Annotated in this window: 60 protein-coding genes, 1 tRNA gene and 1 riboswitch (2 of these 62 cut by a window edge); of the genes, 30 read left to right on the forward strand and 31 right to left on the reverse strand. The window is 57.6% G+C overall.

All coding sequences use genetic code 11. The features are described 5' to 3' along the window. On the forward strand, positions 1-177 hold the 3' portion of the coding sequence (locus tag G7069_RS00825; protein WP_240912596.1) for an FAD:protein FMN transferase. 771 nt of this gene lie to the left of the window's left edge; the window shows 177 of its 948 coding nt (coding positions 772-948); the start codon falls outside the window, past its left edge; its stop codon occupies positions 175-177. Beyond that, positions 174-1,640 (forward strand): sulfite reductase subunit alpha, encoded by a 1,467-nt coding sequence (locus tag G7069_RS00830; protein ID WP_166293365.1) that lies wholly within the window; start codon positions 174-176, stop codon positions 1,638-1,640. The genes G7069_RS00825 and G7069_RS00830 overlap by 4 nt, the downstream gene beginning before the upstream one ends. A gap of 3 nt (positions 1,641-1,643) precedes the next feature. On the opposite strand, the gene G7069_RS00835 is transcribed toward G7069_RS00830, so the two are convergent. Both G7069_RS00835 and G7069_RS00840 read right to left on the reverse strand, forming a co-directional pair. Continuing rightward, positions 1,644-2,234, reverse strand: a complete 591-nt coding sequence (locus tag G7069_RS00835; protein ID WP_166293366.1) for a HutD family protein — start codon at positions 2,232-2,234, stop codon at positions 1,644-1,646. A gap of 9 nt (positions 2,235-2,243) precedes the next feature. After that, complete coding sequence (locus tag G7069_RS00840) at positions 2,244-2,561, reverse strand: ComEA family DNA-binding protein (protein WP_166293367.1); 318 nt, start codon at positions 2,559-2,561, stop codon at positions 2,244-2,246. Between the two features lie 156 nt (positions 2,562-2,717). Between G7069_RS00840 and G7069_RS00845 the strand changes: the two genes are divergently transcribed. The 4 genes from G7069_RS00845 to G7069_RS00860 all read left to right on the forward strand — a co-directional run bounded on the left by G7069_RS00845 (position 2,718) and on the right by G7069_RS00860 (position 6,346). Then, complete coding sequence (locus G7069_RS00845) at positions 2,718-4,217, forward strand: M20 family metallopeptidase (RefSeq protein WP_166297392.1); 1,500 nt, start codon at positions 2,718-2,720, stop codon at positions 4,215-4,217. A gap of 53 nt (positions 4,218-4,270) precedes the next feature. Then, positions 4,271-4,528 (forward strand): GlsB/YeaQ/YmgE family stress response membrane protein, encoded by a 258-nt coding sequence (locus G7069_RS00850; RefSeq protein ID WP_166293368.1) that lies wholly within the window; start codon positions 4,271-4,273, stop codon positions 4,526-4,528. Positions 4,529-4,601: 73 nt separating this feature from the next. Continuing rightward, positions 4,602-5,627 (forward strand): phosphotransferase, encoded by a 1,026-nt coding sequence (locus G7069_RS00855; protein ID WP_166293369.1) that lies wholly within the window; start codon positions 4,602-4,604, stop codon positions 5,625-5,627. 44 nt (positions 5,628-5,671) lie between these two features. Further along, positions 5,672-6,346, forward strand: a complete 675-nt coding sequence (locus G7069_RS00860; protein WP_240912682.1) for a nucleotidyltransferase family protein — start codon at positions 5,672-5,674, stop codon at positions 6,344-6,346. 4 nt (positions 6,347-6,350) lie between these two features. On the opposite strand, the gene G7069_RS00865 is transcribed toward G7069_RS00860, so the two are convergent. From G7069_RS00865 to G7069_RS00875, 3 genes are read right to left on the reverse strand one after another with little or no spacing between them, the layout of a single operon-like run. After that, positions 6,351-7,061 (reverse strand): DnaA/Hda family protein, encoded by a 711-nt coding sequence (locus G7069_RS00865; protein ID WP_166293370.1) that lies wholly within the window; start codon positions 7,059-7,061, stop codon positions 6,351-6,353. Then, positions 7,058-8,221, reverse strand: coding sequence for an AI-2E family transporter (locus G7069_RS00870; protein ID WP_166293371.1), 1,164 nt, complete (start codon positions 8,219-8,221; stop codon positions 7,058-7,060). Before G7069_RS00870 ends, G7069_RS00865 begins: the two co-directional genes overlap by 4 nt. After that, a complete protein-coding gene (locus G7069_RS00875) occupies positions 8,218-9,315 on the reverse strand; it encodes a DUF2066 domain-containing protein (RefSeq protein WP_166293372.1) in 1,098 nt (365 codons plus the stop codon). The genes G7069_RS00870 and G7069_RS00875 overlap by 4 nt, the downstream gene beginning before the upstream one ends. A 158-nt stretch (positions 9,316-9,473) precedes the next feature. Here G7069_RS00875 and purM point away from each other — a divergent pair, with 158 nt between their 5' ends. Genes purM through G7069_RS00895 form a run of 4 tightly spaced genes read left to right on the forward strand, consistent with a single transcriptional unit; the run spans position 9,474 to position 12,612 of the window. Continuing rightward, on the forward strand, positions 9,474-10,493 hold the full coding sequence (gene purM / locus G7069_RS00880; RefSeq protein WP_166293373.1) for a phosphoribosylformylglycinamidine cyclo-ligase: 1,020 nt from the start codon (positions 9,474-9,476) through the stop codon (positions 10,491-10,493). Between the two features lie 6 nt (positions 10,494-10,499). Beyond that, a complete protein-coding gene (gene purN / locus G7069_RS00885; RefSeq protein ID WP_166293374.1) occupies positions 10,500-11,141 on the forward strand; it encodes a phosphoribosylglycinamide formyltransferase in 642 nt (213 codons plus the stop codon). Then, the gene (locus G7069_RS00890) at positions 11,138-11,929 is read left to right on the forward strand and encodes a DUF3108 domain-containing protein (RefSeq protein ID WP_166293375.1); all 792 of its coding nucleotides are present in this window, start codon (positions 11,138-11,140) and stop codon (positions 11,927-11,929) included. The genes purN and G7069_RS00890 overlap by 4 nt, the downstream gene beginning before the upstream one ends. After that, positions 11,926-12,612: a DUF3108 domain-containing protein gene (locus G7069_RS00895; RefSeq protein ID WP_166293376.1), complete on the forward strand. Its 687-nt coding sequence runs from the start codon at positions 11,926-11,928 to the stop codon at positions 12,610-12,612. Before G7069_RS00890 ends, G7069_RS00895 begins: the two co-directional genes overlap by 4 nt. 27 nt (positions 12,613-12,639) lie before the next feature. On the opposite strand, the gene murA is transcribed toward G7069_RS00895, so the two are convergent. Both murA and G7069_RS00905 read right to left on the reverse strand, forming a co-directional pair. Then, positions 12,640-13,917: a UDP-N-acetylglucosamine 1-carboxyvinyltransferase gene (gene murA / locus G7069_RS00900; protein WP_166293377.1), complete on the reverse strand. Its 1,278-nt coding sequence runs from the start codon at positions 13,915-13,917 to the stop codon at positions 12,640-12,642. Between the two features lie 24 nt (positions 13,918-13,941). Further along, entirely contained in the window at positions 13,942-14,184 is a 243-nt protein-coding gene (locus G7069_RS00905; RefSeq protein ID WP_166293378.1) for a BolA/IbaG family iron-sulfur metabolism protein, read from the reverse strand. A 54-nt stretch (positions 14,185-14,238) separates the two neighbouring features. Between G7069_RS00905 and G7069_RS00910 the strand changes: the two genes are divergently transcribed. The 15 genes from G7069_RS00910 to G7069_RS00980 all read left to right on the forward strand — a co-directional run bounded on the left by G7069_RS00910 (position 14,239) and on the right by G7069_RS00980 (position 26,890). After that, positions 14,239-15,231 carry a KpsF/GutQ family sugar-phosphate isomerase gene (locus tag G7069_RS00910; RefSeq protein WP_166293379.1) on the forward strand — a complete coding sequence of 331 codons (993 nt, stop codon included), beginning with the start codon at positions 14,239-14,241 and terminating at the stop codon, positions 15,229-15,231. Between the two features lie 6 nt (positions 15,232-15,237). Beyond that, positions 15,238-15,783, forward strand: coding sequence for an HAD-IIIA family hydrolase (locus G7069_RS00915; protein ID WP_166293380.1), 546 nt, complete (start codon positions 15,238-15,240; stop codon positions 15,781-15,783). After that, a complete protein-coding gene (gene lptC, locus G7069_RS00920) occupies positions 15,780-16,340 on the forward strand; it encodes an LPS export ABC transporter periplasmic protein LptC (RefSeq protein WP_166293381.1) in 561 nt (186 codons plus the stop codon). Before G7069_RS00915 ends, lptC begins: the two co-directional genes overlap by 4 nt. Then, positions 16,327-16,812, forward strand: coding sequence for a lipopolysaccharide transport periplasmic protein LptA (gene lptA, locus G7069_RS00925; protein WP_166293382.1), 486 nt, complete (start codon positions 16,327-16,329; stop codon positions 16,810-16,812). Before lptC ends, lptA begins: the two co-directional genes overlap by 14 nt. A gap of 3 nt (positions 16,813-16,815) precedes the next feature. Continuing rightward, the gene (gene lptB / locus G7069_RS00930; RefSeq protein WP_166293383.1) at positions 16,816-17,535 is read left to right on the forward strand and encodes an LPS export ABC transporter ATP-binding protein; all 720 of its coding nucleotides are present in this window, start codon (positions 16,816-16,818) and stop codon (positions 17,533-17,535) included. Positions 17,536-17,574: 39 nt separating this feature from the next. Next, positions 17,575-19,035, forward strand: coding sequence for an RNA polymerase factor sigma-54 (locus G7069_RS00935; protein WP_166293384.1), 1,461 nt, complete (start codon positions 17,575-17,577; stop codon positions 19,033-19,035). Positions 19,036-19,135: 100 nt separating this feature from the next. Continuing rightward, positions 19,136-19,462 (forward strand): ribosome-associated translation inhibitor RaiA, encoded by a 327-nt coding sequence (gene raiA / locus G7069_RS00940; RefSeq protein WP_166293385.1) that lies wholly within the window; start codon positions 19,136-19,138, stop codon positions 19,460-19,462. A gap of 71 nt (positions 19,463-19,533) precedes the next feature. Then, positions 19,534-19,980, forward strand: coding sequence for a PTS sugar transporter subunit IIA (locus G7069_RS00945; RefSeq protein WP_166293386.1), 447 nt, complete (start codon positions 19,534-19,536; stop codon positions 19,978-19,980). Further along, positions 19,977-20,924, forward strand: a complete 948-nt coding sequence (hprK, locus tag G7069_RS00950) for an HPr(Ser) kinase/phosphatase (protein WP_166293387.1) — start codon at positions 19,977-19,979, stop codon at positions 20,922-20,924. Before G7069_RS00945 ends, hprK begins: the two co-directional genes overlap by 4 nt. Then, positions 20,921-21,802: an RNase adapter RapZ gene (rapZ, locus tag G7069_RS00955; RefSeq protein WP_166293388.1), complete on the forward strand. Its 882-nt coding sequence runs from the start codon at positions 20,921-20,923 to the stop codon at positions 21,800-21,802. Before hprK ends, rapZ begins: the two co-directional genes overlap by 4 nt. Continuing rightward, positions 21,799-22,191 (forward strand): PTS sugar transporter subunit IIA, encoded by a 393-nt coding sequence (locus tag G7069_RS00960; protein ID WP_166293389.1) that lies wholly within the window; start codon positions 21,799-21,801, stop codon positions 22,189-22,191. The genes rapZ and G7069_RS00960 overlap by 4 nt, the downstream gene beginning before the upstream one ends. Positions 22,192-22,193: 2 nt before the next feature. Further along, positions 22,194-22,463: an HPr family phosphocarrier protein gene (locus G7069_RS00965; protein ID WP_166293390.1), complete on the forward strand. Its 270-nt coding sequence runs from the start codon at positions 22,194-22,196 to the stop codon at positions 22,461-22,463. After that, entirely contained in the window at positions 22,463-24,181 is a 1,719-nt protein-coding gene (gene ptsP / locus G7069_RS00970) for a phosphoenolpyruvate--protein phosphotransferase (protein ID WP_166293391.1), read from the forward strand. Before G7069_RS00965 ends, ptsP begins: the two co-directional genes overlap by 1 nt. A gap of 124 nt (positions 24,182-24,305) precedes the next feature. Beyond that, entirely contained in the window at positions 24,306-25,664 is a 1,359-nt protein-coding gene (gene mgtE, locus G7069_RS00975; protein WP_166293392.1) for a magnesium transporter, read from the forward strand. After that, on the forward strand, positions 25,664-26,890 hold the full coding sequence (locus tag G7069_RS00980) for a TIGR03862 family flavoprotein (protein WP_166293393.1): 1,227 nt from the start codon (positions 25,664-25,666) through the stop codon (positions 26,888-26,890). Before mgtE ends, G7069_RS00980 begins: the two co-directional genes overlap by 1 nt. A 17-nt stretch (positions 26,891-26,907) precedes the next feature. Here G7069_RS00980 and G7069_RS00985 read toward each other — a convergent pair whose 3' ends face one another. Beyond that, the gene (locus G7069_RS00985) at positions 26,908-28,842 is read right to left on the reverse strand and encodes an LTA synthase family protein (protein ID WP_166293394.1); all 1,935 of its coding nucleotides are present in this window, start codon (positions 28,840-28,842) and stop codon (positions 26,908-26,910) included. A 130-nt stretch (positions 28,843-28,972) separates the two neighbouring features. Here G7069_RS00985 and G7069_RS00990 point away from each other — a divergent pair, with 130 nt between their 5' ends. Together G7069_RS00990 and G7069_RS00995 are read left to right on the forward strand one after the other, a co-directional pair. Next, positions 28,973-29,671 (forward strand): response regulator transcription factor, encoded by a 699-nt coding sequence (locus G7069_RS00990; protein ID WP_166293395.1) that lies wholly within the window; start codon positions 28,973-28,975, stop codon positions 29,669-29,671. Further along, a complete protein-coding gene (locus tag G7069_RS00995) occupies positions 29,668-30,864 on the forward strand; it encodes a HAMP domain-containing sensor histidine kinase (protein ID WP_166293396.1) in 1,197 nt (398 codons plus the stop codon). Before G7069_RS00990 ends, G7069_RS00995 begins: the two co-directional genes overlap by 4 nt. A 10-nt stretch (positions 30,865-30,874) precedes the next feature. Here the strand turns inward: G7069_RS00995 and G7069_RS01000 are convergent, their stop codons facing one another. From G7069_RS01000 to aspS, 19 genes are all read right to left on the reverse strand, one after another. Beyond that, positions 30,875-31,846 carry a copper resistance protein B gene (locus G7069_RS01000; RefSeq protein WP_166293397.1) on the reverse strand — a complete coding sequence of 324 codons (972 nt, stop codon included), beginning with the start codon at positions 31,844-31,846 and terminating at the stop codon, positions 30,875-30,877. Beyond that, the gene (locus G7069_RS01005) at positions 31,843-33,642 is read right to left on the reverse strand and encodes a copper resistance system multicopper oxidase (protein WP_166293398.1); all 1,800 of its coding nucleotides are present in this window, start codon (positions 33,640-33,642) and stop codon (positions 31,843-31,845) included. The genes G7069_RS01000 and G7069_RS01005 overlap by 4 nt, the downstream gene beginning before the upstream one ends. Positions 33,643-34,213: 571 nt before the next feature. Further along, a tRNA-Lys gene (locus G7069_RS01015) sits at positions 34,214-34,289 on the reverse strand. 32 nt (positions 34,290-34,321) lie between these two features. Then, positions 34,322-35,014, reverse strand: a complete 693-nt coding sequence (gene queC, locus G7069_RS01020) for a 7-cyano-7-deazaguanine synthase QueC (protein WP_166293400.1) — start codon at positions 35,012-35,014, stop codon at positions 34,322-34,324. Beyond that, entirely contained in the window at positions 35,011-35,685 is a 675-nt protein-coding gene (gene queE, locus G7069_RS01025) for a 7-carboxy-7-deazaguanine synthase QueE (RefSeq protein WP_166293401.1), read from the reverse strand. The genes queC and queE overlap by 4 nt, the downstream gene beginning before the upstream one ends. Before the next feature lie 49 nt (positions 35,686-35,734). After that, entirely contained in the window at positions 35,735-36,508 is a 774-nt protein-coding gene (gene ybgF / locus G7069_RS01030) for a tol-pal system protein YbgF (protein ID WP_166293402.1), read from the reverse strand. Between the two features lie 14 nt (positions 36,509-36,522). Then, complete coding sequence (gene pal, locus G7069_RS01035) at positions 36,523-37,056, reverse strand: peptidoglycan-associated lipoprotein Pal (protein ID WP_166293403.1); 534 nt, start codon at positions 37,054-37,056, stop codon at positions 36,523-36,525. A gap of 21 nt (positions 37,057-37,077) precedes the next feature. Continuing rightward, positions 37,078-38,349, reverse strand: coding sequence for a Tol-Pal system beta propeller repeat protein TolB (gene tolB / locus G7069_RS01040; protein WP_240912597.1), 1,272 nt, complete (start codon positions 38,347-38,349; stop codon positions 37,078-37,080). A gap of 96 nt (positions 38,350-38,445) precedes the next feature. Then, on the reverse strand, positions 38,446-39,348 hold the full coding sequence (locus G7069_RS01045) for a TonB C-terminal domain-containing protein (RefSeq protein ID WP_166293404.1): 903 nt from the start codon (positions 39,346-39,348) through the stop codon (positions 38,446-38,448). Further along, positions 39,345-39,788, reverse strand: coding sequence for an ExbD/TolR family protein (locus tag G7069_RS01050; protein ID WP_166293405.1), 444 nt, complete (start codon positions 39,786-39,788; stop codon positions 39,345-39,347). Before G7069_RS01050 ends, G7069_RS01045 begins: the two co-directional genes overlap by 4 nt. 4 nt (positions 39,789-39,792) lie before the next feature. Beyond that, entirely contained in the window at positions 39,793-40,527 is a 735-nt protein-coding gene (gene tolQ / locus G7069_RS01055; protein WP_240912684.1) for a protein TolQ, read from the reverse strand. A gap of 5 nt (positions 40,528-40,532) precedes the next feature. Further along, positions 40,533-40,943, reverse strand: a complete 411-nt coding sequence (gene ybgC, locus G7069_RS01060) for a tol-pal system-associated acyl-CoA thioesterase (protein WP_166293407.1) — start codon at positions 40,941-40,943, stop codon at positions 40,533-40,535. Further along, complete coding sequence (ruvB, locus tag G7069_RS01065) at positions 40,940-41,980, reverse strand: Holliday junction branch migration DNA helicase RuvB (RefSeq protein WP_166293408.1); 1,041 nt, start codon at positions 41,978-41,980, stop codon at positions 40,940-40,942. Before ruvB ends, ybgC begins: the two co-directional genes overlap by 4 nt. Before the next feature lie 38 nt (positions 41,981-42,018). After that, positions 42,019-43,914: a potassium transporter Kup gene (locus G7069_RS01070; protein WP_343162594.1), complete on the reverse strand. Its 1,896-nt coding sequence runs from the start codon at positions 43,912-43,914 to the stop codon at positions 42,019-42,021. Positions 43,915-43,989: 75 nt separating this feature from the next. Then, positions 43,990-44,574 carry a Holliday junction branch migration protein RuvA gene (gene ruvA, locus G7069_RS01075; protein ID WP_166297398.1) on the reverse strand — a complete coding sequence of 195 codons (585 nt, stop codon included), beginning with the start codon at positions 44,572-44,574 and terminating at the stop codon, positions 43,990-43,992. Positions 44,575-44,590: 16 nt separating this feature from the next. Continuing rightward, positions 44,591-45,112: a crossover junction endodeoxyribonuclease RuvC gene (gene ruvC, locus G7069_RS01080; protein WP_166293410.1), complete on the reverse strand. Its 522-nt coding sequence runs from the start codon at positions 45,110-45,112 to the stop codon at positions 44,591-44,593. Positions 45,113-45,114: 2 nt separating this feature from the next. Then, positions 45,115-45,834, reverse strand: coding sequence for a YebC/PmpR family DNA-binding transcriptional regulator (locus tag G7069_RS01085; RefSeq protein ID WP_166293411.1), 720 nt, complete (start codon positions 45,832-45,834; stop codon positions 45,115-45,117). Between the two features lie 75 nt (positions 45,835-45,909). Beyond that, positions 45,910-46,428: a GNAT family N-acetyltransferase gene (locus G7069_RS01090; RefSeq protein ID WP_205758761.1), complete on the reverse strand. Its 519-nt coding sequence runs from the start codon at positions 46,426-46,428 to the stop codon at positions 45,910-45,912. A gap of 16 nt (positions 46,429-46,444) precedes the next feature. Then, on the reverse strand, positions 46,445-48,211 hold the full coding sequence (aspS, locus tag G7069_RS01095; RefSeq protein WP_166293413.1) for an aspartate--tRNA ligase: 1,767 nt from the start codon (positions 48,209-48,211) through the stop codon (positions 46,445-46,447). A 143-nt stretch (positions 48,212-48,354) separates the two neighbouring features. Between aspS and G7069_RS01100 the strand changes: the two genes are divergently transcribed. Continuing rightward, the gene (locus tag G7069_RS01100) at positions 48,355-49,512 is read left to right on the forward strand and encodes a diguanylate cyclase (RefSeq protein ID WP_166293415.1); all 1,158 of its coding nucleotides are present in this window, start codon (positions 48,355-48,357) and stop codon (positions 49,510-49,512) included. A gap of 1 nt (position 49,513) precedes the next feature. On the opposite strand, the gene G7069_RS01105 is transcribed toward G7069_RS01100, so the two are convergent. Beyond that, positions 49,514-49,783 carry a zinc ribbon domain-containing protein gene (locus tag G7069_RS01105; RefSeq protein WP_166293417.1) on the reverse strand — a complete coding sequence of 90 codons (270 nt, stop codon included), beginning with the start codon at positions 49,781-49,783 and terminating at the stop codon, positions 49,514-49,516. A 131-nt stretch (positions 49,784-49,914) separates the two neighbouring features. Here G7069_RS01105 and G7069_RS01110 point away from each other — a divergent pair, with 131 nt between their 5' ends. Next, positions 49,915-50,646, forward strand: coding sequence for an SIMPL domain-containing protein (locus G7069_RS01110; protein ID WP_166293419.1), 732 nt, complete (start codon positions 49,915-49,917; stop codon positions 50,644-50,646). Here the strand turns inward: G7069_RS01110 and G7069_RS01115 are convergent. Continuing rightward, positions 50,643-52,523, reverse strand: coding sequence for an ATP-binding cassette domain-containing protein (locus tag G7069_RS01115; protein ID WP_166293421.1), 1,881 nt, complete (start codon positions 52,521-52,523; stop codon positions 50,643-50,645). The two genes, G7069_RS01110 and G7069_RS01115, sit on opposite strands and share 4 nt — an antisense overlap. A 26-nt stretch (positions 52,524-52,549) precedes the next feature. Then, positions 52,550-54,406, reverse strand: a complete 1,857-nt coding sequence (locus G7069_RS01120) for a TonB-dependent receptor (RefSeq protein ID WP_166293423.1) — start codon at positions 54,404-54,406, stop codon at positions 52,550-52,552. Positions 54,407-54,517: 111 nt separating this feature from the next. Continuing rightward, positions 54,518-54,729, reverse strand: a riboswitch (cobalamin riboswitch). Positions 54,730-54,766: 37 nt separating this feature from the next. On the opposite strand from G7069_RS01120, the gene G7069_RS01125 reads away from it, so the two are divergent. Further along, on the forward strand, positions 54,767-55,666 hold the full coding sequence (locus tag G7069_RS01125; RefSeq protein ID WP_166293425.1) for a 2OG-Fe(II) oxygenase: 900 nt from the start codon (positions 54,767-54,769) through the stop codon (positions 55,664-55,666). A gap of 21 nt (positions 55,667-55,687) precedes the next feature. Here G7069_RS01125 and G7069_RS01130 read toward each other — a convergent pair whose 3' ends face one another. Further along, a protein-coding gene (locus tag G7069_RS01130) for a GGDEF domain-containing phosphodiesterase (RefSeq protein ID WP_166293427.1) crosses the window boundary here: on the reverse strand, positions 55,688-56,546 show its 3' end. Its footprint extends 1,391 nt past the window's final position; only the last 859 of its 2,250 coding nucleotides appear in the window; its start codon lies off the right edge, out of view; its stop codon occupies positions 55,688-55,690.

Raw genomic sequence — 56,546 nt, forward strand, 5'->3', positions numbered from 1 at the left:
TTGGCAAGCTCCGCCATGCGTGCGGATGCGTGGGCAACCGCCTTACGTGTGCTGGGCCCTGTCGAAGGCATGGCCATGGCCGAGCAACACGCACTCGCCGCACGTTTTCACTGGCTCGACGCAGGCGTTGCGCACGAAGTCATGACCGCCGCGTTTCAACCGCACCTTGTGCAATGAATCCCACTACGCGCCCGCTGAGTGTGTCGGTGATCGGCCAATGCCTCGTCGGTGGCGTGCTTGCAGTGCTGGCCATTTGGTTTTGGCAATTGCAATCGACGACATGGCCAAGCGTGACACACGCGCATGGTGCACACGCAATCGCCGCGGCACTCTCTATTGCATTTGTGGCATTGCTCACGCGTAGCGTTTGGCCACGTCGCACGCAAACGCATCTGACCAAAGCTGTCACCGGGCGTGCTGTCTGGCATGTGTTTCATGCGAGCCAAACCGGTTTCGCGTTTGAGTTGGCCGAACAAACCGTGCAGATGCTGACACGCGCAGGACATACGGCCCGATTGAACGCACTCGACGCATTCGACCCTGAAACCGTGGCCGACGCACGATGCTTATTTGTGGTCAGTACAACGGGCGAAGGCGATCCGCCCGACCCTGCATTAGCGTTTGTCTCTCGCGTCATGCGCCATCGCGCCAGCTTGCAAGGTGTGGAATATGGGCTGCTCGCACTGGGCGATCGCAGCTATGCACACTACTGCGCATTCGGTCACGACCTCGACAAGTGGCTCTCCGACTCAGGCGCATTGCCGATGTTCGATTTGATTGAAGTCGACAACGCAGCGCCGAGCACCTTGCACGCGTGGCAGGCCCAAGTGGCAGCGCTGACAGGTGCGAAAGACAACAGCGCATTTGAACGCGTACCGTTCACCGATTTCAGGCTCACCTCGCGCGCGCTGCTCAACCCGGGCAGTGCAGGCGGCGCGGTTTTTGCGCTGGCGTTGAAGTCTGAAGGCGCACAAGCCCAATGGCGTGCGGGTGATATCGCGGAAGTGCAAACCTATAGACAAGACGGCGAGCCCGGCCCGCACCGTGAGTACTCCATTGCGAGTGTTGCAGAAGAAGGGCAACTGTCGCTGTTGGTGCGCTTGATGCACGACGCCAATGGCAGACCCGGTCTTGGCAGTGGCTGGCTGTGCCAATTCAGCCAACCCGGCGACACACTTTCGCTGCGCATTCGCAGCAATCCAAACTTTCATACACCCGCGGGCGACGTACCGCTGATCTTGATCGGCAACGGCACCGGCATCGCGGGCTTACGCGCGCATCTCAAGGCGCGCATTGATGCGGGTCATACACGTCATTGGTTGCTCTTTGGCGAACGCAACGCAGCGCATGACCGCTTCTATGAAGCAGACATCACGCGCTGGCACGCAGCAGAAAAAATCACGCACTTGGATCGCATTTTCTCGCGCGACGCGGACAGCCCGCATCGTTACGTGCAAGAGGCGCTCGCCGAACACGCCGATCGCCTGCAACGCTGGATCGACGCCGGCGCGGTCATCATGGTCTGCGGCAGCCAAGCAGGCATGGCGCCCGGCGTAGATGCGGTATTGCGTGATGCGCTTGGCGATGACCGTGTGGATCAGCTCTTGGCAGAAGGTCGCTACCGCCGAGATGTGTATTGAGGCCTAGCTGGCTGATTCGTCCAGTGGACGTAGACGGATTAGCAATGCAGTGCCTGCACCTTCCAAACGCACTTTCGTGCGTGCATTGCCGCGCAGTGTCAGCGTGTCTCCGCGCGACAAGTCTTCTTCGCTGTCTGGCAAGCGCATCGTCCCTTCAAGCACATGCACCATCCACGTCTCTTCCGCGGCTTTGAACACCACCATCGAACCCACCAACGGCCGAACTTCCAAGCTGGCCGAGACCTGCGACCGTTGCCACATCAAATTGAAATCTCGCGTCGCACCGGACACGGGCGTTCCGACCAAGGCTGCTTCACCGGCGAATCGCGCACTGCCGAACGGCGGCAGGACGTCCATGCGCTGTCCGTCTTCAAACGTGAGCGCGATGCCCTCGCCTTCTAACAACACCAGAATGCGATCGACCCCGGGGAAGCTTGAAAACGGCGCTTCGGCTACGACATCGGCAATGGAGATGCGCCACTGCCATGCGTCGCATTCCCCCTCACGCGCGATTTCTCGTGTGGTACCGGCGCCGTTCTTCCAAGCTTGCGGATGTATTGCCGCAAATCGAATGATGTGTTGATCAACCTGCATGGATTGATTTTAACGCGGCACGCGCGCCCACTCACCAACATGCGTACGTTTTGACGATGTGGTGAACACAATTCGGCCTCGATTCTTCTCCAAGGTCTTGCTGCCGATGCCTTTGACTTCGGCCAAATCTTCAATCCGTTTGAACGGACCATTGGCCTCTCGGAACGCCACAATCGCCGCGGCTTTGGCCGGCCCGATGTTCAACAACACGCGATCGAGCGTGGCCACATCTGCGGTATTGATATCGACGGTTTCATCCGCGCGCGCAGGTGCAGCGACCGCCAATGCCACGCATAACAACAAAGCACTCAAAGATTTACGAAACATCTTGCACAGCCTCTCGCATCAGTCAGTGCAGCAGTTTTGCACCCTATCCACTGAACAACGATGCGGAAACGCCCTAAAAACAGGTCGGAAGACCCCGCAATGATCGCCGACTCACACAGCAAGGGCTAAAATCAACTGATGGAAAATGGAGCCGACATGGACACCCAACGCATTACCGACTACGTCAATGAAAAATGGGACAGCGAGATCGTTCCCCAATTGGTCGAATACATCAAGATTCCGAACAAATCACCGATGTTCGATACGGATTGGGTGAAGAACGGCCACATGGCCAAGGCAGTCGCCTTGATGGAAACCTGGGCCCGTGCGCAAAAGATTCCTGGCATGACCGTCGAAGTCGTGCAGCTTGAAAACCGCACGCCGCTCATCTTCATCGATATTCCGGCCAATGGCACTGACGACACGCAGGACACCGTCCTCTTGTACGGCCACCTCGATAAACAGCCTGAAATGACCGGCTGGGACGAAGCCGAAGGCCTCTCGCCTTGGGCCCCGGTTTTGAAAGGCGACAAACTCTATGGCCGTGGCGGCGCAGATGATGGCTACGCCATTTTCGGCTCGCTCACCGCCATCCTCGCACTGCAATCGCAAAACTTGCCGCACGCACGCTGCGTCATCTTGATCGAAGCGTGCGAAGAATCCGGCAGCTATGACTTGCCCGCCTACGTTGACCATCTCGCGCCGCGCTTGGGCAAACCCTCGCTCGTCGTCTGCTTGGATTCCGGTTGCGGCAACTACGAACAACTGTGGTGCACCACCTCACTGCGCGGGCTCGCCGGCGGTAATTTGCGCGTCGATGTGTTGGAAGAAGGCGTGCATAGCGGCGACGCCTCTGGCATCGTGCCCTCCAGCTTCCGTTTGCTTCGCCAAATCATCGACCGCATTGAAGATGAAACCACCGGCAAGATCAAACTAGAAGGTCTGCACGTTGAGATTCCGCAAGAACGCTTACAGCAAGCAGGCAAAGTGGCAGAAGTGCTCGGCAACGAAGTGTTCGACAAGTTCCCCTTGGTCGAAGGCATTCAACCGATGGCGAAGGAAAACACCGAGCTGGTGTTGAATCGCACGTGGCGACCGGCGTTGTCGATCACCGGTGTCGATGGCATGCCGGCTTTGGCCTCGGCGGGCAATGTGCTGCGTCCCTTCACTGCTGTGAAGTTGTCGCTTCGATTGCCGCCCACGCTGGATGGCAACACCGGCGGACAAATCCTGCAGGACGCTTTGCTGAAGGATCCGCCGAACAACGCAAAGGTGAGCTTCTCGCTAGAGAAGTCATCCACCGGCTGGAACGCACCTGCGCTCTCCACTTGGCTGTCTGATGCGATCGACCAAGCCAGCGCGACCTTCTTCGGCAAACCCGCGATGTACATGGGCGAAGGCGGCACGATTCCCTTCATGGGCATGCTCGGCGAGAAGTTCCCCGCCGCCCAATTCATGATTACGGGTGTCTTGGGCCCACACAGCAATGCCCATGGTCCGAATGAGTTCCTGCACATCCCGATGGGCAAGAAATTGACCGCCTGTGTGGCACATGTCATCTCGGCGCATTTCGCGGCCAGCCAGCGCGGTGAGACTACCGGATCAGGCGTTGCAGCCGACTCCGGCGACCGTCACGGCGACCATGGTTGCTGCTAAGCATCTTTGGGTACTATGGGGTTTCCGACTGTCGTCCCACTGGAGAAAGATGCATGTTTGAATCTTGGATCGGTTACATCGTTGGTGGTTTGGTTATCGGTATTCTCGCGCGCTGGATCAAGCCGGGTGCAGACCCGATGGGTTGGATCCTCACCATCATTCTCGGCATCATCGGTGCAGTGGCCGGGGGTTATCTGAGCCTACAGATGGGCGTGACCAACAGCTTGATGCAGTGGGCGATTGCCATCATTCTCGCCATCGTTCTGCTGTTCATCTACGAAAAGGTTCGTAAGCCGAAGGCGCGCCTCTAACTCGACGCGCAAACGCTGAATATCCGATGGACCCCGGCTTGCCGGGGTTCATTTTTTCCGGACAATGAAACCCATGACTGATTCCATTGAAAACCTTCGCGCTGCCGAACGCCTTGCATGGGCGCGTGCCGCCTTGGGTCATCCGAGCGTCGAACTCGAACGCGCTTCGACCGATGCCGGTTTCCGCAGCTACTGGCGCACGGTCGGTCATACCCCTTCTCGCATCGTCATGGACTCGCCGACCGACAAAGAAGATGTGCGTCCTTGGCTGCGTATGCGTGACGTGCTTGAAGCAGCCGGTGTTCGCGTACCCGTCGTGCTCGCACAAGATGTCGACAAAGGCTTCCTCTTGTTGGAAGACTTAGGCGTCAACACCTATTTGCAAGACATCGATGCGCACAATGCCGATGCGTTCTTCGACGCGGCGATCATGCAATTGATCAAGCTGCAGAAGGTCGACGCACCGGCCGATCTGCCGCGCTATGACGACGAGATGCTCGGTCGTGAACTGCACTTGTTCGACACTTGGTTTTGCGGCACGCATCTAGGGCTCAGTTTGAGCTGTGAAGAGATGGAACAGCTCGATGCGGCGTATCGCTTTTTGATCAACAACGCGCTCGCGCAAAACGCGGTCTTGGTCCATCGTGACTTCATGCCGCGCAATTTGATGCAAGCCGACAATGGTCCTGCCGTGCTCGATTTTCAGGATGCCGTCGTCGGCCCGATTGCCTACGACGTCTTGTCGCTATTCAAAGATGCATTTCTCAGCTGGCCGCCCGAACGGGTGGATGCTTGGCTGCAGCGCTATCACGCGATGGCAGATGCGGAAGGCTTACCGGTACCTGCGCTTGACGCCTTCGTTCGTGATGCCGAGTTGATCGGCGTGCAACGCCATTTAAAAGTCATCGGGATTTTCGCCCGTTTGCATCATCGTGATTCGAAGCCCAAATACCTCGCTGATGTGCCGCGGTTCTTCGACTACCTCGAAGGTGTGCTGCCGAAATATCCCGAACTCAGCGCACTGGCAGCCTTCGTGCATGCGCGCGTCAAACCCGCGATGCACGCGTTGGAAAACGCACCACAGGCACCTGCGGCGTGAGCGTGCAGGCTGCATTGATCTTTGCCGCAGGTTTGGGCGAACGCATGCGGCCGCTCACCGATCACACACCGAAACCGCTTTTGGAAGTCGGCGGCAAACCCTTAGTGGTGTGGCACCTCGAAAACTTGGCCAGCGCGGGCGTCAAACACGTGGTCTTGAATACCTCTTGGCTCGCCGGTCAATTCGAACCTGCGCTCGGAGACGGCAGCCGCTGGGGTTTGAAGCTCAGTTACGTCTACGAAGGCGCAACGCCACTCGAAACAGGCGGCGGCATGCACAACGCGATGCAAACGCTTCAAGAAGGATGTTCCGCTGATGCACCGTTTATTGCGGTGAACGGTGACATCTGGAGTGACTACGATTTCTCGCGCTTACCCGATCACCTCACCGGCTTGGCGCATTTGATTCTTGTCGACAATCCCGTGCAACACCCGAAAGGTGACTTTGCTTTGGCCGACGATGGTCAGGTGCATTCGACGGGTACACAGACGCTCACCTTCTCAGGAATCGGCGTGTATTCACCGAGATTGCTCGACGGCTGGCAACACGTAATCGGTGACGCGCCTGGCAGCGAAGCGACACCTCCGCGTTTCAAGTTGGCGCCACTGCTGCGCCACGCGATGCAAGACCGACGCGTGACCGGCGCGCACCACAACGGCCATTGGACAGACGTGGGCACGCCTGACCGTTTGGCCGCGCTCAATGTCGCGCTTGCCTAAGGCCTCAAACGCCCGATTGCTCGGGAAAGACGTCACGCAAAAAAGGAATTGTCACGCGCCGATGCGCCGCCAAGGTGGCGTGGTCGATGACTTCCATGGCGGCCATCAAGGCCGTCGCATCGCGATCGAAGCGTCGCAACATCCACTGCACCGCCGCATCATCCATGTCCATGCCACGCGCGATCGCGGCGTTGTGCAGCATGCGCGCGCGTCCTTCGTCATCCAATGTGCGCATGACGACCTGTTCGCATTGCGCCAAACGCGAACGTAAATCTGCAAGCGAGAACATCGTCTCTTGCACCGGCTTTGCCATGGCATAGACGATGTTCGCGCCCGCGTCTGTCATCGCATTATGAAAATGGAACAAGGCCTCTTCGTCTTCCGCGCTACCGAGTGCGGCATCCAGATGGTCGATACACACCAACTGATTGGCACGCTGCATCGGCAAAACATGCGTCAACGCGCCGCGCAATCCGAGTGCAGACACATAGGCCGCAGAAACCCCTTCGCATCGTGCATGCGCAGCCATCGCCATGAGCACGTGCGTTTTACCAGAGCCTGTCGCGCCTGTGACGCAGACATGCGTGCGCACCGCAAGGCACGCGATCGATTCCAACCGCGATCGCAGGCCTGCGTCGACACCGATCAAGGCGTCGAATCCCGTGCTGCGTGCATTACCGAGCGCCAAAGGCAACTGCGGAATCGCCGGTGTCATGAGACCTCGTCGTTCCGATCAGTGAGACCGTCATCCTCAAGAATGATGACCGGGCGTTCGTGGAAGGTGTCGCCGCCGTATAACTTGCTCGCCGTATAGCGTGCGCGTGCGTAACGCAGCAACACATTGGCAACAGCGGCAACCGGCAATGCAATCAACATGCCAAGGAATCCGAACAACTGTCCGCCAGCCATGACCGCAAAGATCACCGCGACGGGATGCAAGCCGATGCGGTTGCCGACGAGTTTCGGCGTGAGCCAATAGCTTTCGATCACTTGGCCGATGCCGAACACCGCAGCCACACCAACAAGATGTTGCCAGTCGCCGAACTGGACAAGCGCGGCGATTGAACCGAGCACAATAATTGTGGCGGGGCCCAAATACGGCACAAACGTAAACAAGCCGCCCAACAGGCCGATCAAGATGCCGAGTTCGAGCCCGACCACGCGCAGACCGACGGCATACAAGACCGCAAGAATCAGCATCACTGACAACTGCCCACGCAGGAACTCACGCAACATTTGGCTCGATTCGGCAGCCAAGTTGTGCACGGTTTGCACGTGATTGCGCGGCACCAAAGACTCGGCGCGCTCCACAAACAAATCCCAGTCACGCAAAAAGAAGAACGTCAGCACCGGAATCAGCACGACATTCGCCACCATGGCCAATACGGCAAAGCCGGATTTGCCCACATAGGTCAGTACCTGTGATGCAAAGTCGCCTGCTTGACCCCAGTGCGCGCGCACCAGTTCAAACAGGTGGTCTTGATCCAAGTAGCCGGCAATATTGATGTGGAAGCGCGATTCGATCGTCGGCACCAAGGTGCCCATGATCCATGCGCGGTACTTTGGCATCGATTCGATCAAGGTCACGACCTGACGCTCGATCATTGGCAACAGCACTAACAAACTGATCAGGGTGACCAGCAACATCATTGCGAATACTAAAATGACGGCTGTATTGCGTGACAGTCCGCGCGCTTCAAGGCGATCTGCGAGTGGGTCACCCATCCATCCCAAAAGTGCCGCCACCGCAAACGGCGTCAGCACCGGTGCCAGCAACCACAAGACCCACAATGCAAAGAATGCAATGGCAGCCCATTGCAGCCTTTTGAAGAACGTCGCGATCTCGTCCAGTGCGATGCGGGAATCTTGCGTCATTTGAGCCTGTAGCTTGCGCCCGTCATGCCTTCGTCGGTGGTGTCGGTGTCGATGCGTTGAAGCTCAACCACCGCACTATCAAACGCTTCTTGACCACCCACCATGCCCACTTCAAGCGTCAGGCTGTTGCCGTCTGCCGAAAGCGGAAACAGGCTCTTCACGCCGGGTTTGGATTCAATGGCATTGATCAAGGCGCGATAGCGATCACCGCTCTCAATACCGCTGACAGTCAACACAAACTCGGTCGGCTTCGCGGCTGCCGGATCCGGCTTCTTCGCCGGGCGACCGCCGCGCGCGTATTTGCGTAACAGTGCCTCACCTGCGATGTCCGCACCCTTGGCCATCGCACGACGTGCATCGCCATCGACGGCGCTTGTGCGTGCCAGGACGCGACCTTTATCTACGAAGGTCCAATCGGCCTTCCAACCTGCACCGCTGCGATACACCTTGCCGATCAATTGCATCGGTGGTTGATAGGCCTGCGAGGCACGCGCAACGGCAGCCGTATCTCCGCGCCAAATCGCCCCTGCCACGGCTTGCTCTGCGGCATTGCCTGCAGGCAAGCCCAATCGATAGCCGCGTGCCTTGGCGCGGTCTAAGACAGGACGCGCCGCATTGACTTGCGGCAGACCCACAAGACGTGGGCCTGAGCCGTCATCAATGGCCATCCACAACACCGGCTTCGGGCGTGGCGTCGGCCAAACGGGCAAGCCCGAATGGTTGACCAATTCACTGACTTTGGATTCGTTGAAGCGCACGACCAGCATGGTCTTGAACGTCGGTGCACCCGTCGATGACGTGCCTTCGTCCTGTCGATAGTCGTACCCGCTGACGTAGCTGGATGCGTTGCGCAGGGCTTCAGCGACGCCTTCTCGTGCAATCGGGTTGCTGTCACCCGTCACATTGGTCAAAACCTTGAGCAAAGCGCGCGCCATCCCGTTGTTGCGCTGGGCCACGGTTTGATTGTTGACGGGTACTTCGGCGGCGTATGGACCGGCGGCAGATATCGCATCGCCTTCCACGCGCTGCGCATGTGCAGGCCCAAAAGCCAACATCAAAGCGATAAACCCGGCCCCGATCAATCCTGCGCGCATGCCATTTCCCACTTCCTTTACCGAAGGAATATGTTGCCGCATCCAAGATGAGCCGTCCATCACACTGCCGCCCAAAGCCCTTGATTGTTAAACTTACGGGCTCAGCCCTGCCCTGCGGACACCCAGTGAACTCACCTTCCGACGACGCCCAAACCCCCATGACCTACCGCGATGCCGGTGTGGACATCCATGCGGGCAACGCCTTGGTCGAGCGCATCAAGCCCTTGGTCAAGCGGACGACGCGCCCTGAAGTCATGGGTGGCCTGGGCGGTTTCGGCGCCCTGTTCAACTTATCGGGTAAATATCGTGAGCCCGTCCTGGTGTCCGGCACCGATGGCGTCGGCACAAAATTGAAATTGGCGCAGCTCTACAACCGTCATGACACGATTGGCATCGATTTGGTCGCCATGTGTGTCAACGACGTGTTGGTGCAAGGCGCCGAGCCTTTGTTCTTCCTCGACTATTTCGCGACGGGCAAGCTCGACATCGACACCGCAGCCAACGTCATCGCAGGCATTGCCACCGGCTGTGAGCAATCAGGGTGCGCATTGATTGGCGGCGAGACCGCCGAGATGCCCGACATGTATGCGCCGGGCGAATACGATCTCGCAGGGTTCTGCGTCGCCGCTGTTGAAAAAGACAACATCATCGACGGCAGCAAAGTGCGCGAAGGCGATGTGTTGATCGGTATTGCGTCGAGTGGTCCGCACTCAAACGGTTACTCGTTGATTCGCAAAATTCTCGAGCGCAGTGGCGCTGATCCGAACATGGACATGGGCGGTGTGTCGTTGATGGATGCCTTGATGGCACCGACGCAACTCTACGTAAAGCCTGTTCTGAAGCTGTTGGCCTCGCACGACATTTCCGCGATGGCGCATATCACCGGCGGTGGCCTCACGGAAAACATCATTCGTGTGATTCCAGAAGGTCTCGGGCTCGACATTGATGCACGCAGCTGGGAGATGCCGCCGGTATTCCAATGGCTGCAGCGCGAAGGCAATGTCGCATTGTCTGAAATGTGGCTGACCTTCAATTGCGGTATCGGATTTGTGTTGATTGCATCGCTTGCGAATGTGGCAGCGATTGAAGCCGACTTGGACACGCAGTCATTGCGTCATTGGCGCATCGGCCAAGTCGTGAAAACGACTGACGCCGAAGCACGCGTTCGCATCGGTTGATCTGACATGCGCCTGCGACTCGCCGTGCTCTGCTCGGGGCGAGGGACCAATTTGCAGGCGATACTCGATGCGATTGCCAGTGGCGATCTCTCGGCAGACGTCGTCGGTGTCTTTTCAGACAAGCCCGCAGCAGACGCTTTAAAGCGCGTACCCGAGGCCTTGCGTTGGGCAAAGCCGATTCGTGCATTTGCAGATCGCGCCGCCTATGAGCAGGCTTTGAGCGACGCGGTCGCTGCAACCGAGCCCGACCTTGTTGTTTGCGCGGGCTACCTGCGCATCTTGTCAGACGGCTTTATCGCCGCTCAGCGCGGTCAGATCATCAATGTGCACCCGTCGCTGCTACCCAAATTTCCGGGGTTAGCGACACACCAACGCGCACTGGATGCCGGCGAATCAGAGCATGGCGCGACCGTTCACCAAGTGATTCCCGAGCTCGATGCAGGCCCCGTGTTAGGGCGGATTCATTTGGCCATTCAATCGGGTGACTCTGCTGAGACGCTCGCTACACGCGTCTTGGCCGCGGAGCATACCTTGCTCATTGCGGTGCTCAAGCTGCTCGCAGCGGGCGAATTGAAGCTGAACAGTAACGGCGGTATTTCCGCTGGTCACCAGCAATTTAGGTCGCTTCGATTAGAGTGCGGCGAATGAATTGTTTCTCCCGCCTCGCCGCTCTCACATTCGTCTTCGGCGCCCTTTGGGCCGGCCATGCGCGTGCACAAGATGCCGTGCCCCAAGTCGTGCTTGATCCAGAGAAAAAAATCTTGATCGAAGGCCAGCCGCACCCTTTGCAAGGCTTTCAATCGACTTACCAAGTGTTTCGCAAAGGCGATTTGGCCGGCACGGCCATGATGCAAGTGGTGCACTTGGGCTCGAACCGCTGGCGCGTCGATCTAGGCATTCGCGGCACCAAGGGATTGGCCGGCTTCGCGGCGCTTAACTCACAGCAAAGCACGGTGTTCGATCAAGTCGGTGCACTGTATGTGCCCGTGTCTCAAAGCACCGTGCTAAAGACCTTGTTGAGCTCGGACAAGATTGTGGGCGTCTATAACTGGAACACGCACACAGCAAGTTGGACGGGCGACATTAAAAAATCGCGTCGTCTGCCGGTGTCATTGCAAAGCGGCGATATGAATTTGCTGTTGGTCAATCTTGCGGTCGTGCGCGATGCGCAGCCTGGCCTCAGCTTGGACTATCGATTGGTAGATCGCGGTCGCGCAAAACCGATCCATTTTGTCGTCGCGCCAGAGCAAGAGGCTTTGCAGTTGGGCGAAGACAGTTTCCAAGCCTTGGCGGTGCGTCGCACGGGCGTCTCCGCTGATGAAAGTTTGACCGTGTGGGTGTCGGAAGGTGTGCCGACGCCGGTTCGCATGGTTTTGGTTCAAGATGATGTCGGTGAACTGGATCTCCAGCTCTCTTCTTACAAGGTAATCCAATGAATATTCGCAAGCACGCTTTGTCCACAGCGCTTTTGGTGTCCGGTGCCCTGTTCGCAACCGGCGCAGTACAGGCCGGAGATTTGAAGCCTTTCAATGCGACCTACAAAGCCACGTACATGGGCATGTCCGGTACCGGCAAAATGTCCTTGGAACAAACGGGCAATCGCAACAAGGTCGTGTTGAGCGTCGATGCATTGCTCGGCTCTGCGACTTATTCCAGCGTGTTCGACGATAACGGTGGCAATTGGAAATTGGTGTCCAGCACCGACCATCGCAAATTCGTCGGCAAGAAAATGCTGCGCACCGGCGCCTTCGATTGGAGCAAGGGCGAAGCACGCTGGAGCGGCGACGTCAAAGCAGATCGCCAAGGCCCAATCAAGTTGCAAGCCGGTGACGTCGATCCGATTGCGTTGGACCTTGCACTCGTGCGCGACGTCAAGGCGGGCAAGCCGTTGCGCTATCGCATGCTTGAAAGCGGTAAAGCGAAATCGATGAACTTCACCGTGGCCGGCAAAGAAACCGTGACCGTGGGCGGCAAGTCAGTCACTGCGACGAAAGTTGTCCGCACCGACAACGGCGACGAACTGGCGGTGTGGGTGGCAGACGGCTATCCGGTACCCGTGCGCTTGCGTCAGACAGACGATGGCGCAGTGACCGATCTGAAATTGCAGTCGGTCAATTAATCAACGCGTGAAGTACGCGATCCGGCGTTAATCAATACGCCGGATCGTTGCGCCGAGGCCGGCGAACTTTTGCTCGATATTTTCGTAACCACGATCCAAGTGGTAGATGCGATCAATCTGCGTTTCACCTTTCGCGACCAAGCCCGCAAGAATCAAACACGCAGACGCACGTAGATCTGTTGCCATCACCGGCGCCCCGGACAAGGTGTCGACGCCGCGCACAATCGCCGCGTGACCATCGACTTTGATGTCCGCACCCAAGCGCTGCAGCTCTTGAACGTGCATAAAGCGATTTTCAAAAATCGTTTCGTTGATCATCGATGCACCCTCAGAGATGCACGACATCGCCATGAATTGCGCTTGCATATCGGTCGGGAACGCCGGATGCGGCGCCGTCACGATATCCACGGCTTTCGGACGTTTGCCGTGCATGTCCAAGGTGATGTCATTACCTGCGACCGTCACTTCCGCGCCCGCTTGTTCAAGCTTGCGCAACACCGCATCCATGGTGTCCGGGTTCGCATGTTTGCAGGTCACGCGCCCGCCGGTCATCGCTGCCGCAACCAAGAACGTGCCGGTTTCAATTCGATCTGCCAACACGTCATGCGTTGCACCGTGTAGTCGTTCTACACCTTCTACGGTGATACGCGCGGTCCCCGCGCCTTCAATCTTTGCGCCCATCGCAATCAAGCATTTCGCAAGGTCGACGATTTCAGGCTCCATGGCCGCGTTTTCCAACACGGTCGTACCCTCAGCCAACGTGGCCGCCATCAAGACGTTTTCAGTTGCACCGACACTCACCATGTCGAACACCACCGTGGCGCCTTTCAACTTTTTGGCCGTAGCGCGGATATAGCCGTGCTCGACGACCACTTCTGCACCGAGCGCTTCCATGCCTTTCAAATGTTGATCGACCGGACGCGACCCAATTGCACAGCCGCCTGGCAATGACACTTCTGCGGCACCGTACTTCGCAAGCAAGGGCCCCAACACGAGCACCGAAGCACGCATGGTGCGCACAAGTTCGTACGGCGCCACATGCGAGTTCACCGTGCGCGGATCGACGACGATGGCACTGTCGATACCGGTTCCAAACGTTGCTTCATCGATACTGATCGTTGCGCCCAAACCTTCGAGCACTTTGGCCGTGGTTTTCACGTCGTGCAGATTAGGCACATTGCGCACCGTCACCACTTCGTCTGCCAACAAGGTGGCACACAGAATTGGCAGCACGGCATTCTTGGCGCCAGAGATCACGACTTCGCCGTTCAGTACCGCACCACCTTCAACAACAATCTTTTGCATTTGAAATCCTGGAATTCGAACGGCTTAGCAACCGGCGGCTGCGGCTTCGTCTTGCGTCAATGTCTTGAGGGCAAGCGCATGGATCTCGCCGCCCATCTTGTCGCCCAAGGTGGCGTAGACGAGACGATGGCGCGCTAAGGGCAGCTTGCCCTTGAAATCATCACTGATGACTTGCGCTTCAAAATGCACGCCGTCCTCACCCTGCACGACCACCTGCGCACCCGGCATACCGGCCTCAATCATGCTGCGAATGGTGTCTGGGTTCATAGGTTGCCTCGTGCGGTTTAAACTAGCCGTACAGCGTAACGGATGACCGTTGAAATGTCCGAGAAAGGAATGCCGGAGGCCATGGATTTCGCCGCAAGCGGACGACGTGTATTCGAGGTTGAAGCCGATGCGCTTCGCGTCGTTGGCGCACGTATTGACCAAGACTTCTCTGCGGCCTGTGCCGCCCTGATGGGCACCACTGGCCGCGTGGTCTGCGTCGGCATGGGCAAATCAGGCCACGTCGCGCGCAAGATCGCCGCCACCCTCGCCTCCACCGGGACGCCTGCGTTTTTTGTGCACCCGGGCGAAGCGGGCCACGGTGACCTCGGCATGATCACAGACGCCGACACCGTTCTCATGCTGTCGAACTCGGGCGAGACCGACGAACTGCTCATGCTGCTGCCCGTGCTCGCACGCCAAGGCAATCGGGTCATCGCCATGACCGGTCGCCCTGAATCGACCCTGGCGCGCGCTGCAGATCGACATCTGGATGTCAGCGTGCCCGTGGAAGCCTGCCCGCTCGATCTAGCGCCCACCAGCAGCACCACGGCCGCCTTGGCCATGGGTGACGCTCTGGCCGTTGCCCTGCTCGAAGCACGTGGCTTTACCTCAGACGATTTTGCGCGCTCACATCCCGCAGGCAGCCTCGGACGCCGCTTGCTTCTGCATATTCACAACGTGATGCACGTGGGTGACGAAGTCCCGCGCGTGAGTGAGCACGCCAGCCTGAGCGACGCCCTGGTCGAAATGAGCCGCAAGCGCTTGGGCATGACCGCCATCACCCGCGAAGACGGCGAGCTGCTCGGCCTCTTCACCGACGGCGATTTGCGCCGCACATTGAACACGCCGGGCCTGGACGTCCACACCACGCCCATCGCGTCGGTCATGACGCGTGCACCGCGCACGATCGGGCCGCAACAACTTGCCGTAGAAGCCGCGCAGTTGATGGAAGCCCATCAGATCAATGCACTGTTGGTTGTCGACGAAAACGCCAAACTTGTCGGCGCGCTGAACATTCACGACTTGTTGCGTGCCCGCGTGGTCTGATTGCCTATGTCTTCAAAGCCCCATTCACCCGATCTCCATGCCCGCGCGAAAGCGGTGCGTCTGGTCGCCTTCGATATCGACGGCACACTCACCGATGGGCGTTTGGTGTTCGATTCAGAGGGTCGTGAACTCAAAGCCTTCCACTCGCAAGATGGCATGGGCATTGCCCTGCTGGTGCGCCATGGGTTTGAAGTTGCATTTGTCACTGCGCGGGAAAGTCGCATCGTCGAAGCCCGCGGACGTGAACTCAAGATTCAGCACATCCATACCGGCGAGAAAGACAAATCAGGATGCATCCGTGCATTGGTTGAACGCCTTGGCATGTCTTTGGATGAGGTCGCCTTCATGGGCGATGATTTGCCCGATTTGGCGGTGATGCGTCTTGTCGGCTTGGCCGCAGTGCCGTCAGATGCACACGCATGTGTGAAGGCGATTGCGCATTTTGAATCCGAAAAAGCCGGCGGTCGCGGCGGCGCGCGCGAGTTGTGCGACGTCTTACTGCAAGCACACGGGTTTGCAGACGCGATTTACAGCCCGGGTGACGCGCAATGAACTGGCGCGGTGCGATTACAGCGGCTTTGGTCGTTGGGGCGCTGATCTCCGGCATCGCCGTGTGGCAGGCACAACAACGCTTGCGATCTGAAGCACCCGATCAAGCTGCCCCGGACTACGTCTTGCATAACTTCACGTTGGTGGCTTTGAACGCCACGGGCACGAAGGCGTTTACGTTGCGAGCACCGTTGCTGGAGCGCAACCCAGTCGACCACAGCATGACCCTGCAAACGCCCCGCTTCACGTTCCCCGACAAAAAGAGCCGTTTGTGGGAAGCCACTTCGAATACCGCATGGGTATCCGACAAGGCAGAAGAAGTACGTATGCGTGGTGCGGTTCGCCTGTATTCACCCGATGGTCAATCCAAAGCCGTGATGCGCAGCGAGAAAATGAATGTTTTCCCGCAGCAAAACCGTGCCGTGAGTGATGTCGAGGTCGCGGTAACCCAGCCCGGCGTTATACTTCGCGGTCGAGGATTCGAGGCCCAAATGGACCAAGATCGCGTCACTCTGAAATCGGAAGTCCGAGCCCAATATGACCCCAATGTCTCTCAGTAAGCACGTGTTGAGTGCCCTCGCGATGGCCGCCTGCTTTGCCGGCGCCGCACAGGCGCGTTCCAGTGATCGCAAGGCGCCGATGAATATCGAAGCCTCGACCCAGGAATGCACCCTGGGCGCAAAAATGGTCTGCACCCTGTCGGGCAACGTGATCATCACGCAAGGCACGCTCAAGGTAAACGCGGGCCGCGCCGTCATCACGCAAGCCGATGGCCGCCCTCAGCGTGGCCAGTTGTCAGGCGGCGTGACCGTGAATCAAGAATTGGATGACGGCACGCCGATGTCCAGCAAGTCAGCCAATGCCGACTACGATTTCATCAACGAAGTCATTACCTTGACGGGCAATGTGACCGTGACACAACCGCGCGGCTCCATGTCTGGTGCACGCATCGTCTACAACACGAAGACTGGCCAAGTGAACAGTGGGGGCGATGGCACCCGCGTCAAAATGGTCATCATGCCCAAGGGTTGATCGATGCTGGTTGCAGAAGGTTTACGCAAGCAATACAAGTCGCGCGAAGTCGTCAAAAACTTTGGCTTGACATTAAATCCCGGAGAAGTGGTGGGTCTGCTTGGCCCGAACGGTGCCGGCAAAACCACATGTTTCTACATGATCGTTGGCTTGGTACAAGCCGATGCCGGTCGCATTGTGTTGGATGGCGAAGACATCACCTCCAAAGCGATGTACACGCGCGCTACGTTGGGCGTGGGCTACCTCCCGCAAGAGCCGTCCGTTTTTCGCAAGCTCTCGGTACGCGACAACATCAAGCTCGTGCTTGAGTTGCGCAAAGATCTCAATAACGTTGAACGCGCGCGTGAGCTTGAATCATTGCTGGAAGAACTGCAGGTCACGCACGTTGCAGAACAAATGGGTGCAAGTCTCTCGGGCGGTGAACGCCGCCGCGTAGAAATCGCGCGCGCCCTCGCCGCAAAACCGCGCCTAATGTTGCTAGATGAGCCTTTCGCCGGCGTTGACCCTATCTCGGTCACCGAAATTCAACGCATCGTGCGTCACTTGAAAGACCGTGGCATCGGCGTGCTGATCACCGATCACAACGTCCGTGAAACCTTGGGTATCTGCGAAAGAGCGTATATTCTCAACGAGGGGGCCGTCTTGGCGCAGGGAACACCTGACGAATTGCTGGCTGATGCTGATGTACGCCGTGTCTATCTCGGCGAAGGCTTCAAGCTGTAGCACTGTGCCAACCGGTCCGTCATACGTACCGGAGGTTCTTTGAAGCAACAACTGCAAGCGAAACAATCGCAACAACTGGCGCTCACGCCCCAGCTGCGTCAGTCCTTGCATCTGTTGCAAATGTCAGCGCTCGAACTCGATGCGGAAATTGCGCGCGTTTTGGAAGAAAACCCGCTGTTGGATTGGATCGAAGAATCCGAATCCCTGCCGGATGCCGATCAAAACGCAGCCGTCGGTGAAACCATTCAAACCACCTCCGATGTGCCGGTAGAATCCCCCGACCAACCGCTCGATTCCATTTCCGATTGGGCAAGCAATAAAGATATTGCGTGGGAACACAGCGGCGGCTCCGGCAGTGGTCAAACCGATGATGACGATGACGACGACAGCCAACGTGGCGAACGCATTGCTGCGCAAGAAACCTTGCATGAACATTTGATGTGGCAATTGCGCATGAGCCAGTTGTCTCTGCGTGCACAAGCCATCGGCGAGGCACTGATCGACGGTATTGATGACGACGGCTATTTACGCGAATCGTTCGACGGCATTCGTGATGTGCTTGAAGGTCAGTACGCGGTCGACGATGCCGAAATTGAGTCGGTGTTGCAGCAAATTCAAGTGTTCGACCCGGTCGGCTCCGGTGCTCGGTCTTTGTCTGAATGTTTGTCACGACAGCTTGATTTGCTTGATGGCGACGCGACCCTCATCGCGCACGCACGCACCTTGTGTAACAACTGCCTGGAACGGCTGCCCAAAATCGGATTGGCAGGCATCGCAAAAACCTTGGCCTGCGATGAGACCACCGCGCAAGCGGTGTTGGAATTGCTCAGAACCTTGGACCCCAAACCCGGCAGCGCGATTACGCCGCTTGAAGCAGACACCTATGTCGTCCCGGATGCCGTTATCTGGCGCGAGCAAGGCGTTTGGCGATCGGCACTCACGGGGCATTCGGTACCGCGGGTGGGTATTCACCAAGCCTATGTCCGAATGATGGCCCAAGCATCGCGCGAAGATGCCGGCTACATGCGTGAGCACCTGCAAGAGGCACGCTGGATTCTGCGTGGCATCGAAGCGCGCGGCGAAACCTTATTGAGCGTCACCCGCTGTTTGGCGCGCGAACAGTCCGCCTTTCTGGAGTTCGGCGAGATGGCCTTGCGCCCCCTCACCCTGCGCGCCATCGCGCAAAAGCTCGATTTGCATGAATCCACCGTGTCTCGCGCCATCGCGCGCAAATACATCCGGACGCCGCGTGGCACCATCGCCATGCGCAGCTTCTTTGCATCCGGCATCGAGTCGGACGCGGGAGAAACGTCCAGCGCTGCCATTCAAACGATGATTCGCGAGCTCATTGATAAGGAAAACCCGCGCAAACCCTTGTCGGACGCGGCTTTGACGAAACATCTGAACGACACCGGTGTGCCCGTTGCACGCCGAACCGTGGCCAAATATCGCGAAGCCATCGGTTTACCTGCGTCTTCCGATCGGATGCGCTTGGCGTAAACGGTAAATTGAAGAAACGCTCACGTTTTCTTTATTCACTTTTCAATTGATTTGGCGCATTCTGGGGTTGCAAGCGGTCATAACCACAGGAGGAAAGACAATGCGTATTGATGTCCATGGTCACCAAATCGAAGTTACCGATGCACTCCGTAGCTACACCACGGAAAAAATGGAACGCCTCGCTAGGCACTTCGACCATCCGCTGGATGTGCGCACCCAACTTTCCATCGAACGGCCGAATCACTGTGCTGAAGGCCATGTCACGGTTGCTGGGAAGGTATTACACGCGGATGCCACGGCACCGACCATGTATGCCGCGATTGACGTTTTGGTCGACAAGCTCGACCGCATTTTGATGAAACACAAAGAAAAGATGGTGGACCATCACCGCGGCGGCAGTTTGTCCAGGACTGACACGATCGCCTGATCGTTCGACCCGTTTAGGGTCAAGTTGGTATCCTTCAAGGCTCGACACCATGCGAGCCTTGGAGAGCGTGCATGACTTCACCTTTACTGGACTTCGACCGCGTCATTCTGCTGTCTGAGGCCGAAGACCGTGAAACCATTCTGCGCGAAGCTGCGTTTCTGCTAGCTTCCCCTGGTCTGGATTACGAAGCCGTTTTTGAGGCACTGCGCACGCGCGAAGCGATGGGCAGTACGGCCCTCGGTCAGGGCGTCGCTGTGCCGCATGGCCGTCTGGACAACTTGGAAACGCGACGCGCCTGCTTTATCAAGCTGGTCAACCCTGTCGATTTCTCAGGTGAGCCTGTGGATTTGGTCTTGGCGGTCTTAGTGCCGAAGACCGGACAACAAGGGCATTTGCAATTGCTGGCCAAAGTCGCCGAGAAATTCGCGCGCGATGGTTTTCGTGATGCCTTGCGCGCGGCGAATACCAAGGGACTTTTGTACGCAGCCCTCACTTCTTCTCAAGGATTCGTCGAATGATTCCCGGGGCGTCTGCGCAAGATCTGTTTGATGGTTTGCTTGAACGGCTCGATTGGCGCTGGGTGGCCGGCAAGGACGGCAGCACGCGATCCGTTGAAGCGATCAACACCAATGCACGACGTCCCTCGCATTGCGGCTATCTCAATATTATTTATCCGAACAAAGTGCAGATTCTGGGGGCGGAAGAATTGCAGTGGCTCGACACTTTGGAGTCGCGCGAACGCTGGCGCATCATTCAACGTATTTTCGAGGCACGACCGCTCGGCATTTGTATTAGCAAGAATCAAGACTGTCCCGAAGACTTGATTGAAGCGGCAAATGAATCCGAAACACCGATTTGGATTTCGCCCAGACGCGGCCATGAATTGCTCAATCACATCCAGTATTGGATGGCACGTCGCCTTGCACCGCGCACCACCTTGCACGGTGTGTTTATGGAGGTCTACTCCATCGGCGTGCTCATCACGGGTGAATCAGGGTCCGGTAAAAGCGAATTGGCGTTAGAGCTCATTACGCGCGGACATCGCTTGGTGGCGGACGATGCCCCGGAGTTCACGCAAATCATGCCAGACGTTCTTGATGGCGCCTGCCCCGAACTGTTGCAAGACATGATCGAAGTGCGCGGTCTTGGCGTATTAAATGTACGCAACATGTTCGGTGACACGGCAGTCAAACGAAATAAGTACCTGCGTTTGATTATTCATCTCACACGTCCGCATCTGGAACCACGTGCAACCGGCATCGAACGTCTCACCGGTGAAGTCGATACAGTCCGCGTCCTCGACTTGGACGTGCCGCGGATTACTTTGCCCGTGATGCCGGGTCGCAACTTGGCGGTGTTGAGTGAGGCTGCAACACGTCAGCACATTTTGCGCACGAAAGGCGCTGACCCTGCGGCTGCCTTTATGGCACGTCACTCGCATTTCTTGGAAATATCGAAATGACGACGCCAAAACCGCGCAAGCTGATCATCGTTTCGGGCATGTCTGGCTCCGGCAAGTCTGTGGCTATGCGCACACTCGAAGATCTCGGTTTTCATTGTGCAGACAATTTGCCGCTGGAAATGTTGCCCCAATGGGTGAGCATTTCTGACGAAAGTGAAGGCGAAGAGGAGACATCGGTCAACCTCGCGGTCAGTTTGGACATTCGCAGTCGAGGTGATTTGGCGCGTACGCCCGAACTTTTGTCTGCGGTTGGCAAACTCGGCTTCGATCCGAAGCTCGTATTTTTTGATGCCTCGAACGAGTACTTGTTGGCACGGTATGCCGACACGCGTCGACGCCATCCGTTGAGCAAATACGGTTTGGCGCTGGCCGATGCCATCACGCTCGAACGTCAAGTATTGAAGCCACTGTCTGCGCTCGCAGATTTGCGCATCGATACCAGCGGTCTGAACGTGCACCAATTGCGACGCGAAGTGATTTCCGCGTTTACTTTGGCTGAAGAACGCACACTGTCCTTGTTGTTTGAATCCTTCGCATATCGTCGCGGGATTCCCGGGGATGCAGATTTCGTATTCGATGCGCGGATGTTGCCGAATCCGCATTGGGATGCCGTGTTGCGCCCGCTCTCTGGCCGCGATCCTGAAGTGCGTCAATATTTTGAACAGCAGTCTGATGTGGGCATTTACTTGAGCCAGATCAGAAACTTCCTCGATACGTGGTTGCCCAAGATGGCGACGGATACGCGAAGTTACGTCACAGTGGCATTTGGGTGTAGCGGCGGCCGCCATCGTTCCGTTTATCTTGCTGAGCAACTTGCACGGCACGCGCGTGACTCAGGCTGGCAACAAGTTGCCACCTACCACCGGGAGTTGGAATGAGCGTCGGCATTTTGTTGGTCACACATCCAGGCATTGCACCCGCACTGGTCGCTGCCGCAAGCAAAGTGGTTGGCAATTTCCCGCTGAAACTCGCCACCTTTGAAATGCCGTTTGAATCCACGGTTGAAGATGCCCTGCCCGCCGCCAGCGCAGCCTTGCGCAAGGTCGATAGCGAAGACGGCGTCTTGATCTTGGTGGACCTCTACGGTTCAAGCCCCAGCACTATCGCGGCGCAACTGGCGCGTCTCGGCACACCGGCACGTCGCGTGGCCGGATTAAACCTTTCCATGTTGTTGCGTGTCATGAACTATCCGGAGAATGCATTGGATGCAATGCAATCGGTGGCCTCATTGGGCGGTCGCAATGGCGTCATCTTGGACGAGATCTGAACATGATTGAACGCGACATCCAAGTCATCAACCAACTGGGGCTGCATGCACGTGCAAGCGCAAAGCTTGTGCAGTTGGTGTCGGGCTACCGCTCTGAAGTGATGATGGCCGCCAAAGGTCGAGACATCAATGCAAAAAGCATCATGGGTGTGTTGATGCTCGCCGCGGGCGTGGGCACGACCGTCCATGTACGCGTGAACGGCGAAGACGAGGTCGCGTGCATGGATGCCATTGAAGCCCTCTTCAACCGCTATTTCGACGAGGGCAGCTGATGCGTCGCGCCTTCTCAGGAATTCCGGCATCTCGCGGCATCGCGTTGGGGCGCGCACGCGTGCGCATTCCGCATGCACTTGAAGTACAACGCGAAACAATCAAGCCCGAAGAAGTCGATGCGGAAATCGAACGCGTTCACAGCGCCATCGCCTTTGTTCGCGCGGAAATGCACGACTTGCGTCAACGTCTGCACGGTGCTTTGGCGCACGAGATTGGCGAGTTTCTCGATCTGCACGCACTGTTGTTAGACGATCCAGAGCTTTTGCAAGGTCTGGATACGCTCATCCGAACGAAACGCTACACCGCCGACTACGCCCTGCGAAAACAGCGCGATCGTGTGGCCAATGTGTTCCTGAGCATGGACGACCCTTACCTGCGCAGTCGCATTGACGATATTGATCAGGTCATCGGTCGACTGCACGCCGCTTTGCATCGACGCGATGCAGAACTACACGGCATTGCCGGCGACATTTTGGTGACCGACGTCGTGACGCCCGCAGAAATTGCGCAGTTGCAAGCGCAAGGCGTGTTGGCCGTGATCACCACCATGGGCAGCCAGCTGTCGCATACCGCGATCTTGGCGCGCAGTTTGCATTTGCCTTTGATTGTGGGCGCAACACAAGCGCTCACCAAGACCAATGACGGCGATGTGTTGATTGTCGATGCCTTGGAAGGGCATGTCATACGCGAGCCTGATCAGGCCGACCTGACCGCGCACCGTAAGCGCGTCGACGCCTTCAAGCGCGAACGCAAGCAATTAAACCGGCTTCGTCGTGAGCCGACCCGAACACAAGATGGCGTCGACATCAAACTGTGGGCCAATGCGGAGTCGAGAGAAGACATCGCAGAAGCACATGGCTTAGGTGCGGCCGGTGTGGGACTCTATCGAACGGAATTTTTGTTTCTGGGTACGCACGAGATCCCGGACGAAGAGAAGCAGTTCAATGCGTATCGCGATGCGGTGTTGGGCATGACGGGTCGCACCGTCACGATCCGAACGCTTGACCTTGGCGCAGACAAGTCGGATGACACCGGTCTCGCACTTCGTGATGAACCCAATCCGGCATTGGGATTACGCGGCATCCGCCTATCGATGGCCCGCGAGAAACTGTTTGATATCCAACTGCGCGCAATTGCGCGTGCATCGGCCTATGGACCCGTTCGCGTGCTCCTGCCGATGATCACCTCTCGTGAAGAGGTGGTGTATGCGGCACGGAAGCTGGATAAAGTTCGGAAGGCTTTGGCGGACAAAGGCGTCGCCGTTGCGGAGTCGATTCCGCTCGGCACCATGATTGAAGTGCCAGCGGCCGCGATTGCCCTACCGCTCTTCATTTCCAAAGTGGACTTCTTGTCGGTCGGCACCAACGACTTGGTGCAGTACCTTTTGGCCGCAGACCGTAACAACGATGCCTTGGGTGATTTGTACACGCCGATGCATCCCGCTTTCATACGCATGCTGTCTGAAATCGTACGCACGGCAAGAAAGGCAGGTAAGCCGGTGTCGATCTGTGGCGAAATTGCGGCGGATGAAGCCTTCGTGCCCATGCTCTTGGCCCTTGGCATTGAAGAGCTCAGCATGCATCCCGGCAGCATTCTCACCGTGCGCAAGGCGATTCGCGCGATCGATCATGCGCAATTATTGCAGTCGGGTCGCGCGTTATCGCGCGCGGTTGATCGTGAAGCAATCTCCCGCTGGATGGCACGACATACCGGTTAAGGGTTCACAGCAGGCAGCTCTGCTGGGATAATGATTCGATGACTAGGTAATCCCGTCGCGCCGCCGGCTCGACACCCGCCCGCGACGCGCCCAAAGGCACGCTGCATCTCACAGGACCCGTGCCATGGCAGAAGCGCTCCGCCACGACAAGCCTGCACGCCAACTCCGACTGTTGTCGGACGCGCTGGACAGCGGCCGTCTCGGCCCTGTGCGTCGCCTTGTGCATTCGCTGTCGCCCGCGGAAATCGGCAATCTGCTCGAGTCACTGCCGCCGAACAAGCGCAGCGTGGTGTGGGGCCTGGTCGATCCGGATGATGACGGTGAAGTGTTGGTGCACGTCGGTGACGAGGTGCGCGAAAGCCTGATCGCCGACATGGACCAAGACGAGCTGATCGCGGCCGTCGAAGACCTCGATCTCGATGACTTGGCGGATCTCGCTGAAGACCTTCCGGATACCGTGATCGAGGAAGTCTTGAAGTCGATGGATCGCGAGAATCGCGAGCGCCTCGAACAAGTCTTGTCTTATGACGAAGACACCGCCGGCCGTTTGATGAACCCCGATGTGGTGACGGTGCGCACCGACACCACAGTCGACGTGGTGCTGCGCTATTTGCGCCTACGCGGCGAATTGCCGGATCACACTGACCATATATACGTCGTCAGCCGTCGTCACCAATATTTGGGTCGGATCTCGCTGCAAAGCTTGCTCACCCGCGAATCCAGCACACCGATTAACGAATTGATCGACGACGAGCAACCCGCGATCTCGGTGGATGAAACCGCAGAAGAAGTGGCACGTCAGTTCTCTGACCATGACTGGATCTCTGCGCCTGTCGTCGACGACGGCAACATTTTGCTCGGCCGCATCACCATCGATGACGTGGTCGACATCATTCGCGACCAAGCGCAGCACCAAGCCTTGTCTGCGGCCGGTTTGGATGACGAAGAAGATTTGTTCTCGCCCGTGCGCCGCGCATTTCGTCGCCGGATGGTGTGGCTGGGTGTCAATTTAGGCACCGCCTTCCTTGCCGCGTCGGTGGTCGACCGGTTCCAAGGCACGATCGAAAAGATCGTCGCTTTGGCCGTGCTCATGCCGATTGTTGCGGGCATGGGCGGCAACGCCGGCACGCAGGTGCTGGCCCTGATGGTGCGCGGCTTGGCCTTGGGTCAAATTGGTGCGACTAATATTCCTGTCCTCGTGTGGAAAGAACTTCGCATCGCCTGGATCAACGGTATTGCACTCGGTACGACCCTCGGCTTAATCGTGTTGTTATGGTTTGGCGACTGGCGCCTGTCTTTGGTCATTGGCTCTGCACTCACCATCAACCTCACCTTTGCGGCCTTGGGCGGCGTGTTTGTGCCCGTCACCTTGAAGCGAATGGGTTTTGATCCCGCCTTGTCCGGCGGCGTCATTCTGACCACGATCACTGATGTCATGGGCTTCCTCACCTTCTTGGGCTTGGCAACGTTCTTACTCATCTGATGGGACACGCAGCTCGGATTGCAATCATCGGTGGGGGTCCGGCAGGTCTCATGGCTGCCGAGTGTGCGCGCGCTGAAGGTGCAGAGGTCCATCTGTATGACCATAAAAGTTCGGTGGGCCGCAAGGTTCTGATTGCAGGGAAAGGCGGTCTCAACCTGACCCACTCCGAACCGCGACCGCAGTTCGACCAACGCTATCGGGAACGCACCACAGAAGTCGGTCAATGGCTCGATGGATTCGATGGAGACGCCTTTCGCGAATGGGTCCACGCGTTCGGTATTGCGACGGTGGTGGGCAGCAGTGGCCGCGTGTTTCCCGAAGACTTAAAAGCGGCGCCGCTGTTGCGCGCATGGGTCAGGCGCCTTAAAGCAGACGGCGTGCACTTTCATGTGGACGCGCGCTGGCTCGGCTTCGATGCCAATGGCGCATGTCTTTTCAGAACCAAGGATGCATCGCTGGTAGACAGCTTCGACGCGGTGGTTCTGGCACTCGGTGGCGGCAGTTGGCCAGAGCTCGGGTCCGATGGACAGTGGACGCACTATTTCGACAATACCGCGGTCAAAGTACGCCCGCTCCTGCCGGCAAATTGCGGCTTCGAATGCGCGTGGAGTACGCACTTCACATCGCGCTTTGCCGGGCACGCATTGAAGCGCGTGCGCGCACTTTGTCTTGAGTGCAATGATCCGGCCGCAGCGCGCATCGGTGAATGCGTGATTTCAACTTATGGTTTGGAAGGCAGTCTGATCTACGCGCTCTCCGCGTCGCTCCGCGATCAAATCTTGGCCACGGGCCATGCAACACTTGAGTTGGATTTGCAGCCCGATGTCGATCGCGCAACACTCATCCATCGGCTGCTTCAGCCGCGTGGCGGGCGTTCGTTGGGCGAGCATTTGCGCAGAAAAGGCGGCTTGAATGCCGTTCAAGTCGCTCTGGTGTTTGAACAACTGGGCAAAGGCGATCACAGCGCAGACGCGTGCGCGCAAGCCGTCAAACACTGCCAAATCATTTTGCGTGCCGCGCGCCCTATCGAAGAAGCGATCAGCAGCGCAGGCGGTGTCGCCTTCGACAGTCTCACAGACGACCTCATGCTCGCTGCGCGACCCGGTGTGTTCTGTGCCGGGGAAATGATCGACTGGGAAGCGCCCACCGGTGGCTACTTGCTGACAGCTTGCATGGCCTCAGGCAAGTTGGCGGGGCAAGCTGCCGCCCGTTGGGCGAAGCAATAGCGTCGGCGAAAAGCGTTTTAGCGATGCACAGCTGCGTCGTCGGTCCAGCGCATCGAACCATCCGCAAAGGCAGCCGCAGCAGTTTGATAGTCGCTGATGGCCTGCAGGGTCGACTTGGGATCTTCCGCAATGACTTGCTGCGATTGATCGCCGCCCAACGAGGGACGCAAACTCTCGACCTTGCGATGTGGCGACAATTGCACCAATCGGTCCGGCTTCAAGAATCCGAGCAGTTGATACGTCCCCACAAATGCGCGCGCCTCACCCGGCGACGCTTGCAGCACGTCCACGCCATAGAAACGACTGACGTAATCCATCCCCAGTACGCCGAGCAACGTGGGCGGAATGTCGATTTGACTCACCATGCGATCGACGCGACCTGGTGCGACATGGCCCGGCGAATAGATCCACATCGGAATGTGGTAACGAAAGACCGGCAATGCCGATTTTCCCGCACTGGATGCGCAGTGGTCAGCAGTAATCACAAACACCGTATTCGCAAACCACGGCTTGCGCTTGGCGCGGCGAATGAAATCACCAATTGCCCAGTCGGTATAGGCCACCGCGCTCTCACGCTTGCCTTGCGGCCAAGGACCTCGTCCGCTGGGGAACGTATACGGGCGATGATTCGAAGTCGTCATGACATGTGCAAAGAACGGGCGCCCGGCTTTGTCGTCGGCATCAAAGCGATTCAACGCCAGGGTGTATAAGTCTTCGTCCGCAACGCCCCAGATATTTTCATGATGGATGGCTTTGTCTGGAATCTCGGTACGGTCGTGGACGTCGTAGCCATTGTTCGAGAAGAAGTAGTTCATGTTGTCAAAGGCGCCGTAGCCGCCGTACAAGAACTGCGCGTCATACCCTTTCGCACGCAACACATGACCCAAGCTGAAAAGACCTTCGTTGTGTGCACGTTTAACAATCGACTCGCCCGGTGTCGGCGGCACTGACAGTGACAGCGCTTCCAGGCCACGCACTGTTCGCGTTCCTGATGCCCACAGACTTGAGAACACCAAACTCTGCGGCGTCAGCGAATCCAAGAACGGCGTCAACGACTCTTTACGGCCATATGTGCCTGAGAAGTCAGCTGACAAACTTTCCACGCTGATCAAAACGACATTGAGGCGACGCTCAGGCATCGCATTGTGGATGCGGCGTTCGATGCCATTTGGATGCAGAAAAGTGGCGTCGGGTGTCGCAACTTGTTCGCGCACGGTTTGCCACGCATCTTCCATGGGCACCGTGCGGTAATAGCGATTGAAATCCAGCGAAGCATTTCTGTACGCCGCGAAAAATTGATAGATGCCGTTCCCGGCCAGCTCGTTGACATAGGCATTCGCACTTCGGTCCTTCATGTCGGCGCTCAGCAGCGCAGTTGCAAGCAGACTGACGCCTAGCCAGATTGCAGGCACGCTTGCACGCAGCAGCAGACCTGCATCGTCACGCTCAATACGTCGCCAGCGACGTGTGGTGAAGAAGATCACCAAGCTCACGGCGGCCAATGTCAGCAGAATCATGCCCACCGGATACGACTGGCGGATGTTGCCGATCACCTCCGTCGTATAGACCAGATAGTCAACCGCAATAAAATTGAAGCGCGCCTGAAACTCATCCCAGAACGTCCATTCGGCTACGGCAACAAAGAGCATCGCAGCAAGCAGCAATAGACACGCACCACCAACGACCCCCTTCACCCATCGATGGTGCATCCAACGTCGCGGCATGAGCCACAACAGGAGCACGATGGGCCAGGTGAAATACACCATGGTCACGACGTCGTAGACGCACCCCACACCGAACACATACAGCGCATTGCCGATGCCATGACCCACGCCGGTGCCGGTGACCCACAAGAGCGCGGCACGGGTCACCAATGAGACGGCGAGAAAGCACGCGCAAACCCAAACCAACGGTCTGAAGCGACCGGACAACAGCATGCGTAGTTGAGACATCGGGGCCCACGGTGAGAGGATTCGTCGCCATTCTGCGAATCGCCCTGTAATGCGCGCTCAGCCCAATCTCAGTCAGTTGTTAAACTCCGACTGCGGGCTTTGGCACACTTGTAGCACTGAGGGAGCACAGATGTCACAGTCAGACGGAACCGCAGCGTGTGCACGGGTCTTGGTGATCGAAGATCAGCACGACATCGCGGCCAATATCTGGGACTTCCTGGAAAACCGCGGTTACCAAGTGGACCACTGCGCAGATGGCAACACGGGCCTTGCACGCGCACTGCACTCTGACTTTGACGCCATCGTCTTGGACATTGGATTGCCGCGAATGGATGGCTTGATTCTGTGCAGAAAGCTTCGGGAAGCGGGCCATGGTGTGCCCGTCATCATGTTGACCGCGCGAGACACGCTGGACGATAAGTTACGTGGCTTTGAGGAAGGCGCGGACGACTATCTGGTGAAGCCTTTTGAGATGCGCGAACTTGAGGCCCGCATTCGCGCCCTGCTTCGCAGCAAATCTGGCGCCCCACCCGCAGCGTCGATCGGCGGCTTGTCTTATGACGCCGCATCGCTCACCGCTGAACGTGAAGGCCGGCGCATCCCATTGACGCGTCTGCAAGGCGCCGTCTTGGGTTTGCTGCTGGAAGCGTCGCCACGTATCGTGCGCTATTCGACCTTCTTTTCGTCTGCTTGGCCGGACAGCGACGGCGACCTGCCGGCATTGCAAACGCAAATCTATGAGCTTCGTACCTTGGTTGATAAACCCTTCGAATCAGCATTGATTCACACCGTCCGCGGCGTTGGCTACCGACTGGAGTACGTGAAGTGATTTCGAAACTTCCGCTACGCAAACGCGTGACCCTCGCCTTCTTGATGCTGGGCTTTGCGCTGAGTACCGTGTTCTCGGTTGCTGTGATCCTCATTACAGAAGATTACGAACACGTGATCGCGAGCGAGATCTTGCAAGGGCAAGCTGAGGACTATGCGCTGCGCAAGGCAAATAATCTTTCGGTCGAACTACCGCAGACGCAACGTCTCAGTGGTTATGACGCGAAAGACCCCGATGTTCCCGAAGCCTTGGCTGCACGACCGCTGGGTGTGAGTGAAGATGAACGTCGCGACGGTGTCCACATCGGCGTCTTCAACACTTCGGTGGGTCGATTGGTATTTGTCATTGATCTGAGCGACATCGAACGCTTGGAACAACATCTCAATATCTTTCTCGCCGCTTTGATCTTGGTCGGCACGTCTGTGGCCGGTTGGCTGGGATGGCTCTTAGCCGGCACCGCGTTGAAACCTGTTCGAAAACTCGCAGATCAAGTCGATGCCCTGCCCGTCAGTCCGGTGCGTTCCCAGCTGGCCGCTGACGTCAGCGAAGACGAAGTGGGCCAACTTGCACGTGCCATCGACAACTACCAAGCGCGATTGTCCGATGCGGATTCACGCGAAAAAGCCTTCTTTGCCGACGCCAGCCATGAACTTCGCACGCCGCTCTCCGTCATCCAAGGGGTTGTCGACGTGATGCAAGATGACGCCAATGCAAGCCCTGCCACGCAGTCGCGTGTGCAACGGCTGTCACGTGGTGTCAACGACATGCGCAACTTGCTTGAAGCGATGCTGTCGTCGGCGCGGCTCACACCCCTGAAGACAGAAGCCGTCCCTGCACAGACATTCTTGAAACAGGCCGGCCAAGAAGCACTCTCCGGCAAGCCCGGTATTCAGTTGCGCGTGGATGCCGACGGCGACATACACGCGGCACGCCTTGAATCGCGATTGCTGATGGTCGGACTCGCACAGAAACTTGTGCAACCGTATATCGAAGGAATCTTGCACATGCAGCGATCGGCCACCGGGCTCAGCTTGCACTTTGAAACTGATCCGCCACAAGCAGTCGAAGCTGCATCAACACCGGATCGTTCCGATACCGGTACGGGTTCTGCACTGATGGATCGACTTGCCAGCCGACTTGGCTGGCAAATCACGTTCCATACCAACGATCGAATCGATATTCGACTCGACTGAGGCGCGACACTTAGAACCAGACGCGCACACCCGCGACCACTTGCGTGTCGTTGATGCGTTCGCCATTGCTTCGATGCAGGTCTGCAGTCCGGCCAAACGTCCAATGGCGCACGACGCCCACGTAGGGCGCGAATTGGCGCGTGAACGCATAGCGCAGACGCAGACCCGCTTCTGCCGAACTAAGGCCCGAACCAATGCCTCTTCGCACATCGTCTTTGCCATATAGATTTAGCGACACCATAGGTTGCAAGATCAGGCGATTGCTCAGCAGCACGTCGTATTCCGCTTCCAGCTCGAGCGCAGTTTGTCCTGCTTGACCGATATAGGCCGTCGCGCCCACTTCAAACTTGTAAGGCGCAACGCCCATAATGCCGATCGCCGCGAAGTCTTGTGAACCGTTGGGATGATCGTCATGCCGCACGCCGGCGACGAGGTCCCACCAAGGGGCGATTGCACGTCCATAAAGCACTTCGACATTGGCCGATGCCGTGTGCGCACTGACGCGCTCGCCTTCGGTGCGTAACCACAGCTTGTTTAGGTCCGTGCCGATCCACGCTTGCCCTTCCCATGCAAAGCCGGTGCCTTCGTCTGAATCAAATCCTTCCAGGCGATTGAACACCACCAAAGATTGAATCGTGTTGTCGTGTGCGGGATGCGCATGTGCGGGTGGCTTTGCTGCCGCACGATCCGCGTCGGTCAATACAGGGATGGGCGTCAGCGGCGTGTCCGCCACCGCTGTGTCATGACCCATGGCCGAGTGGTCCATCTTTGAATGGTCCATCTTTGAATGGTCCATCTTTGAATGGTCCATCTTCGAATGGTCCATCTTCGAATGGTCCATCTTTGAATGATCGACATTCTCAGTCGCTTCCTTCGCAGGTGGCGCAGACATTTGATGGTGTGCATGATCTTGTGCAACTGCTTCACGCGTCGCCAATAGCGCGACCAGTGCACATGCAAGTTGGGCGATTCGAATGCTCATTCTTCTACCCTCACTTCGCGCATCATGCCGGCTTCCATGTGGTAAAGCAGATGGCAGTGATAGGCCCAACTTCCCAATGCATCTGCGCGCACGCGATAGCTGCGCTTCGTGCCCGGCGGCATATCAATGGTGTGCTTCCTCACCATGAACTGTCCGTCCTCATCTTCAAGATCGCTCCACATGCCATGCAAGTGGATCGGATGGGTCATCATCGTGTCGTTGACGAGCACGATGCGAAGTCTTTCGCCATAGTTGAATCGCAAGGGCGTCACTTCAGAGAACTTCTGTCCGTTAAAGCTCCAAGCAAAACGCTCCATATGCCCCGTCAAATGCAACTCAACATCGCGACCGGGTTCGCGGCCATCGGGGTCGGCAAACGTGCTCTTCAGCATTGAATAGCTCAATACCTTCCGGTCGTTGTCGCGCAAACCTATGCCCGGGTCATCCAACTTTGGTGTAGGCGTCATCGTTTGCATGTCGACCAAAGGATTCCCTGTTTCGCTCGCGGGATGCGTTTGCATGCCAGCGCCACTGCCGTGATCCATACCGGCCATGGCAGACATGTCATGCCCCGAGCGATCCATGCCTGCCATCGACGACATGTCGTGCCCGGAATGATCCATGCCGCCGTGACCCATATCAGCCATGCTCAAGATGGGGCGCGGATCCACCGATGGAATGGGCGCGCGCAGACCTTCTCGTACTGCGAGCGTGCCGCTGATGAAACCGGTGCGTCCCATATCTTGCGCAAAGATCGTAAATGCATCTTGTCCGGCGGGTTCGACAATCACGTCGAAGGTTTCTGCCGTCGCGATACGGAACTCATCGACCGTCACCGGATGCACGTACTGACCATCGGCCGCAACGACCTTCATTTTCAAGCCAGGAATACGCACATCGAAATGCGTCATCGACGAGCCATTGATGAATCGCAAGCGGATTTTCTCGCCGGACCGAAACACGCCCGTCCAATTCCCAAGCGACGTCGTGCCGTTCATCAAATAGGTATAGGTATTTGCGTTGACGTCTGACAAATCGGTCGGCGTCATGCGCATCTTGCCCCACATCTTGCGGTCGTCGAGAGTGGCGGCCAATCCCTTGCGCTCGACATCATTGAAAAAATCACCGACCGTGCGTTTTGAATGGTTGTCGTAATCCGACATCTTCTTCAGCCGTCGGAACAGCGCCGCAGGATCCAAGTCAGTCCAATCCGTTAGCATCACCACGTAGTCGCGATCAAACGAAAACGGTTCAGGCGCAACTGGATCAATCACCAAGGGGCCGTACAAACCCGCCTGCTCTTGGAACGCCGAATGGCTGTGGTACCAGTAAGTGCCGCCTTGATTCAAAGTGAACTTGTAGTGGTAGGTGTCACCCGGATAGATGCCGTCGAAACTCATCCCCGGCACGCCATCCATATTTGAAGGCAGCAAAATGCCGTGCCAATGAATCGATGTTTGGCGGCCGTGAATCGAACCTTCAGGCAATGCATTCTTGACGCGCACGTTTACCGTCGTGCCTTCACGCCAACGCAAGAGCGGTGCCGGCAGTGCACCATTCACCGTGATGGCCGTGCGCGTACGGCCCGTGAAGTTCATCGGCGTTTCGCCAATCAAAAGATCAAAGTCGGTGCCGGAAAGTACTGCGGCTTGGCCGGGGCTATTGAGCGCCCAAAGTGACCTAGGCCAAAGGCCAAAGCCTGCAATCGCGCCGCCTACGGCAAGGCCTTGTACAAAACGACGACGCGAAGGCAAGAAGGGCCCATCGGCATCTCGACCGGAAAAATCGGAAGACATAACTACTCCATAAATACGTCAACGAAAAGCTGCCATTGGTCGGCAGCCCAAATGACTGTGTCGGCGCAATCGCAAACGCACGCACAGCACTGCGGGCGATGCATCGCCCGTGAGTCGGTTAAACGATCGGAGGTCGTATCAGATGAAGCAAGTCGGGCGCCGGGTGCGCCAAATTCATGCCGCGCACTTGAAGGGTGTGCGCGAAGGTCGGCGGCGTCAGTAAGGGATCAGTCAATGCCGCCTGTGGCGCATGCGGGCATGCGCATGCGCAGTGCGTACCGTTGCAGCCGTCGTGGCTTGAATCCGTGTCAGCAGGCCCCGCAGGTGTGTGCGTGGCATGGTCGGCCGATGTCATCGCGTCCGTGTGCTCGGCACAGCACGCGTCAGTATCAAGCGATGCGGATTGAGACGCCATTGCATGAACATGCGTTGCAGCTACCGCCGTCGCCACACCGTTAAAGGCGAGCGAAACACTCAGCAATATACGGAGTAACCGTGCGCGAAACGTCATGGCTCAACTATAACCGGATAGAAAAACACGGGCGTTGATGCGGTTCAGCTTTGCGAGAAATGGTGGGTCGTGATGGATTCGAACCATCGACCAGCGGATTAAAAGTCCGATGCTCTACCGACTGAGCTAACGACCCAAGGCTCTCGCGAGAGCCGCAAATTGTAGCATTCAGATTACGTAGTGTGTAGGGTCTGGAATCCCTGCGACCGCAAATCCGTCTGCTCTGAGCTTGCAAGCATCGCAATGGCCGCATGCGCGACCCGCTGCATCTGCCTTGTAACAGCTGACCGTTTGCGAAAAATCAACGCCCAACTCGACGCCCGCGCGCGCAATATCGGCCTTCGACAGCTTCATCAACGGCGCATGAATCTTGAAGCGCGTGCCTTCCACGCCGGCCTTCGTCGCCAGATTGGCCAAGGCTTCAAATGCTGCGATGAATTCCGGGCGGCAATCCGGGTAACCCGAATAATCCACAGCATTGACGCCGCAGAAGATGTCATGCGCGCCCAGCACCTCGGCCCATCCAAGCGCCGCGCTCAGCATCAAGGTATTGCGCGCGGGCACGTAAGTGCTTGGGATGGAATCCCCAATCACATGGCCATCGTCATCGGTCGGCACGTCAATATCGGCTGTGAGCGACGAACCACCGATGCTCCGCAGATCAATTCCCACCACCTTGTGCTCGGACGCACCCAAGGCACTCGCAACACGGCGCGCTGCATCCAGCTCAGAGGCGTGTCGCTGGCCGTACTGCACACTCAAGGCCACGCAATCGAAGCCCTGTGCTTTAGCCATCGCCAGCACGACCGCAGAATCCATGCCGCCGGACACCAGCACAACGGCTTTTCCTTGTTCGCTCATCGGCCTTGCGCCTCACCCCAGAGTTCTTTGTGCAATTGCATTTGAAATTTGACCGGCAAGCGTGCGTCGATGATCCACTGCGCCAGATCAGCCGGTGCAATCTGCGCATAGCTTGGCGAGAACAAGACATCGCACTTATCGACCAACTGCTGCGATGCCACGATACCCACGGCCCAATCAAAATCTTCGCGACTGCAGATCACGAATTTGATCTGATCATTCGACGTGAGCTGCGCCATGTTGGACCACAGGTTGCGCGCGACTTCGCCAGAACCCGGCGTCTTGATATCGACAATGCGCGACACGCGCGTGTCGACGTCGGAGATATCAATCGCACCCGAGGTTTCTAGCGAAACCACATAGCCTGCGTCACACAAGCGCGTGAGCAAATGCACGCAACGTTTCTGCGCCAAAGGCTCGCCACCGGTGACGCAGACGTGGCGCACGCCGTAGTCGCGGACAACCGCAAGGATGTCGTCGATCTCTTGCCATTCGCCGCCATGAAAGGCGTAGGCCGTGTCGCAATACCCGCACCGTAAGGGGCAGCCGGTCAGGCGTACGAACACCGTCGGCCAGCCCGCATCGCGTGCTTCGCCTTGCAAAGAGAGGAAAATTTCAGTGATCCGCAACCGCGTCTGTGACACGGTCGCGGCGTCGATCGCAGCGTCCATCCGACCATTTTACCGTTTCCCCTCGCCACGCTGGCCAGGGGACCGGCTTCTAAGGCGTGCTTTTCAGCTTGAACTGCGCCTGCTTGGCCGCATCGCTGCCCGCGTAGTTTTGAACGACACGCTTCCACGTGGCCTTCGCTTGGGTCATTTGCTTCATTTCCGCCTGGCTCATGCCCAGCTTGAGCAGTGCCCCACCCGCCTTGTTATGCGTCGGGTGTGCTTGCGCGAGTTCTTTGAATTGTGCTGCTGCCAAGGGATAGTTGCCCGTCGCGTAGTAGCTTTCGCCCAGCCAATATTGCGCATTCGGTACTAGCGACGACTGCGGATAGGCCGACAGGAAGGCACGGAAACCGCGCGCTGAAGCCACGTACTGCCCCGCTTTCAACATTTTCATGCTTGCGTCGTAATCGGCCTTCTCGTTGCCGGTGGTCGCAGCCACTGGTTCGGGGGCCGCTTCGGTTGCTGCGGGTGCAGATTTCTTCGGCGTGCTTGCGGCCGGCGCCTGCACGACGCCTTCGTTGCCGCTCGCGCCGCCTTGCGACGGTGTGCCGCCTTCCAATCGCGTTAGGCGGCCATCCAAATCGAGATACTGGTTGCGTGCGCTTTCACGTGCCTGCGCGTCGGCGTTGCGCAGCTCTTCAATTTCGCCGCGCAACATCCGAACTTCTTCACGCAATACGTTGACCTGTTGCACCAACTCCATGCGTGCCGGATCTTCAGCCTGCTTGAGTTCGATGGCCGTCACGCGTTCGGCCAAACTCTGCCTTTGCGCCATGGCCGGTGTCGCCAACAGCATCAAACCCACAATGAACAAGGAACGCATGGAATGCTCCGTCCTTACGGCGTCAGATAGTTGATTTCAACGCGACGATTCTTAGACCAGCAAGATTCGTCCGGCGCACGGCAGGTCGGTGCTTCTTCACCGTAGCTGGTGAATTCAATTTGGCTGCTTGAGGCACCCAGCGCGCTCATCACTTGACGCACGCTCTTTGCGCGGCGTTCGCCCAAGGCCAAGTTGTATTCGTTGCTACCGCGTTCGTCGGTATGGCCATCGAGTTTCATGCGTGCCGTCGGACGATCGCGCAGATACTTTGCGTGACAACCGATCGCGGCTTGGAACTCAGGCTTAGTGATGTCGGAATCCAAATCGAAATACACGACGCGATTGCGCAGGCACACGTCACGATCCAAATCTTCAGGCGTGTAGCTACCCAGAGGCGTGGTGCTTCCGGTATTGCCTTGCTGTGCACCGGTGTTTGCGCTGTCGTCTACAACGACCGGACCTTCAGCAGGCTTGGTCTTCTTGCCCGAACATGCCGCAATGGCGAGGCAGGAACCGATGATCAGTACGGGATAAATCTTGGACTTCATTTCAAGCTCCAACAAAAGGGATCAGGGGGAGTTCTTGCGCAGGTTCGACCAGGCGGGGTCACGCCCGGACACCGGAAGACGTTCTTTCACACGGCCATTTGAGGCCGACACATGCAATGCATCGCCTGCGCCTTCGCGCGAGCTATAGGCCACCATGCTGCCGTTCGGTGCCACGGTGGGCGACGAATCCAAGCTGCCTGATGACACAACATTCCATTGCGCGCCGGGCTTTTCTTTGTCCATGACAGCAATTCGGTAAGCGCCACCGGTGCCTTGGCTGACGGCAATCACTTGACCGTCAGATGACACGGCCGGGTCGGCGTTGTATTCGCCTTGGAAGGTCACGCGCGATGCGCTGCCACCATTGGCCGACATCCGATAGACCTGCGGACGACCACCGCGATCTGAAGTGAAATACACGCCGTCAGACGACACGGCAGGGCTGGTATCAATGCCGAGTTGCTGTGTGAGTCGCGTGGCACCACCGCCACCTGCACCGATCACGTAAATGTCCGGATCGCCATCTTTAGAAAGCGACACATAGATGCGCGAACCGTCCATCGAAAATTCGGGCGCTGCATTGACGCCCTTGAATGCCGCGATCGTGGTTTCACCACCTCCATCGACATTGCGGACCTTCACTTCGCTATTGCCACTCGCGAAGGACACATACGCAATCTTGCTTCCGTCAGGACTCCACGCAGGCGACATCAACGGTTTGTTAGACGAATCCAACACACGCACGTTGTAGCCGTCCGCATCGGCAATCGCCAAGCTGTAGCGCGCATTGGCGCCCGTACCGCTGGATTGGATAAATGCTAATCGCGTCCAGAATGACCCTGGCTTGCCCGTGACTTTCAAATACACGTCATCGGCGATTTGATGCGCGATATCTCTGGCTGCATTGGCAGATGAAGTTTTCGCGAAGCCTAAGACGCGCGTCTGTTTGGACACATCGAACAATTCGTATTCGACGCGCAAGCCGCCGCTCACGCGCCCGATCAGAATGAAATCTTGCCCTGCGTTTTGCCACGCTTTGAAGTCGATGTCGCTGGCATTGACGGGCTTCTGCGGCATGTTCACCACAGGCATCGACTTGAAATGCCCTGAGCGATTCAGATCGGCAGCGATCACCGCTGCAACATCTGCTTCGCCGGCGCCGCCGCTGAACGGCACCACTGCAATCGGTAAGGCCTCATCGCGCCCGCCGATCAGGTCTACCTGCGGGTTTTGCTGGGCATTGGCGCTTGCAGCAGCCATGCAGAGCAACGCAAAAGACAAGATTCGCTTCATGAAGATTTTTGTTCCTTGAGCAGAGTTCGAGGTTAACGAATACGGCCAAGATTGGCTGAACCCGCGTTCAGAGTCGGGGGGACAATACCGCCCACCTTACTTCGAGGGATAGAAATTCACGGTGAAATCGCGGGCGTAATCGTTCTCAAAGCCCTTGAATGGCAATGGGCTCGCCTTCATCACGGCGTCCTGCACGCTTTGTTTCGCAGAAGCTGAATACGGGCACGATGATTGCACGTTGGCGGAAATCACTTCGCCGCCCGGAATGATGCGAATTCGAATCGGACAGGCCTGATCATTGGGAATGCCATCCGGGCGTATCCATTGGCGTTCGATTGCTTTTGCCACGGCGTCCAGCCAACGCTTTTGATTGCCGGTGCTATTGCCCGATGCCTCACCTTTGCCAACGGAAGATTTTGTGCCGGTTGAAGATTGTCCTTTCGGATTGCCAGCTGTTGTCGCCGTGCTACCGCCCGTGATGTCTTTCAATTGCTCAGCGCGCATACGCGCCATCGCGTCCGCACGGGCCTTTGCGGCACCTGTGGGTTGCGTGGTTGGCTGAGGCGTCACGGGCTTTTCTATTTTCTTGTCAGCAGGCTTGGTGACGACAGGCTTGGTCGGTATCGGCTTAGGCTGCGGACGCGTCTCGGGTGCCGGTTTTTTCGCCACAGGCTCGGGTGTGGGTTGTGGCAGCGTTTCTTCCACTGTGTCTTGCACCGGCGTCGGCATCACTTCCGGCTCGATGACTTCAGGTGGCGTCTCGACAGGTGTCGGCATGGGCTCGCCGGCCAAGGGTTGTGGTGCGCCGGTAATGGCGGCCTGCGTTTGCGCGGGCAAATCACCAAACTTCACCATGCTGGCTTCGATACCCGCATCACCGCCTGCACTGTCGGATTGCTTCACCGAATGCCAAGAAAACAGCAATGCCGCAAGAATGACCGCGTGCAATAAAACAGATGACGCGGTACCGCGAAGCGTGTCGTGTTTCTTCGGCTTCATGGCGCTCGAGATTGCGACGGCACACTCATCAGTCCGGCCTTGGTGACGTGTGCTTCGGTTTGCAGCATCGATAAGACGTCGTACACGGTTTGATAGCTCGCACTGCCGTCGGCTGCGACGTAGACCGGCGCATCCGGATTCGCCTTGGCAAATGCAGAGACGCGGGCCACCACCGCCTCGCGCGATAAAGGTGTATTACGCAATTCTTCTGCTGTTAGAAACAGCTCACCCGCAGCGTTCACGCTCACAATCGCAGGCTGCGTATCGGTCTTGATCGTGCTTGCTTTCGATTGCGGCAGATCGACATTCACGCCCAGATTCAACAGCGGCGCGGTCGCCATGAAGATAATCAAAAGCACCAGCATCACGTCGATATACGGCACGACGTTGATCTCAGATTTCAATGTGCGCTTACGACGGCGCGTATGACGTACGCCCATGCCTTTAGTCCGGCAGCGGCGAGTGACGCTGAAGAATGGATGAGAACTCTTCGGCGAAGGTGTCATAGCGTGACGCGATGCGTTCTACGCGCGTGGCATACCGGTTGTAGGCCCATACCGCGGGAATGGCCGCAAACAAACCCATGGCCGTCGCAATCAATGCTTCAGAAATACCGGGCGCAACGGTGGCAATCGTGGCTTCTTTCAACTTGGCCAAGCCCTGGAAAGAAATCATGATGCCCCACACCGTACCGAACAAACCGATGTACGGACTGATTGAACCGACGTTTGCTAGAAATTCGAGATTGTGTTCCAGACCATCCAATTCGCGCGCGGTCGTTGCGCGCATGGCGCGCTGTGCAGCTTCAATCTGCATACGGCTATCGACATTGCCACGCTGCTGCAGGATGCGGCGATATTCGCGCATGCCGGCTTCAAAGATGGATTCCATGCCCATGCGATTGTCGCCTTTGCGTTCGGCGTCCGATTGCAGCTTGGCCAAATCAGCACCCGACCAAAAGCGTTCTTCAAATGCCTCGGCCTCGTCCATGGCGCGATCAATCACACGCTTTTTGCGAAAGATAATGGCCCACGATGCGATGGACACAAAGAGCAAGATGCCCATCACCAGTTGCACGGGAAAAGAGGCATGCAAGATCAGTTGTACGAAATCGATGCCTTGATCAGACACCGGCGATTGCGCGGGAAGCGCTGCGTTCACCACTTCCTGCAAACTCATACCACTCATGCATGCCTCGGTTTTTTCAGGGTTTCAATCAGAGCCTCCGGCACCGCCATCGGCCGGAATGATGCAGCGTTGACCGATGCGATCCGTACGTCTGCCTCGACCAACACTACACCGTCACGTTCGACTGTTTGATTAACGCGCAAACTGGCGCCCCGAAACTCGGTCGGTGTCACCGTAATCACAAGCGCGTCATCCAAGCGCGCGGGGCTGCGGAAGTCCAGATGCATCGCGCGCACCACAAAGCACACGCCAAACTCGGATTTCAGCCAGTCTTGACCACCGACTTGTGCGCGCACCCATTCACTGCGCGCACGTTCCATAAACGCGAGGTATTGCGCGTGATACACGACACCACCGGCATCGGTGTCTTCCCAATAGACCCGAACCGGCCACTCAAAACGGTTCACGCGCCGGACTCGTCAGCATCGAATAAATCGGCCGCAGGGGTTTTCGGTTTCAGACCCAAGTGGCGATACGCGCGTGGTGTCACCATGCGGCCGCGCGCGGTGCGAATGATGAAACCTTGTTGAATCAAGTAGGGCTCGATCACGTCTTCCAAGGTGCCGCGTTCTTCACTCAGTGCCGCGGCCAGAGATTCAACACCGACCGGCCCGCCATCGAAGTAATCGATGATGACGTTCAACATGCGGCGATCGAGTTCGTCAAAACCCTGTGCGTCGACCTTCAACATCGCCATCGCGGCATGCGCGACATCGCTATCGATATGACCTTCTGATTTCACTTGCGCGTAATCGCGCACGCGCCGCAGCAAACGGTTGGCAATGCGCGGTGTGCCACGCGCGCGACGCGCGATTTCTGCCGCGCCTTCCGGTGCGCACTGGATACCCAAGATCGACGCAGAACGCCGCACGATTTGCGTGAGCTCAGCCACGTCATAAAACTCAAGTCGCTGCACGATGCCAAAGCGATCACGCAAGGGTGCGGTCAGCAAACCTGCGCGTGTGGTGGCGCCCACCAAGGTAAACGGCGGCAAATCGAGCTTGATCGAACGCGCAGCGGGCCCCTCCCCGATCATGATGTCGATCTGGAAGTCTTCCATCGCGGGATAGAGCACTTCTTCCACGACGGGTGACAGTCGATGGATTTCGTCGATAAACAGCACGTCGTGTGGCTGCAAATTGGTGAGCAGGGCAGCAAGATCGCCCGCGCGTTCAATCACAGGCCCTGACGTCACGCGCAGATTGACGCCGAGTTCGTTTGCGATCACGTGCGACAGGGTGGTCTTACCGAGCCCTGGCGGCCCGAAAATCAAGACGTGATCCAAGGCCTCGGTGCGAGATTTCGCCGCATCGATGTAGATCTGCATTTGCTCCCGCACCGGCGCCTGGCCCAAGTAATCGGCTAGGCGCGAGGGCCGGATTTTGGCCTCGCTCTGATCGTCTTCGCGGGTTGCGCCCGCGGCTATGATGCGTTCGTCACTCATACGAGGATTGTGACACGCGGCCGTCGCAACAGCCGCGATCAGATCCGGACTTGCGCGCCCAGTTCCACCAAGCGGTTAGACGGAATACGGAAGAAGCCCGTGGCAGGCGCCGCATTGCGGTGCATGAGCGCGAACAGCTTGTCGCGCCACACCGGCATACCACGATTGGCACTGGCCAGAATGGTTTCGCGACTTGCGAAATAGGTGGTGTCCATCGGATCGATGCACATTTCACCCATGTCCGCGCAACGCATTAGCGCTTGTGGCACGTCGGGCGTTTCCATGAAGCCGAAACCGACGACCATCTTGTAGCAGCCATCCCCCACACGCACGATCTTCAGTCGTTGCCCGGCATGCGCATACGGCACGGTCAGCGATTCAACGGTGAGGAACACATTGCGCTCATGCAGCACTTTGTTGTGCTTCAAGTTATGTAGCAAGGCATGCGGCACGACACCTTTGTCGGCGGTCATGAAGACCGCGGTGCCCGGTACGCGAACAGGCGGCGACAACATCAAACCGTCGAGGAAGGTATCGAGCTGAATCCCTTCGCTTTGCATTTCAGCACGCAGCAATTCGCGGCCACGGCGCCATGTGCGCAGCAAGGTAAAGACGCCCAAGCCCAACAGCAGCGGGAACCATGCGCCATCGAAGAACTTCACGCCGTTCGCGATGATGAAGGCAATTTCTACCAAGCCAAAGAGCACGCAGAGCGGGATTACCCACGTGCGCTGGCGCGGCCACAAGCGATAGGCGACGAGGCCCAATAGCAAGGTGTCGATAAACATGGTGCCAGAGACGGAAATACCGTAAGCCGTGGCCAAACGTGTTGAGTCGCGGAACATCAATACCAACACGATCACCGCAATCATCAAGAACCAATTGATACCCGGCACATAAATCTGGCCAATGGTGTCGCTGGAGGTGTGGCGGATTTGCATGCGCGGGATATAGCCCAATTGCATCGCTTGGCGCGCCACCGAATAGGCGCCCGTAATCACAGCTTGTGACGCCACCACAGCAGCCGCCGTCGCCAAAACCACCATGGGAATGCGCGCCCATATCGGCACCGCTTCAAAGAATGGATTTGACACACTTTCCGGATGCGACAGGATCAAGGCGCCCTGTCCCAAATAGTTCAACACCAAACACGGCAGTACGAAGAAGTACCACGCATAGCGAATCGGACGTGCACCGAAGTGGCCCATATCCGCATACAGTGCTTCGCCACCTGTCACCGCCAACACCACGGCGCCCAAGATGAAGATGCCGTGCCAACCGTGGTCGATGAAGAAGTTCATGCCCCAAACGGGATTCAGCGCCTTCAAGGTTTCGGGTGCCTTGGTGATGTTCATGACGCCGATCACTGCGATCGACAAAAACCACATCACCATGACCGGGCCGAACACTTTGCCGACTTTCGCTGTGCCAAAACGCTGCGCAGCAAACAACGCGACCAAAATCACCAAGGCAATCGGCACTACCCAATGCTTCAAGGCTGGTGCAGCCACGCCCAAGCCTTCCACTGCAGAGAGCGTCGTAATGGCAGGCGTAATGACACCATCACCAAAGAACAGGGATGCACCGAAAATACCGAGGATGCCAACGGCATACGCCGAACGAGAGGTTTTTGGCAGCGTGCGTTGCGCCAAGGCCATCAAAGCCATGATGCCGCCTTCGCCTTCGTTGTCCGCGTTCATGATCACGGTGACGTACTTCAAGGTCACGACGATCATGAGCGACCAAAACGCCAAGGACAGCACGCCCAAGACGGTGTCATGGTTCGCAACGAGACCATAGTGTTCAATGAAGGCTTCTTTCATCGTGTACAGCGGCGACGTACCGATATCGCCAAACACGACGCCCACTGCACCCATTGCTAAACCGGCGAGACCACCTTTTGCATGCCCATGTGTGGCATTTGGATCATGCAATTCGTTTTTCGGAACAATCGACATCTATAACCCCTGCACCGCTCACACTGGCGCCAATGACCGCTCATGGTACGCCTAACGCAAGGCTTGCTGCAGTGCCTTGCGAATGATGGATTCGGGCGTATCGCCGTCTGCAGCGACCGCTTTAGCCATACGTTCCGCCTCCACTGGCTTATACCCCAACTGCTGCAAAGCCACTGTCGCTTCTGAAAGCGCGTCGTGGGTGATCGAACCCGCACCCAGGGCCGGTCCAGCCGTGGGCAAGCTGCGATCCCTGAGCTCAACGACCATACGTTCAGCCGTCTTTTTTCCAATACCGGGAATACGCGTTAAGGCTGCCACGTCTGAGGTTTGAATCAAGCGCGCGAAATCGCCCACACTGACGCCGGACAGCACGGCCAGTGCAATGCGTGCACCGATGCCGCTGACCCGTTGCACATCCCTGAACAATTGCCGTTCGCTATCGGTCAAAAACCCATACAGCGATACGCTGTCTTCCTTTTGCGCGTAGTGCGTAAACAACTGCACGTCCTTGCCGATTTCGGGCAAATCATAAAACGTACTCATTGGGGCTTCGAGTTCGTAGCCCACGCCGTGCACATCGATGACCAGCCACGGTGGCTGCTTGTGAATCAGGGTGCCTCTTAGTCGACCAATCACTGCGTACTCCGGACTTTCAACGTTTCGACCAAGCTTGTCGCACACCGACACCTAGGCGGGCCGCGCTCGCGCGCACATGCGCATGAGTAATGGCAATTGCCAATGCGTCGGCTGCATCCGCTTGTAATTTTTGTTTCAAATTCAGCATGACGCCCACCATGTGTTGCACCTGCACCTTATCTGCGCTGCCTTTTCCAACCAAGGCCAACTTCACTTCTTTAGCAGCGTACTCCGCAACCGGTAGACCGCGTGTCACGCAGGCCACAATCGCTGCACCCCGTGCCTGTCCCAACTTCAGTGCGGACATCGCATTGTTGGACAGAAAGACTTGTTCGATTGAGACTTCATTGGGCGTGTACGTTTCAATCAGGCGCCATAGGCCCTGTGCAAGCAAGTTCAATCGGGCCGGAAAATCTTCGGCGCTCAGCAGTGTGAGCGCCTCGTGGTGCACGTGTACTACGCGTCCATCGGCTTGCACATCGATGATACCGACGCCCGTGCGTTGCGATCCCGGATCAATGCCAAGAATGCGCGTCACAATCAGGCCGGGAGTTCCGCATTGCTATGCACGGATTGCACGTCGTCCAGATCATTCAAGAAGTTCAGGAGTTTCTCGACTTTTTCAGCAGTCTCGCCTTCGACCGCGATGTCATTGTCGGCACGCAGCGTGATTTCGGCATAGCCCGGCGTCAAGCCGGCACTTTCCAATGCGGCTTTGACATCATTAAAGGTGTCGGGTGAGGTCAATACATCAATTGCACCGTCTTCCGGATAGACCACGATGTCATCGGCACCTGCTTCAATGGCCGCGTCCGTAATCGCGTCTTCGTTGGCGCCGGCGTCATAACTCAATACGCCCAACTTCTTGAACATGAAGGCCACTGAGCCTTCGGTGCCCATATTGCCGCCGAACTTTCCGAAGGCATGACGCACTTCAGCCACGGTGCGAACGCGGTTGTCGGTCAAACAATCGACAATCACGGCAACGCCACCCGGGGCATAACCTTCGTAGCGGATTTCTTCGTATTCGACGCCTTCGAGTTCGCCGGACGCTTTTTTGATTGCGCGCTCGATCACGTCTTTCGACATGTTTACGCTCAAGCCTTTGTCGATGGCCGTGCGTAAGCGCGGATTACCGCCAGGGTCGCTGCCTGCCGTGCGCGTTGCCACGGAGATTTCACGAATGATCTTGGTGAAAATTTTGCCGCGTTGTGCGTCTACGGCATTTTTGCGCGATTCAATCGAAGGACCACGACCCATGGGTACCCAGTACAGTTTGGAATCCGATGATTTTACGCGAGAACCCGCCGGGGCATCGCGCGTTTCCCCGTGGTTTTAGCTGATGACCTTGCGGTAGATGAACTCGATATCGTTGGTTTCGCCCACCGGATACAAGTAGGTGCCGGCTTGGGAGAACCCATAGCGTGCATAGAAGCGCTGGGCACCGAGGTTTTCACTCCACACGCCGATCCACATGCTGCGTGGGGCACTGGCGGACATCCAGTCCATGGCGGCGTCCATTAAGCGTCCACCCCAGCCGCCACTTTGCGCGGACTTCATCAGATACAGGCGGACCAATTGCATGTCACCCGGCTGGACATCATCGTGCGGAATATCGGCGGGACCCGCATAGGCAAAGCCGAGCGGCGTGCCTTCCGCGTCTTCAAGCAACCAAGCGGCAAAGCCCAATTCGTTCAGGCCATCCAGATAGCTCGACTCGGTGTAAGCATGCGCCAAATAGTCTTCAAGATCTTTCGCCGAATACAAGTGCCCGAAGGTCTCGACAAAGGTATCCGCCGACAACTTCGACAAGGTCGGCGCGTCAGCGGAAACAGCGCGGCGAATGTTGAGCAGACCGCTCACAGCACACTCAGTCTTTGCTGACGGGGCGCACTTGGATGTGCACTTCCGCCAACTGCGCGTCAGCAATGGGTGACGGCGCATCTGTGAGCAAGCACTGCGCACCCGTGGTTTTCGGGAAGGCGATGACGTCACGGATGGAGTCTGAGCCGGCCATCAAGGCCGCAATGCGATCAATGCCGAAGGCAATGCCGCCGTGGGGTGGCGCGCCGTACTTCAATGCATCGAGCAAGAAGCCGAACTTCGCCTGCGCTTCTTCAGCGCCAATGCCGAGCAAATCAAACACGGCGCTTTGCATCGCACTGTGGTGAATACGAATCGAGCCGCCACCGATCTCATTGCCATTCAACACCATGTCATAACCACGGCTCACAGCCGTACGTGCATTGGCACGCAAGTCGGCGATGTCGTCCACGGCAGGTGCTGTGAAGGGATGATGCAAGGCGACGTAACGGCCTTCGTCTTCGTCCCATTCGAACATCGGGAAATCCGTGACCCACAGCGGCTTCCAACCGGCCTGCAGCAAACCGAGATCTTGACCCAACTTCAAGCGCAACGCGCCCATGAAATCCGACACGGACTTGTACGTACCCGCGCCGAAAAATGCCATGTCACCGTTGTTTAGACCGACCGCCGAAATCAATGCTTTGAACGCGTCTTCGCTGAAGAACTTTGCAATGGGCGACGTGATTTCACCTTGCTCGCTCACCTTGATATAGGCCAAGCCCTTGGCGCCGAACTTTGCTGCGTACGCACCGTACTCGTCAATCTGCTTGCGCGAGAAATGTGCGCCGCCCGGCGCGCGAAGTGCAACGACGCGACCGTCGGCGTGCGTCGCCCAATCTGTAAATACTTTGAATTCGCTGTCTTTGACGTGCTCGGCGACATCCGTGAATTCGAGATCGAAACGCACATCCGGCTTGTCCGAGCCATAGCGACGCATCGCTTCTGCATAGGTCATGCGCGGGAACGGCTGCGGCAAATCCACATCCAACACTTCTTTGAAGACTTCGCGAATCATGCCTTCGACGGCATCTTGAATATCGCGCTCTTCCACCCACGCAAATTCCATGTCGAGCTGGGTGAATTCGAGTTGGCGATCTGCGCGCAAAGCTTCATCACGGAAGCAGCGTGCAATTTGGTAATAGCGATCGAAGCCCGACATCATCAGCAGCTGTTTGAACAACTGCGGCGACTGCGGCAAGGCATAGAACTCACCTGCATGCATGCGCGCCGGCACGAGGAAGTCACGTGCGCCTTCCGGCGTGGCCTTGGTCAGAATCGGCGTTTCGATGTCTTGGAAACCGCGTGCATCGAGCCAACGACGCAGGGCAGCGACCAAGCGAATGCGGGTACGCATCTTGCGTTGCATGTCGGGACTGCGAAGGTCCAGATAGCGGTACTTCAATCGAATTTCTTCGCCCGGATTTTCGTGGTGGTGGAACGGCAAGGGCTCCGCTTTGTTCAACACTTCAATCTTTTCCGCCACGACTTCGACACGGCCGGTCTTGATCTTGTCATTGACCGAATGGCGCGCACGCACGGTGCCTGTGACCCGCAAGCAGTCTTCGTAGCCGATGGTGGTGGCAGTGGCGACCACGTCGGTATTGCCTTCTGCCGAAGACGGCTCAGCGACCACCTGGACGATGCCTTCGTGATCACGCAGGTCGATAAAGCACACGCCACCCAGATCACGGGCGACATCTGTCCAACCGCAGAGGACGACTTGCTGACCGATCATCGTCTCGTCGACAAGACCGCAAAAATGGCTACGCATGCGAAAACAGCTCCGAAAGTCAGGGTGTCCGCACGCGCGGGCACCGAACCACCTATTTTAGCGCGTGCAGGCGGCCCGCCCCAAATTTGGCTATCCTCTGAGCGGGGGTGGCCTTTTCGTGGGGGTGGTGCTTGTTGCATGGCATGTTTCACGGCGCTCGAGTCTCTTCAGAGCGCTTCTTAAATCGCGTCTTTCCACCCGCCCTGCCGGATGGCCTGCGGCGTGAATACTTTCGCAGCAACTACCGTTTCGCCCGTATCCCGCTGCTCTTGCTGGGGCCGCTTGGCGCGATCGCTACCCTGGCGCTGCTGGCACTGAACGACAGTTTTCGCCCGCATATGTGGCAGGTCTTATCCCAGCCCGAGATGCTCGTCGCGATCGCTCTGATTTTGGTCACTTGGTTGTTCATGCTGCGCGCAAAACGCATTGCCGCTTTCGGCCGCGCCTGCTTCGCCTTCATGGTGAGCGTTTACGTGTTGCTGGGTTTGATTTGCTACGAGCAACCTGAGCTGACGTCGGCTGTCATCTTGCAAATGATGTTCTGGCTGTTGACGATTTCACCTTTGATTGTCCGGACCGGTTCATTTGTCGCCAGTCTCGTCTTGACCGTTGTCGCGTCGATTAGTTTCATCGCGTTTTCGAATACCCAAGCCCTGACTTGGCTTGCCATGATTCTGTATCTGGTGCCGGTCAGCGCGATTTCGATCATTGTGTATCGCGCCTGCAATCGACTGCGTCGCGAAACCTACCTATCCAATATCAATATGCGTGAATCGGCGTTTACCGATTCGCTGACTGGCATGCTGACCCGCCGTCGCTTTATGGAGCTGGCGAGCCGCAGCATGAGCTTCTCAGAAGGCAGCAAAACCGCGGTGTGCGCCTGCTTCATCGACTTGGATGACTTCAAGCAAATCAATGACCGGCATGGCCATGCGTTTGGCGATCGCGTCTTGAGCGAAGCGGCTACCTGTATTCGTGCGATCGGCGGGCATATTCGTGAAGCGGACACCACCCTGCAAGCACGCCACATTATTTCGGGCCGCGTGGGTGGCGAAGAATTCGCCTTGATGATGTTCGGTCATTCCTTGGCCGAAGCCATGGAAATTGCCGATGAAGTTCTGGCACGCGTACGTCGCATCAATGTCGACGGAGTGCGCATGTCAACGAGCATCGGTGTTGCCTGCGCGCGTGAGCATGAAAGTATGCGCAGCTTGTTGCATCGCGCAGACATGGCGCTCTTGGACGCGAAGTCGCAAGGCAAAGATCGCATCGTCGCGTCGCAAGCCGCCGACGCCTACTGATTCAATCGTCTTTCTTGGGCGCCGGTGCCGGTGCAGGCGTTGGTGCAGGTGTGGCTGAATCGCCCACCAGATTGCGCTTCTTGTCGCCGTCTTTTTTAAAGTCGGTTTCATACCAGCCGCCACCCGCCAAACGGAAGCTGGGCGCAGTCACTTGACGCTTCAGCGTCGGCTGACCGCAATTCGGGCAGGTTTCTGGGTCCGGGTCTGAGAGCTTCTGCAGCTTGTCGAAGCTGTGGCCGCAGGACTCACACATGAACGCGTAGATGGGCATTGAACTTCCGTGGATCGACTGACGCAGCAGATTCTGGGGGCGGAACGCCCTGAGTTCAAGCACGCGTGTTCACGAGGCGCTCGGCGGTCGCCCGCTATGTTGTAGCCATTCCACCGAAATTCGAGGTTGCTATGAGCGAAGTCCATGTACGTTATGCCGGCTGGGTCCCTGCCCTGATCGTTGGCCTCTCGCTTGTGGGGGGTGGCTTGCTGGTCGGCCAAGGTCTCAAGGCGTTCCGCAGTGGCGACCGCTTTGTGACCGTGAAAGGCTCGGCAGAGCAAATTGCCAATGCCGATCTCGTGGTTTGGCCCTTGGCGCATACGGTGAGCGGAAACGATCTCAGTGTGTTGCAACGCGAACTCGAGGCACGCACACAAACCATTCGCACGTTCTTCAAGCAAGCGGGCTTCGCAGATGATGAAATCTCGGTTGCGCCTGCATCGTTGGAAGATCGTTGGGCCTACGCGTACGGCGAGAACCGCTCGCCTGAGCAATACCGGTATTCGACGACAGTGACGCTGCGCACCAGCAAGGTCCAAAAGGCGATGGAGGCCTTGCGTCGTACCGGTGATTTGCTTGCGCAAGGTGTCGTGCTAGGCGGCAATGGTGGTCAAGATGCGGCGCCTTCCGGACCGCAATTCGACTTCACGCAATTGAATGCGATCAAACCCAAACTCGTCGCCGAAGCCACTGCCAATGCGCGCAAATCGGCCGAGCAGTTCGCGAAAGACTCAGGCTCTTCGATTGGCGGGATTCGCTCTGCCAATCAAGGTGTCGTGTCGATTGAGAATCGCGATGCGGGCAGCCCGCACGTGAAAAAGATTCGCGTGGTGACGACCGTCGACTATTTCTTGAAGAACTAAGTTTGGTCGTATAGCGACAACAAGGCTGCTTCGGCGGCTTCCAATTGATCACGCAAACGCGCTTGTGCTTCGGACAAGCGCGTGAGCTCTGCCGCGTTGGCATAGGTCTCGGGCAATGCGAGCTGTGCATCAAGTTGCACCAACTGATCTTCGAGATCCGCCACGCGCTGTTCGGCTTCTTTCAATTTGTACGGATTGCCTTTGTTGGCTTTCTTGGCAACAGGCGTGGGCGCGGGCGCAGGTGCGGGCACAGTGGGCGCCGCCACGGCAGCTTTCGCCCCTGAGTCCGACGACGGCTTGCTGCGAAGCCATGCGGCGTAATCGTCGAGATCGCCGTTGAAGGGTTCGACGACGCCGTCATGCACACGCCAGTAGGTATCGCTGACCAAACCGATGAGATGTCGATCATGCGACACCATCACGATGGCCCCTTCGAAAATGCTCAATGCTTCGGCCAAGGCCTCACGCATTTCCAAATCCAAGTGGTTGGTGGGTTCGTCGAGCAACAGCAAGTTGGGCTTCGTCCAGGCGATGAGCGCCAACGCCAAACGTGCCTTTTCACCGCCTGAGAAGTTATCAATCACTTCAAATGCGCGGTCACCCGGAAATTGCCAACCGCCGAGAAAGTTACGGAAATCTTGTACTGAGGCGTTCGGTGCAATTTCTTTCAGGTGATCAATGGGCGACGTGCCTTCCACCAATGATTCGACGGTGTGCTGCGCAAAGTAGCCGATGCGCAAATCCGGATGCGCGGTGCGCTCGCCTTGCATCGGTGCGAGTTCACCGACCAATGTTTTCACCAAGGTGGATTTACCCGCACCGTTGATGCCGAGTAAACCGATGCGATCACCCGCTTCCAAACCGAAATTGACGTCTTTCAAGATGCACACACCTTGGCCGTCATCGGTCGGATAACCGCAGTCCACGTGACGCAAACGCAGTAACGAGTTCGGCAACTTCAAGGGCTCTGGCAGTTGAATAAAAACGCCGCGTTCTGCGCGTACGGCTTCCGTGCCGGCAAGTTTCTCCAGGCGCTTCATGCGGCTTTGTGCTTGCTTTGCCTTGCTTGCCTTGGCCTTGAAGCGATCGATAAAGCTTTGCAAATGCGCGCGCTCAGTCTGTTCTTTTTCAAACGCGATTTGTTGTTGACGCAAATGCTCTGCGCGCTGGCGTTCAAACGCGGTGTAGTTGCCCGCGTACAACTTGGCCTTGCCGTCATGCAAATGCAGTATGTGTGTGGTGACGTTGTCGAGGAATTCGCGATCGTGCGAAATCACGAGCAAGGTACCGTCGTACCGCTTCAACCAATCTTCCAGCCACACCACAGCGTCCATGTCCAAGTGGTTGGTGGGTTCGTCGAGGAGCAACAGGTCGCTCGGCGTCATCAGTGCGCGTGCGACATTCAATCGCACACGCCAACCGCCTGAGAAATCCGACACCGGGGTTTCGTGGGTCGTTTGCGGGAAACCCAGACCATGCATCAACTTTGCGGCACGCGCCTCGCCGTCATAGGCATTGAGCTCGGCCAGTAGGTGGTGCGCCTCCGCCACGGCTTCCCAGTCTTCCGCACGCATGGCTTCGCGTTCAGCACGCACCGCGGCATGCACGGCGCCATCGCCAGAGAGCACGAAATCCAGCGCTGGGTCCGGCAAGTGCGGCGTTTCCTGCGCCACACTCGCCACCCGTGCCTTACCCGGCACATCCAGATCGCCCTTATCGGGCTCGACTTCCCCCAACAAGGCGGCAAACAGTGAAGACTTGCCAGCCCCATTGCGGCCGACCACGCCCACGCGGTATCCCGCATGGAGGGCAAGGTCGACATCGGACAAAAGCAGACGCTCGCCGCGTCGCAGCGAGAAATTTCTAAAGGCGATCATCCGAGTATTTTAACGGAGCGCCGCCCTTAGGGTGCCCAGGTGAAGTCCAGCATCCAGCCGCGACCCGCTTGGTTGTACCAAGCAGAGGTTTCGTACTTCTTATCAAAGACGTTGGTTGCGGTGAATTGCACGGTGATGCGCGACGACGGCATCCAAGCCAGACGGGCGTCTGCGGTTGCATATCCCGCCAAACGAACGCGGTTGTTCGGGTCGTCATAGCGTGCGCCGGCACCGTTGACAGACGCACCCACGCGGAACTGGCCGAGGGTCTTGTCAGCATCGACGCGTCCTGTCAGGCGCGAGCGACGATTCAACAGATTGCCGTATTGCGCACCCGGTGTGCGATTGCGCGGATCGAGCCAAGTCATCGCGCCTGTGAGATCCCAGCCGGCAAGGTCTGTACCGACTTCCAACTCAATGCCGCGAATCTTGGCGATCTGCACATTGTCAGGTTGACCCCACGGGCTGCTCACCGAGCTCTTGGTCGGGTCGAAAATGATCAAGTCGCGCAAACGGTTTTCGTACGCACTCACCGACCAATGGCCCCAGCCATGTTGACCTTCGACACCGAGTTCGGCGCTCTTCGAACGTTCCGGCTTCAAGTCCGGGTTGTTGGCGCCCGGGTAGTACAAATCATTGAAGCTTGGTGCACGGAACGCAGTACCGTAATTGACGCGCAGTCGAAGTGACGCGTTGATGTCGTAGGCGTAACCGACATTGCCGGTAAACGCGCTGCCGAATTGGCTGTTGTCTTCATGACGCACACCCGCTTGGAAATGATTGGGACCGCGCTCACCGACCCATTGCGCAAACACCGCGCGCGAATAACGCGAAAGCATCGAAAACGCTGTGGTGGAATCGACGCTGTCGCGCATCCAGTCGTAGCCGATGCTGAGTGTGCCGGCCAAAGCGATGTCTGCCTGCACGCTCGCTTGGTCGCGCTGCGTGTTGACGTCGTTCATGAACACCGTGTCGTGATAGTTACGCGAACGGTCGCGATTGCGTCCGACGGTCGCCGTCAACGAAAACGCTTTACTCGGCGCATAGCGCAACTTCGCGCCAGCTACTTGCTGTTGTACGCGGCTGTGGTTGAACCAGCCGTCATAGAAATTCTCAGCATCGATCGACATCACGTTTGCTTCCGCGCGCCATGCGTCGCTGAAATCGTAACCACCGCTCAGAGACACCGACCCGTTCTTGTAGCCGTCTGTGTCAGGTTCGTTGGCACCGCACCCTTGGAAGGTCACTGCATCGCCATTGCATGCGTTGATGCCGCCGGTGTGCGAATACGCTGCGTTTACTGCGTAATCTGCGCGGCCTTGTTTGCCAGTAAAGCCGGCATGAATGCGTTGTGTATCTTTCGTCCCCAAGCCCACGCTGACCGTGGGTGAGAACGCCTTGTTGCCACGACGCGTAAAGATTTGAATGACGCCTGACATGGCTTCAGAACCGTACAAGCTCGACATCGGTCCGCGCACAATTTCAACGCGCTCAATTTGCGAGACCGGAATGTCGTGAATCATCGACAGTCCGGAAGTGACATTGCCGACCTTCACGCCATCAACCATCAAGACGTAGTGGCTCGTGCCCATGCCGCGCATGGAAAGGCCGGACAATTTGCCAGCGCCGCCTTGGTTGTAAATATTGACGCCCGCGCGACCGCGCAAGAGCTCTTGCAATGACGCGGGCTTCAAACGTGCAATTTCTTCGCGTGTGATCAACGTGGTCGAGGCCACCGGCGACTCGGATTCAACGCGTGTCCCCGTGACGGTGACAGCGTCGAATTTCTTGGCTTCGGTTTCTTGTGCGTGTGCGGCGACGCTCGTGCACACCAGCGAAATGCCGATGCTGAGTGCGGACATACGGATGACAGACTTTTTCATTCAAGCAACTCCATGCATTGCGCAGCAGGCGCAACGTTCATTGAAAAAAACATGAAGGAGCAAGCAAGGGACGCACGCAGACAGGCACGGCCACCGCCTGCATGCCCGCCGCATGTCCGGTTTTCCTCAGGCCGGTCTCCGGGCTTGCGAGCATCGAATCAACGCAGTCGAGACGCCTTCCCATGCCTGTGCACAGTGGCCATGTCCGATTGCGGGGAGAACCCTGCTCGCCTACCGTTGCGGGGGCAGCTCCGGATTTGCATGCGCGTACCGGATTCCCGTTTCAACCGCTCATCGCGGTCACCTAAGGCGGGACAAGTTTAGCGCAAAAGCCTCACCCCGCTCCGCTAAAATGTCCCAATGGCCAATCCAATCAACAAAGAACTTGCCCAGTGGCTGCGTGACCGTCGCGCTGAAAACTTCACCCGTGATGAAGTCCATGCGCTGCTGATCGAGCATCACTACGCGCAAGAAGATGCTGAGCGCGCCACCGCGATCGCATTCGATTGCCCGCCGGAAGACCTCGAATCGTTGTTGGATGATGACTTCCAAGCAGAAGCAGCCAACCAGACAGCTACGTGGATTGAAGGCTTTGAGCCCACAGCGCGCATCAAACGCGCCGAAACGCAAAACAGCATTCCGCTCGACCATGGCGCCATCAAAGTGGTGTGCCGAAGCGAGCGCCCGTATGTCATTGGCTTGGCCAACGTATTGACCGCGGAAGAATGCCACGAACTCATCGAATACTCGCGCTACAGAATTTCACGCGCCATGGTCGTCAGCCCGATTGATGGCAGCGACTTGGTCGATGACCGTCGCACCAGTGAGTTGGTGATGTTGTCGCGCGGTGAGTCTCCACTGATTGCCAAGCTCGACGAGCGCATCGCGCAACTGACAGGCATCCCTTCTGACCATGGCGAAGGTCTGCAGGTCATGCGCTATGGCGTCGGTGCCGAATATGCACCGCACTACGACTATTTTGCGATGGGATCGCTGGGCGAACGCCGCCATTTGAAGCATGGGCAACGCGTTGCCACGCTTGTGATTTACCTCAATGACGTAGAGGCAGGCGGCGAAACCATCTTCCCCTATGGCGATCTTTCGATTGCTCCGCAAACCGGGCATGCCTCTTACTTTGCGTACACCGATGAAGCGGGCCGCTGTGACGCCATGTCGTTCCACGGCGGTGCACCGGTCAAGGCGGGCGAAAAATGGATCGCAACCATGTGGATTCGTGACCGGCCCTACGTGGCCGCCTAGTCGCGTGCGAGCGCTGTCGAATTAGCGATAGCGACGCAGCTCTTCAAGTACATCGTTCAATGGGCGCGCTTCTGCAAACAGATGCCCCTGGAACCAATCCACACCGATCTCACGCAAGCATTGCGCGGCCTCTTCGGTCTCGACGTATTCCGCCACGGTTTCCGCATTGAATGCCTGCGCCAATTGCACAGCGGCGCGCACGAGCGCTTGGTCTTTCGGATTGCCCACCACATTGCGCACGTAACTGCCATCCAGCTTCAACACATCCACAGGCAAATCGCGCAGACGACTGAAGTTTTGCACGCCGCTGCCGAAGTCATCGATGGCGATGCGACACCCCCGCGCGCGCACCCGTTCGAGTACGGCACGGGCCTCATCCAGACCTGAAATTGCGGCCGTTTCGGTGATTTCCAAACAGATCGAATCTGCGGGCACAGGCATCGCGTCGAGCACGCGTTCAAAGTCGCGCAAGAACGATGCAGAAGCCAAACTTGCGCCGCCTAAGTTTACAGACAGTCTCAGGCGAGACGCGACATCGTGGTTTTCGCTCAACACAGAGACCAGTGAACGCCACACGCTGAGATCGAGCTCGGCGCCTCTCCCTGCAGCTTCCAAAGGTTCGATAAACGACGTGGGTTGCATCAATTCGCCATCTGCACTTCGCAGGCGGCACAAGATTTCACCGTAGCGGCGCCCATCGTGTGCGCGGACACCTGCCGGGACGATTTCTTGGAACCACAGTTCAATCCTTCGCGAACGGATATTGGCCAGAGCCTCACCCACTGACTGCAAACGTGTTCGCGCCGCACCCGCCAAAGGTTCGCTGCTGCTGTCATACAGCGGTCGCACTTCATATCGACGACGTGCGTCAAACGCCAAC

The organism is Lysobacter sp. HDW10 (assembly GCF_011300685.1).
Lineage (GTDB): Bacteria > Pseudomonadota > Gammaproteobacteria > Xanthomonadales > Xanthomonadaceae > Solilutibacter.

Excerpts from the sequence above, each read along its gene's own strand:
- G7069_RS00830 (WP_166293365.1), top strand. The coding sequence starts at position 174 with ATGAATCCCACTACGCGCCCGCTGAGTGTGTCGGTGATCGGCCAATGC.
- G7069_RS00835 (WP_166293366.1), bottom strand. The coding sequence starts at position 2,234 with ATGCAGGTTGATCAACACATCATTCGATTTGCGGCAATACATCCGCAA.
- G7069_RS00840 (WP_166293367.1), bottom strand. The coding sequence starts at position 2,561 with ATGTTTCGTAAATCTTTGAGTGCTTTGTTGTTATGCGTGGCATTGGCG.
- G7069_RS00845 (WP_166297392.1), top strand. The coding sequence starts at position 2,718 with ATGGACACCCAACGCATTACCGACTACGTCAATGAAAAATGGGACAGC.
- G7069_RS00850 (WP_166293368.1), top strand. The coding sequence starts at position 4,271 with ATGTTTGAATCTTGGATCGGTTACATCGTTGGTGGTTTGGTTATCGGT.
- G7069_RS00855 (WP_166293369.1), top strand. The coding sequence starts at position 4,602 with ATGACTGATTCCATTGAAAACCTTCGCGCTGCCGAACGCCTTGCATGG.
- G7069_RS00860 (WP_240912682.1), top strand. The coding sequence starts at position 5,672 with ATGCGGCCGCTCACCGATCACACACCGAAACCGCTTTTGGAAGTCGGC.
- G7069_RS00865 (WP_166293370.1), bottom strand. The coding sequence starts at position 7,061 with ATGACACCGGCGATTCCGCAGTTGCCTTTGGCGCTCGGTAATGCACGC.
- G7069_RS00870 (WP_166293371.1), bottom strand. The coding sequence starts at position 8,221 with ATGACGCAAGATTCCCGCATCGCACTGGACGAGATCGCGACGTTCTTC.
- G7069_RS00875 (WP_166293372.1), bottom strand. The coding sequence starts at position 9,315 with ATGCGCGCAGGATTGATCGGGGCCGGGTTTATCGCTTTGATGTTGGCT.
- purM (WP_166293373.1), top strand. The coding sequence starts at position 9,474 with ATGACCTACCGCGATGCCGGTGTGGACATCCATGCGGGCAACGCCTTG.
- purN (WP_166293374.1), top strand. The coding sequence starts at position 10,500 with ATGCGCCTGCGACTCGCCGTGCTCTGCTCGGGGCGAGGGACCAATTTG.
- G7069_RS00890 (WP_166293375.1), top strand. The coding sequence starts at position 11,138 with ATGAATTGTTTCTCCCGCCTCGCCGCTCTCACATTCGTCTTCGGCGCC.
- G7069_RS00895 (WP_166293376.1), top strand. The coding sequence starts at position 11,926 with ATGAATATTCGCAAGCACGCTTTGTCCACAGCGCTTTTGGTGTCCGGT.
- murA (WP_166293377.1), bottom strand. The coding sequence starts at position 13,917 with ATGCAAAAGATTGTTGTTGAAGGTGGTGCGGTACTGAACGGCGAAGTC.
- G7069_RS00905 (WP_166293378.1), bottom strand. The coding sequence starts at position 14,184 with ATGAACCCAGACACCATTCGCAGCATGATTGAGGCCGGTATGCCGGGT.
- G7069_RS00910 (WP_166293379.1), top strand. The coding sequence starts at position 14,239 with ATGTCCGAGAAAGGAATGCCGGAGGCCATGGATTTCGCCGCAAGCGGA.
- G7069_RS00915 (WP_166293380.1), top strand. The coding sequence starts at position 15,238 with ATGTCTTCAAAGCCCCATTCACCCGATCTCCATGCCCGCGCGAAAGCG.
- lptC (WP_166293381.1), top strand. The coding sequence starts at position 15,780 with ATGAACTGGCGCGGTGCGATTACAGCGGCTTTGGTCGTTGGGGCGCTG.
- lptA (WP_166293382.1), top strand. The coding sequence starts at position 16,327 with ATGTCTCTCAGTAAGCACGTGTTGAGTGCCCTCGCGATGGCCGCCTGC.
- lptB (WP_166293383.1), top strand. The coding sequence starts at position 16,816 with ATGCTGGTTGCAGAAGGTTTACGCAAGCAATACAAGTCGCGCGAAGTC.
- raiA (WP_166293385.1), top strand. The coding sequence starts at position 19,136 with ATGCGTATTGATGTCCATGGTCACCAAATCGAAGTTACCGATGCACTC.
- G7069_RS00945 (WP_166293386.1), top strand. The coding sequence starts at position 19,534 with ATGACTTCACCTTTACTGGACTTCGACCGCGTCATTCTGCTGTCTGAG.
- hprK (WP_166293387.1), top strand. The coding sequence starts at position 19,977 with ATGATTCCCGGGGCGTCTGCGCAAGATCTGTTTGATGGTTTGCTTGAA.
- rapZ (WP_166293388.1), top strand. The coding sequence starts at position 20,921 with ATGACGACGCCAAAACCGCGCAAGCTGATCATCGTTTCGGGCATGTCT.
- G7069_RS00960 (WP_166293389.1), top strand. The coding sequence starts at position 21,799 with ATGAGCGTCGGCATTTTGTTGGTCACACATCCAGGCATTGCACCCGCA.
- G7069_RS00965 (WP_166293390.1), top strand. The coding sequence starts at position 22,194 with ATGATTGAACGCGACATCCAAGTCATCAACCAACTGGGGCTGCATGCA.
- ptsP (WP_166293391.1), top strand. The coding sequence starts at position 22,463 with ATGCGTCGCGCCTTCTCAGGAATTCCGGCATCTCGCGGCATCGCGTTG.
- mgtE (WP_166293392.1), top strand. The coding sequence starts at position 24,306 with ATGGCAGAAGCGCTCCGCCACGACAAGCCTGCACGCCAACTCCGACTG.
- G7069_RS00980 (WP_166293393.1), top strand. The coding sequence starts at position 25,664 with ATGGGACACGCAGCTCGGATTGCAATCATCGGTGGGGGTCCGGCAGGT.
- G7069_RS00985 (WP_166293394.1), bottom strand. The coding sequence starts at position 28,842 with ATGTCTCAACTACGCATGCTGTTGTCCGGTCGCTTCAGACCGTTGGTT.
- G7069_RS00990 (WP_166293395.1), top strand. The coding sequence starts at position 28,973 with ATGTCACAGTCAGACGGAACCGCAGCGTGTGCACGGGTCTTGGTGATC.
- G7069_RS01000 (WP_166293397.1), bottom strand. The coding sequence starts at position 31,846 with ATGAGCATTCGAATCGCCCAACTTGCATGTGCACTGGTCGCGCTATTG.
- G7069_RS01005 (WP_166293398.1), bottom strand. The coding sequence starts at position 33,642 with ATGTCTTCCGATTTTTCCGGTCGAGATGCCGATGGGCCCTTCTTGCCT.
- queC (WP_166293400.1), bottom strand. The coding sequence starts at position 35,014 with ATGAGCGAACAAGGAAAAGCCGTTGTGCTGGTGTCCGGCGGCATGGAT.
- queE (WP_166293401.1), bottom strand. The coding sequence starts at position 35,685 with ATGGACGCTGCGATCGACGCCGCGACCGTGTCACAGACGCGGTTGCGG.
- ybgF (WP_166293402.1), bottom strand. The coding sequence starts at position 36,508 with ATGCGTTCCTTGTTCATTGTGGGTTTGATGCTGTTGGCGACACCGGCC.
- pal (WP_166293403.1), bottom strand. The coding sequence starts at position 37,056 with ATGAAGTCCAAGATTTATCCCGTACTGATCATCGGTTCCTGCCTCGCC.
- tolB (WP_240912597.1), bottom strand. The coding sequence starts at position 38,349 with ATGAAGCGAATCTTGTCTTTTGCGTTGCTCTGCATGGCTGCTGCAAGC.
- G7069_RS01045 (WP_166293404.1), bottom strand. The coding sequence starts at position 39,348 with ATGAAGCCGAAGAAACACGACACGCTTCGCGGTACCGCGTCATCTGTT.
- G7069_RS01050 (WP_166293405.1), bottom strand. The coding sequence starts at position 39,788 with ATGGGCGTACGTCATACGCGCCGTCGTAAGCGCACATTGAAATCTGAG.
- tolQ (WP_240912684.1), bottom strand. The coding sequence starts at position 40,527 with ATGAGTTTGCAGGAAGTGGTGAACGCAGCGCTTCCCGCGCAATCGCCG.
- ruvB (WP_166293408.1), bottom strand. The coding sequence starts at position 41,980 with ATGAGTGACGAACGCATCATAGCCGCGGGCGCAACCCGCGAAGACGAT.
- G7069_RS01085 (WP_166293411.1), bottom strand. The coding sequence starts at position 45,834 with ATGGGTCGTGGTCCTTCGATTGAATCGCGCAAAAATGCCGTAGACGCA.
- aspS (WP_166293413.1), bottom strand. The coding sequence starts at position 48,211 with ATGCGTAGCCATTTTTGCGGTCTTGTCGACGAGACGATGATCGGTCAG.
- G7069_RS01100 (WP_166293415.1), top strand. The coding sequence starts at position 48,355 with ATGTTTCACGGCGCTCGAGTCTCTTCAGAGCGCTTCTTAAATCGCGTC.
- G7069_RS01105 (WP_166293417.1), bottom strand. The coding sequence starts at position 49,783 with ATGCCCATCTACGCGTTCATGTGTGAGTCCTGCGGCCACAGCTTCGAC.
- G7069_RS01110 (WP_166293419.1), top strand. The coding sequence starts at position 49,915 with ATGAGCGAAGTCCATGTACGTTATGCCGGCTGGGTCCCTGCCCTGATC.
- G7069_RS01115 (WP_166293421.1), bottom strand. The coding sequence starts at position 52,523 with ATGATCGCCTTTAGAAATTTCTCGCTGCGACGCGGCGAGCGTCTGCTT.
- G7069_RS01120 (WP_166293423.1), bottom strand. The coding sequence starts at position 54,406 with ATGAAAAAGTCTGTCATCCGTATGTCCGCACTCAGCATCGGCATTTCG.
- G7069_RS01125 (WP_166293425.1), top strand. The coding sequence starts at position 54,767 with ATGGCCAATCCAATCAACAAAGAACTTGCCCAGTGGCTGCGTGACCGT.